Genomic DNA, 57,671 nt, shown 5'->3' on the forward strand with positions numbered 1-57,671 from the left:
TGAAAGACAGGGACGGTGCGGAATTCGTTATGTGGCTGGAGATCCGCAAGGATCACGAGCGCACATACGTCTTTCTTTCCGACACTCACCAGGTGGGTGAATCAAAGCTGGCGCAGGACGCGATGTTTCTTATTGAAAAAGTGAAGCAACGGTTAAAACTGGACCCGGAGACCACTCGTTTTTTCCGGCATATTTACCAGGAACAGTTGGGGAGTACCTTCGGCCGGTTCGACGTAGACTGGCAGGGGAGCGAGCCCAACTACCGCTTCCGCATGCTCACCAACCTGGAAGACATTCAGGAAGTGCAGCATATTCTGGAGTCCACACGGCCGTTTCGGTTTGGCGAGGTAACGCGCAAGGCGGCGACCGCCTGACAACACCCTCCGCCGGAAATTCCGGCGCAATCTACCGTCCGGCAGGTGGCCTGTTGAACCCTCGTCGGGCAAACGGGAACGCGGCTGCCACCAGCAGCAGACAAAGCACAACCAGCGGCTCGGTGCCCCAGCGCATGAAAGGGGTTTCGCCGCGCCGCAACTCAACCTCGCCCTGGAGAGTTTGCTGGACGAACTGCTCTGTCCTGGCGATGATCCTGCCCCTGCTGTCGACCAGTGCGCTGACCCCGTTGTTGGTGGCACGAATCAGATAACGGCCGGTCTCCAGCGCCCGCATCTGCGCAATCTGCATGTGCTGCAAGGGGCCCAGCGAAGCGCCGAACCAGGCGTCATTACTCACGGTAATCAGAATGTGGGATTCCGCGGCACCGTTCGCCACCACATCGGGATACGCAATTTCATAACAGATAGAAGGTGCGATCAGCGCGTCGCTGACCTGCAGACCCTTCTGGTCGGGAGGGCCCGGTTCCAGGACCGACATGGGCAGATCGAAGATTGACAGAATGGGGCCAAACCAGTCACGGAGGGGGACGTAGTCGCCAAAGGGAACCAGGCGCTGTTTGTGGTAGATGCCGGAGCCCAGACCAAGCCCAACGATGCTGTTGTAATAGGCGCGATCCTCCCGCGAGTCATAGAGCACACCCGTGATCAGCGCAGCGTCATGCTGCAGCGCCCGGCTGCGAAGTTCATCAATAAACGGCAGTGCCTGGTGGTAGAGGAGGGGCATCGCTGCCTCAGGCCACACCACCCAGTCGCTGTCCGGCCACAGGGATTCACTCATGGTGAAGTAGCGGCTCAGGGTCGTTTCCAGCCAGGCCGGGTCCCACTTTTTATCCTGAGGGATGTTGCCCTGCACGAGCCCGACGTTAAGGGGTTCGCGGTAGGACTCCGTCCACTCGACTTTGGAAAGGGGAAGACCTGCGCCCCAGAGACCGAGCGCCAGCACCAGCGGGATCACGGCGAAGGCTCTGCGCTTGCGCTCCATCCACGCGAAGGCAATACCCGTCCCGGCCAGGGCCACCAGATAGCTGAGGCCCATCACCCCAATCACCGGCGCCCACCCGGCCAGCCAGGTGTTCAGATGCCCGTAACCGAGGTAGAGCCAGGGGAAGCCACTGAACAACCAGCTGCGCAGCCACTCCCCAATCACCCACAAGGCTGGCAGCGCGACCAGCAGTGCCAGTGGCGAGCGGCTCAGCCAGCGACCAAGCACCAGAAACGGCAGGGCGAAGACCGTGGCCAGCACTGCCACAAGCAGCACAGTGAGCAGGACCGCAAACGGGGGCGAGGCGTTACCGAAATCGTGGATGCTGACGAATACCCAACTTGCCCCCGTTCCAAAGAGCCCGAGCCCGAAGGCCAGGCTGCGCCCGAAGGCCTGCCGTGCATCACTGCGCCAGAGCAGCAACGCAAACACGGTCAGGCAGGGCAGGGCAATCGGCCAGATGTCAAAAGGCGCAAAAGACAGGGGGACCAGCGCGCCCGCAAGTAAAGCGAGCAGCGGCCACTGCCAGCGAATCGTTCGAAGCGCAGAAAAAAAGGACACAGGAGATGGTATTCCGGATCGAGGCCCTTGGGGGCGTTAGCGTGTAAAACGGCTATGGTATCCCGCTGCAGGCCTGGCTGCTAGGGTTCCAGTTTGCTGACCCGCAGCAGGTGGATCTGCCGGTTGTCGGAGTACAGAACGCGAAACTGGAATCCGTCCACCTCGGCGGTCTCGTTGCGCAAAGGCAGGTGGCCGAAGGCCTTGGTGACGATCCCGCCGATGGTATCGAACTCCTCGTCGCTGAAGCCGGTCTCGAAATAGTCGTTGAAGTCTTCGATCGGCGTTAGGGCCTTGACCACATATTCATTGTCGGAGACGGCGCGAATAAAGGTATCGTCGATATCTTCATCAGTTTCGTCCTCGATGTCCCCGACGATCTCTTCGAGGATGTCTTCGATCGTTACCAGGCCGGAGATGCCGCCATACTCGTCGATGACCATGGCCATATGGTATCGATTCTCGCGGAACTCCCTCAGCAGGATGTTCAGACGCTTGCTCTCGGGAATGATGTTGGCCGGTCGGATCACATTGGCCAGCTTGAAGTTTTCCGTCCCGCTCACGATCAGCTGGAGCAGGTCCTTGGCAAGCAAAATGCCCTTCACATCGTCCATGGATTCGCCGATAACCGGGAAGCGCGAATGCCCGGATTCGATCACCATGGGCAGAAACTCTTCCGGCTGCTGGTCCATCTTGACCACGACCATCTGCGAGCGCGGAATCATGATCTCACGTACTTGCCGGTCGGCCACTTCCAGCGCCCCTTCGATAATCGACAGGGCTTCCTGATCCAGCAGCTTGTTTGCCGCCGCTTCCTGGATGATGTCCAGCAGCTCCTCCCGGGATTTCGGTTCGGCGTTGAAGCCATCCAAAAACTTGGTGAGCCAGGATCTTTCCTGGCGCTGGCCGTTGGTCGTGTGACTCTGGTCGGGGTCTTCGCTACCCATGGTGCAATTCGCTCCTCAACGAATGTTTATTCTTCTGTCGTGATTGATGGTGTCAGATAGGGATCGGCGATGCCGAGCTGGGCGAGAATGCTCACCTCTCTGGCTTCCATCATCTGAGCATCGGCGTCTTCAACGTGGTCATAGCCGAGCAGGTGTAACGCGCCGTGTACGAACATGTGGGCCCAGTGGGCGGAGGGCGCCTTGCCCTGTGCCCGGGCCTCCTCACCGATGACCGGGGCACACACCACGATGTCCCCCAGGTGGAGAAACGGCAGATCGGCCGGCAGCTCCGAAGGAAAAGACAGGACGTTGGTGGGGTAATCTTTCTGACGATACTGGCGATTCAGCGCCTGGCTTTCCTCCCGGTCCACCAGCCGAACGCTCAGTTCTATCTCGCGCGGGTCGCGCGCCGGAAGCTCGCGGTCGAGAACCGCGCGCAGCCAGCGCCTGATCGAGTCTGGTTCGGGAGGGTCGTCGCCCTCGCTGGCGACCTGGATGTCAACTGAAATGTCCATCAGGTTCCCGACGAATCGCTCTCGAACGCGTCGTAGGCTTCCACAATCCGTTGCACCAACGGGTGGCGGACCACATCCTTGGCGGTGAAGTGGGTGAAGGAAATGCCATCTACCTTGCTCAGAACCCGCGCCACGTGGGCCAGCCCCGATTGATGTCCCTTGGGCAGGTCGATCTGGGTCGGGTCTCCATTCACCACGGCCGTGCTGCCGAAGCCGATGCGGGTCAGGAACATCTTCATCTGCTCTCGCGTTGTGTTCTGGCTCTCGTCCAGAATCACAAAGGAGTTGTTGAGGGTTCGGCCCCGCATATAGGCCAGCGGTGCCACTTCGATCACGTTGCGCTCGATTAGTTTATCGACAGTCTCGAAGCCCAGCATTTCATACAGGGCATCGTAAAGAGGGCGCAGGTAGGGGTCCACCTTCTGGGCCAGGTCGCCGGGCAGAAAGCCCAGCTTTTCTCCCGCCTCTACGGCAGGGCGTACCAATAGAATCCGTTCCACCTGGTTGCTGAGCAGTGCTTCCACCGCACAGGCCACTGCCAGGTAGGTCTTGCCGGTACCGGCAGGGCCAATGCCGAAGTTGATGTCGTGGGTCTGAATGGCACGCACGTAATGCTGCTGGTTGGCGCCGCGCGCTTTCACGGTGCACTTTTTGGTACGTATCAGGGTGAGATCCTGGACTTTGCCACCCCCTTTGTGCTGTTCACCTTCCATCAATGCTTCGACCCCCGACTGTTGCAGCACCAGGTGGATTTTGTCCGGCGTGAGGTTGGCGTCCTGTTCGGTCTCCTCATAAAGGTGTTCCAGGACGCCGGCGCCAGCGGCGGAGTTGGCCCCGCTGAGCACGAACAGATTGCCCCGGTTGCGAATATCGATATTCAACCGTTTCTCGATCTGGCGAAGATGCTGGTTGTACTGGCCGCACAGGTTGGCTAGGCGACGGGCGTCATTCGGCTCGAGGGAAACCCGGCGGGCGGACGTTTCTGGGGCGGGCTGCTTTTGAGTGACTGTGTTGCTGTTCAAATGCTGAGATGGTGTCCTGCTTGAGAAATGTGGGCCAAGCGTACTCCAAACCCGGGAATCTGGAAAGTCCGAATTCGGTCGCTCTGCAGGCAATGTGGGCCCGTTCGTGCGCGAAATCAAGCACGAACCGAGTTAATTTGCGACCGGCGGGCCCAGGCCGGTCGACAGGGCGCCGGTCGCGGTGTACGAGCTCTATTCGCGGTCGATCAGGGTGCCCCGCAGGCTGTTGGGCAATGCCTCCTCGATCCGGATTACGGCGAACTTGCCGATCAGCGAGGCATCTTCACAGAGGAAGTTGACTACGCGGTTGTTCTCCGTTCGGCCGGAAAGGTGATCCGGCTGCTTCTTGGAGAAACCGGTGACGAGGATGCGCTCTTCATTCCCCACCATCCGGCGGCTGATCTCCATGGCCTGTTGGTTGATGCGGGCCTGCAGAATGCTCAATCGCTGCTTTTTTGTCTCCAGGGGGGTGTCGTCGGGCAGCTCGGCAGCCGGGGTTCCGGGACGCGGGCTGTAGATGAAGCTGAATGAGATATCGAAACCGATGTCTTCGATCAGCTTCATGGTGGCCGCGAAGTCCTGATCCGTCTCGCCGGGGAAGCCGACGATGAAATCGGAAGAGAAGCAGATGTCGGGCCGAATGGCTTTCAGCCGGCGCAGCTTGGATTTGTATTCCAGCGCCGTATGGCCGCGTTTCATGGCCGCCAGGATGCGGTCCGACCCGCTCTGCACGGGCAAGTGCAAGTGACTCACCAGTTCGGGGACCTTGGCGTAGACGTCAATCAGGCTGTCGGAGAACTCCACCGGGTGGGAGGTGGTGAAGCGGATCCGGTCAATGCCGTCGATGGCTGCGACGTCGGTGATCAGCTCCGCTAGGTCCACCAGTTCGCCGTTCCCGTCAGTGCCCCGGTAAGCGTTGACGTTCTGTCCCAGCAGGTTGACCTCTCGCACGCCCTGGGAGGCCAGATGTGCCACTTCCGCGAGCACGTCTTCCGGGGGGCGGCTGATTTCCTCGCCGCGGGTGTAGGGCACCACACAGAAGCTGCAGTACTTGGAGCAACCTTCCATGATGGAAACAAAGGCGGTGGCCCCGTCAGACTCCGGCTGGGGCAGGCGGTCGAACTTCTCCACTTCCGGGAAGCTGATGTCCACCACTACCGCACCGTTGTCCCGCGGCGTTTCCAGCATCTCGGGCAGTCGATGCAGCGTCTGCGGCCCGAAGATCAGATCCACAAACGGCGCGCGCTTGGCAATGGCCTCACCCTCCTGGCTCGCCACGCACCCGCCCACACCGATCACCAGCCCGGGGTTGCGCTCCTTGTATTGCTTCCAGCGACCCAATTGGTGAAAAAGCTTCTCCTGGGCTTTTTCCCGAATGGAGCAGGTGTTGATCAGCAGCACGTCCGCGTCCTCCGGGCTGTCGGTCGGCACCATCTGGTGCGACTCGCCCAACAGGTCGCGCATACGGGCCGAGTCGTACTCGTTCATCTGGCAACCGTGGGTCTTGATGTAGAGCTTTTTGACGGCGTTTTCGGAGGACATGAAAATTTCCTGACAGAATAGTCGGTGATTGGGGCGTCGCTGCCGGGACGCGGAAATCGTGGGGGCGCAATTATACTGGTGCGGGCGCTGGTTTTATAGCCACCCGTGAGTGGCCCGCGACCGGCAGGCCACGGGTGCGGCCCGGAAATTGCCGGCAACGCCTTGCATTCAAGCGATCCGCCCCCAACTGTGGTATCTTGCGCGCCTTCTGTCCGCCCGTTCGGCGCCCGTAAATGCAGTTGTCCGACGCGGGAACGGGGAGCCCGACGACCCCTTCCCGACCCGCCGCGCAACCGATGTTAAACAGTGCCGCTGGAGCTCTGGACAATGTCGACTAGCAAGCAACGAGACCAAGGTATGTCCAACCCGATCTACAAGGTTATTTTTTATAACCAGGGCCAGGTATATGAAGTTTACGCCCGTGCCATCTACCAGAGTGAGATGTACGGTTTCATCGAGATCGAAGAGTTTGTGTTTGGCGAACGCTCCCAGATGATCGTGGATCCGGGTGAGGAAAAACTCAAGGGCGAGTTTGCCAAGGTTCGGCGATCCTACATTCCGATGCACTCCATCGTGCGCATCGATGAAGTGGAGAAAGAAGGCGCAAGCAAGGTCACCGACATCCAGCCCGGCGACAAGGTCGCCCAGTTTCCCTTTCCCAAGGGTATGGCTCCGACGCCCGGGGATTCCTGATTCCGTAAAGGCACGTTTCCGGCCATAGCCCGTTCAGCTTGAAGTTACCGGGTTTATGCCGCGCGCAAAACAGTTGAGGTAGAGATCGAATGCAGCTCCATTTCGAGAAGAGCGGGCAAGGGCCAGCGCTGGTGATGATGCACGGTTTGTTTGGCTCTCTGGAAAACCTTGGCGCGATCAGCCGCATCCTCGAAAAAAAGTTTACTCTTTACCGGCTGGACCTTCGCAATCACGGCCGTTCCCCCCACGCGGACAGCATGTCCTTCTCGGAAATGGCCGACGATCTGCTCCAGTTCCTGGATCGCCACGGCCTCGACTCTGTATTTCTGTTCGGCCACTCCCTGGGCGCCAAGGTGGGGATGGAGTTTGCCTGCCAACACCCGCAGCGGGTGCGTAAACTGGTGGTGGCGGACATCGCACCGGTGAGTTATCCCTCTCATCACAATGCCATTCTCGATGGGCTTCAGCATGTGCAGCCGGCAGCGGTCAGTTCGCGGCGGGAGGCGGATCAGGAGCTGGCCCGCTTCGTGGACGAGGCAGCGGTGCGGCAGTTTATTCTGAAAAGCCTGGAGCGGCAGGACGGGGGTGGCTATCGCTGGCGCCTGAACGTACCCACGATACTCAAGGACTACGACAGCTTGCGGTTGTCCGTGTGCGACGAACGCCCATTTGCGGGGCCGACCCTCTTTCTGCGCGGTGCCAAGTCCAACTACATCGCCGAGCGCAACAAGGAGGAGATTGCGAGGAAATTTCCCGACTTCGAAATCGTGACCGTAGAAAACGCCAGCCACTGGCTGCACGCTGAACAACCCGAAGTGGTCGCGCAAAATATCATTGAATTCCTATCCTGAGACCCCTGAACGTCTCGTCACCGGGCGCTCGCATGCAGCGCTCGTCAACCTGGGGAGCACCATGAGTCAAGACGTACTATTCAAACCTTTCGAACATCCCAAGCTGACTTTGAAAAACCGCGTCGTTATGGCGCCCATGACCCGCAGCTTTTCTCCCAACGGCGTTCCGGGCGATGACGTTGTGGAGTACTACCGCAAACGAGCCGCCGGAGGAACCGGTCTGATTGTTACGGAAGGCACTGTCATCGATCATCCCGCCGCGACGGACGATGTAAAAGTGCCCTTCTTCTACGGAGATGCCTCACTGGCGGGATGGAAGAAAGTTCTGGATGCAGTGCACGCGGAAGGTGGCAAAATGGTCCCGCAAATCTGGCACGTGGGTTCCACACGTCGTCCGGGAACCGGTCCCTTCCCGGACGCGCCCAGCGCTTCACCGTCAGGGCTGGTGGCGCCGGGCAAGAAAATCTTCGAGCCGCTCACGGTTGCAGAGATCGAAGATCTGATCGAAGCATATGGACAGGCCGCCCTGAATGCGAAAAACCTCGGCTTCGACGGGGTGGAGGTCCACGGCGCCCACGGCTATCTCATTGACCAGTTTTTCTGGGCGGCCACCAACGAGCGGGATGATGACTTCGGAGGCAGTCTCCAGAAGCGCACCCGTTTCGCAGTGGAAATCATCAAGCGTATCCGCGCGCTGTGCGGCGAGGATTTCCCCATCATCCTGCGCTGGTCTCAATGGAAGCAGCAGGACTACACCGTGAAACTGGCACAGAACCCGGAGGAGCTGGCCGAGTTTCTGGCGCCCCTGAGCGAAGCGGGTGTGGACATCTTCCACTGCAGCCAGCGCCGCTTCTGGGAGCCGGAATTCGACGGTTCCGATCTGAACCTGGCCGGTTGGACGAAGGAAATTACCGGCAAGCCGTCCATCAGCGTGGGCAGTGTGAGCCTTGACGGAGAATTCATCGCCTCCTTCGGCGGGGCGGGCGCGCAGGTGGCCAGCATCGATAATCTCGTGGAGCGCATGGAACGTGGCGAGTTCGATTTGATCGCCGTTGGCCGTGCACTGCTGGCGAATCCCGATTGGGCCGACAAGGTGAAGAACGGTCAGTTCGACCAATTGAAAGCCTTCACCCAGGACGATCGCCTGAATCTGGTATAGAGACGCACGATCTGCGGTCGGAAGGTAGGTTGGGCTAGGCCGAAGGCCGTAACCCAACAGGCGGACATCGGGGCATACCGCATTGTTGGGTTACGCTGCGCTAACCCAACCTACAACCGCAGGCCGCCGGGTTCCCGTAGGTTGGGTTAGGCCGAAGGCCGTAACCCAACGGAGAGAGATCGGGACCTCCGCATTGTTGGGTTACGCTGCGCTAACCCAACCTACGACCAGCATCGCTGGGTTCCCGTAGGTTGAGGCCGAAGGCCGTAACCCAACAGGGAGAGGTCGGGCCTACCGCATTGTTGGGTTACGCTGCGCTAACCCAACCTACAACCGCAGGTCGCTGGGTTCCCGTAGGTTGGGTTAGGCCGAAGGCCGTAACCCAACAGCTGAACGCATCGAGTGCCCCACATTCCCTCCATCCGCTTAGCCGCCGCGAACCCAAACGATGGTTCCCATGCTACATTACCTTCCGTACAGCCGTTGAGCCCCAGCCGGGCTCGCGCGCTCCAAACTTGACCGGTGGGATCGGCACAATTCCGATAAAGCCGAATTTCCGCCTTCTGAAAACCGAGGAACGAATATGCGTCAGACTTTGATCGCGCTGTCCGTCGCCGCCGCGTTGGCGACCGGCGGATGCAGCAAAGAGACCGGGCAGTCGACTACTGCCACGAGCGATATCCCTGCCGACCAGCAGTCGACCACCGCTGCGGCGGATAACCCGCTGTTGGCGGAGTGGAGCGGCCCCTACGGCGGTGTGCCCGCCTTCGACACCATGCGTCTGGCCGACCTGAAGCCGGCGCTCGAGTTGGCCATGCAGAAGAACCTGGACGAGATCGAAGCCATCACCGCCAACCCCCAAGCGCCCACGTTCGCCAACACCATTGAAGAGCTGGAGCGCAGTGGAGCGGAACTGGACCGGGTGTATGCATACTACGGGATCTGGAGCTCCAACATGTCCTCTCCGGAATTCCGGGAAATCCAGCGTGAAATGGCACCGAAGCTGGCGGAATTCCGATCCCGGATCATCCAGAACCGGGAGCTGTTCGAACGGGTGGAAGCCGTGTATCAACAGCGTGACAAGGCCGGACTGACCGGGGAGCAGAAGCGTGTTGTGGAGCTGGTCTACGATCAGTTCGCCACCAACGGAGCCACTCTGGAGGGCGAGGCCAGGCAGCGCTATGCACAGATCAATCAGCGGCTGGCGCAACTGCATACAGAATTCGCCAACAATGTTCTGGCGGATGAGGAGGGCTACGATATCTTCCTCACCGCGGATCAACTGGGCGGTCTGCCTCAATCCTTTGTCGACGCGGCAGCGGCCCTCGCCGAAGAAAAAGGACAGAAGGGCAAGTACGCTATCACCAATACCCGCTCCTCCATGGACCCGTTCCTGACCTACTCGGATAACCGCGAGCTGCGTAAGCAAGTCTGGAACAATTATTACAGTCGCGGTGACAACGGCGACGAGCATGACAACAACGCCATCATCGCGGAGATTCTCAAGCTGCGGGACGAGCGTGTGGAGCTGTTGGGCTTCGACAATTACGCTCAGTGGCGCCTGCAGAATCGCATGGCGAAAACGCCCGAGCGGGCCGCCGAGTTGATGGAAGCCGTATGGCCGGCAGCCGTTGCCCGGGTGCAGGAAGAAGTGGCGGACATGCAGGCGGTGGCCGATTCCGAAGGAGCGGACATTACCATTGCTCCCTGGGATTACCGCTACTACGCAGAGAAAGTCCGCAAGGCCAAGTACGATCTCGACTCGGACGAAGTGAAGCAGTACCTGCAACTGGACAAGCTGCGCGAAGCCATGTTCTTCGTCGCAGGAGAGTTGTTCGACTTCGGCTTTACACCGGTCAAAGCGGGCTCGGTGCCGACCTTCCACGAGGATGTCGAAGTGTGGGAAGTCACCGACCGGAGCACTGGTGAGCACGTGGGCCTGTGGTACCTGGATCCCTTCGCCCGTTCAGGCAAGCGCTCCGGTGCCTGGGCCACAATGTATCGTGATCACACTACCTTCGACGGCAAAAAGACGGTACTGGCCTCCAACAACTCGAACTTCATCAAGGGAGCGCCGGGCGAACCGGTACTGGTAAGTTGGGATGATGCGCAGACCTTCTTCCATGAATTCGGTCATGCGCTGCATTTTCTGGCCTCCAGGGTCAGCTATCCCACCCTGAACGGCGGAGTGCGCGACTACACGGAGTTCCAGTCCCAATTGCTGGAGCGCTGGCTTTCCACGGACGAGGTGATCGACAACTACCTCGTGCATTACAAAACCGGCGAACCGATTCCGGCGGAGCTCGTGGAGAAGATTAAAAAGGCCGCCACTTTCAATCAGGGCTTTGCCACCACGGAGTACCTGGCATCCGCACTGGTGGACATGAAGTTCCACACGGCTGACCCCACCGACATCGACCCGGACGCGTTCGAGCGTGAGACACTGGAAGAACTGGGAATGCCCGGTGAGTTGGTGATGCGCCACCGGTCACCGCATTTCGGACACATCTTCTCCGGTGAGGGCTATTCCGCGGGCTACTACGGTTACATGTGGGCCGACGTTCTGACCGCAGATGCCGCCGAAGCGTTTGCCGAAGCCGAGGGTGGTTTTTATGACGAGGAGGTGGCCGCGAAGCTGGTGGAGCATCTGTTCGCTCCCCGCAATGCGGTGGACCCGGCCGAAGCCTACCGCGCGTTCAGAGGACGGGATGCGCAAATTGAAGCGTTGATGAGGGATCGCGGATTCCCGGTTCGTTAGCGGGTCGTGACTCGGCGGAGTCCTGAGGGACTCCGCCAATTACACGTTTAACCTTTCAGCTTCTGCCGCACAGAAGCCAGTTTCACACACACCACGAACACGTCCATCGCAGTGGCAATCTCCGCCACGGTCGGGACCGAGGGCGCAATGCGGATATTGCGGTCCTCCGGGTCTGTTCCGTAAGGGAAGGTGGCACCGGCAGGTGTCAGTTTCACGCCGGCTTCGGCGGCGAGCTTGACGATCTCCTGCGCACATCCCGGGCGCGAATCGAAGGAAACAAAATACCCGCCCTGGGGATATTCCCAGCTTCCCAGGTCCGAGTCTTCGAAGGCGTCGGCCAGTTTGTCCAAAACGGTCTCAAAGCGCGGGCGCAGCAAGTCGGCGTGCTTCTTCATGAGTGAACGAAGCGCGGCTTCATCGGGAATGAGCTTGCAGTGACGCAGCTGGTTCTCCTTGTCCGGCCCAATGGTACTGGCCGCCAGAACCTTTTTGATCGCCGCCAGATTGGAGGCCGACGCGCCCAGGAAGGAGACCCCAGCACCTGCGTGGGTGATCTTGGATGTGGAGGCAAATTGCAGCACGCTGTCCTCTGTGCCCAATTCCCGACAATACTCGGCGATGTTGGCGAGAGCCGGTGCGTCGTCATTCAGTTGATGAACGGCGTACGCGTTATCCCAGAAAACGCGGAAGTCGGGGTGGGCGATCGTTCCCAGTGCTGCAATACGCCTGACTGTCTCATCGCTGTATACGACACCGGTCGGGTTGGAAAAGCGCGGTACGTTCCACATGCCGCGAATGCTTTTGTCCTCGCGGATAAGCGCTTCCACCGCGTCCATGTCGGGGCCGTCGGCAGTCATGGGTACAGTCACCATTTCAATTCCGAGCGTCTCGGTCACCGTGAAGTGCCGATCGTAACCGGGCACCGGGCAGATGAATTTGACGGGGCCGTGTTTGCTCCAGGCGCTGTTCTCACCGCCCAGCCCGAAGAAATGCGCCGTCATCGCCGCCTGAAACATGAGGTTGAGGCTGCTGTTGCCTCCCACCAGGATCTGTTCCGCGGGCAGTCCCAGCAGAATGGAGCCGAGCTGCTTCGCTTCCGGCAGTCCGTCCAGACCGCCGTAGTTGCGCGTGTCGGTGCCATCCGCGGCGCGATAGTTGCCGTCCAGAATGCCATCCAGCGCGTCAGACAGGGCCAATTGCTCACTCGAGGGTTTGCCTCGCGTAATATCCAGGCTCAATCCCTGTTGTTTCAACGCCTCGTACTGCTCTGCGAGTTCGCGTTCCCACTGCTTACACTGCTCTGAATCTGCTGTGTCCAAATACAACTGGATGCCCTCGAATTGATGAAATGAATGGAGTGGTGGCGCGGCGGTTTGCGCCGGGCGGGCCATTATACTGGTTCCGCTTCCTTGACCATAGTCAGCCGGGGAATCTCCACAGATGCCATGCTTTCCAGCAGGGGTCGCCCGGTGCTACCCTCGGTGGTCTGGAATTTGATCGCCTTTATGGTTGGCACCCACAACTCTCTTTCGGGGCATCCCATGCTTGTCCGTGCGAAGAGGTTTCCACATACGTTCCACTTCCTTGCCGCCGGTGTTCTGTGCGTCATTGTCCTGTGTCTGTCTGCTGTGGCTGTGGCTGTGGCTCAGTCGGAGCCGGAGGCTGAACAAACCGGCTGGTTGCTGCTGGTGCAGGATGTAATCGGCCCCGCCAGCGCGGACTACGTTCGGCGCGGCATTGAACGGGCGGAGCGCGAAGGCGCCGGCTTCGTTATACTGCAGATGGATACGCCGGGTGGGCTCGACCCTTCCATGCGCACCATCATTCAGGCCATCCTCTCTTCGCCCATCCCGATAGTGACCTACGTGGCTCCCTCTGGCGCGCGCGCCGCGAGCGCGGGCACTTACATTCTGTACGCCTCCCATGTGGCGTCCATGGCGCCCGCCACCAATCTCGGAGCGGCCACTCCGGTTCAGATTGCCGCTCCCGGTATGCCGGACTCCGCACCGGACGACAATGGCCAGGAACAGACACAACCCGGCTCAGCCATGGAGCGGAAGATAGTCAACGATGCGATGGCGTACATCGAAAGCCTGGCCGAGTTGCGGGGGCGCAACAGCGAGTGGGCAAAGCGTGCCGTACGCGAGGGGGTCAGTCTCTCTGCTCAGCAGGCTCTGGGTATGGATGTGATCGAAATAGTCGCCGCGGACATGGACGATCTTCTCCGCCAACTGGACGGACGCCAGGTGGCCATGGACGGAGGCGCCCTGACTCTGAAAACAGAAAATGCTTCCATAGTGCGGGCGGAACCTGATTGGCGCAGCCGTTTTCTGGCGGTCATTACCAATCCCAATGTGGCCTACATCCTCATGCTGGTCGGAATCTACGGCCTGATCTTCGAATTCAGCAATCCGGGAATCGGTGGGCCGGGGATTATCGGTGCCATTTGCCTGCTGCTCGCTCTCTACGCGTTCCAGGTGCTTCCGGTCAGCTACGTGGGGCTGGGGCTGATCGTTGTCGGGTTGGGTCTCATGGCCGCCGAGGCCTTCGTCCCCAGTTTCGGTGCTCTGGGGGTGGGTGGGGCCGCAGCGTTTGTGATCGGATCGATCATTCTCATGGACACGGAGCTGCCCGCCTACCGCATTGCATTGCCGGTTATCCTGGCGCTCGCCCTGGCCAGTGTGGGGATGCTGGTTTTCGTGCTCGGTATGCTGTTCAAGTCCCGTCAGCATGCGGTGGTCAGCGGTGCCGAGAGCCTTATCGGTGCAGTGGGCACGGTCGAGCAAGTGGGCGCACGCGGGCCCCTGGTTCGAGTGCAGGGGGAGCTTTGGCACGTGCGCAGCGACTTGCCCCTGCGGCCGGGTGACCGCGTAAAAGTGAGAGCACTGCGCGACCTGGTGCTTACAGTGGACAAACTGGAGGAATAGACATGAACTACTTCGCCATCACCCTGGCGGTCATTGTTGTTCTGCTGTTGATTTCCGCGTTTCGAATTCTGCGTGAGTATGAGCGCGGCGTAGTCTTCACACTGGGGCGCTTTTACAAGGTGAAAGGACCGGGCCTCGTCATCGTCATCCCGCTGATCCAACAGATGGTGCGAGTCGATCTTCGCACCCTGGTCATGGATGTTCCCACCCAGGACGTAATCTCCCTGGACAACGTTTCCGTGAAGGTGAACGCGGTGATCTACTTCCGGGTAGTGGATGCCCAGCGGGCGATCATTCAGGTGGAAAATTTCCTGGAAGCGACCAGTCAGCTATCCCAGACTACCCTGCGGTCGGTGCTTGGGCAGCATGAACTGGACGAGATGTTGGCCGCGCGGGACAAACTGAACGCGGATATCCAGGACATTCTCGACCGGCAGACGGATGCCTGGGGAATCAAGGTCGCCAACGTTGAAATCAAGCACGTCGACCTCGACGAAAGTATGATCCGGGCCATCGCCCGTCAGGCGGAAGCGGAACGCGAACGGCGGGCGAAAGTCATTCACGCCCAGGGCGAGTTCGAGGCTGCCGAGAAACTCCTGGGCGCGGCTTCGCGCCTGGCCGAGCAGCCCCAGGCACTTCAGCTCCGTTACCTGCAGACGCTGACCCAGATCGCGGGTGACAACAACAGCACCATTGTTTTTCCCTTGCCGATCGACATTGTCGAGGCCTTCAGAGGTCGACCGGTTTCACCGGACTCCCGCTGAAGCGCGGGGAGATGTTGGGTTGCGCTTCGCTAACCCAATCTACGGTGGGCTGGCGTTTCGGTGCGCTGCGCCTGGCGCTGACCGGAAGCTGCGCTATTTGAACCTTGCGCAGTGGGACAATAATCACAAATCGGCCGGACAGGGTCGCCGGGCTCAACCGTAACCAGCTGCTATACTCAATCCAGCTTTGCCCCTGGAGGCTTCTGTGTGGGCCGGGCAAAGCCTTTGAGTAACCCACAACAACACTAACGAGCAATGCCACGGAAATCCAAATCAGCCGCACTCGCGGTGTCACATTGGGCAACTGCATCCACTCTCGGTTTCGACGTTGTTCTCAAGCGATCGCCTCGCCGGCGAACCCTTGAGATCAGTGTGCGGCATGGCGAGGTTCATCTGCTGCTGCCCAGCTTTGTATCCAACGACGAGGGGATGGACTTTCTGGAGCGTAAGCGTGCCTGGGTCCACCGGATTCTGGAAAAGCACCGGCTGCGCGCAAGAGAGATCGTGCCGAAGCGCTACGTCGACGGTGAAATGTTCGACTTCCTCGGGCAGCGCTGCCGCCTGCAGATCTGTCGGGGCAAGAAGAACCACGTGGAACGGGTGGGTGAAACCCTGCTCGTGGGCCTCGCAGGTGAGGACAGGCACCCCGAAACCGTACGCAAGGCTGTCTGGCAATGGTATCGGAGTCAGGCCAAGCGAATCCTGACCGAGAAAACTGACTACTATGTTGGGCGCCTCGGCGGCACCTACGCGGGGGTTCGTCTGCGTCTGACCAAAACCAAGTGGGGCCACTGCACGGCGGAAGGAATCATCCAGTACAACTGGCAGATCATGGCCGCGCCTGAACCGGTTGTTGATTACCTCGTGGCCCATGAAGTGAGTCACCTGGTCCATCTGAATCACAGCCCCGCGTTCTGGGAGTTGGTGGGCCGCCTTCATCCGGGGTACGAAAAGCAACTGAACTGGTTGCGGCGCAAGGGCCATACCATTACGTTCTGATACTCAAAGCTGGACTTGGAGAGCGCGGCTGGCCGGCCGATGCTTCGTATTGCCAGCAGCGACCAACAGCTCTTTCATGGGGCAGCAACCGCTTGCCCGCACTTCATAAGACTCAATCCACAGCCTGGCAGGCCGAACATCCACGTTCGGCCCGCCAGGCTGTGGCAGCATCACAGTGATTTGATCAGGGCGCTTCCCTGACCCAGATCGCATTCATAACGCTGCCGCCATCGGCCAGTTGGGCATTCACTTTCTTGAAGCTGCTTCCGTCGAGGTTCGCAGTGAACAATTCGACCGAGTCGTTGGTGCGCTGATCGGCCGTGTACAGCATTTGACTGCTGTCCGCGGACCACTGGAGGCCCGTAACGTCCCCACCGGATACCAGGTTTCCGCTGACCTTTACCGCTGCTTCCGAACCATCACTCGGGACAACAAACAGCTCGAAGATGCCGTCCTGGGATTGATCGGCCCGGTAGGCAACCCACCCGCTGTCGGGAGAGACCTGCCACGCGTCGGCCGCGGGAATGCTGCCACCGCTGACAAACTCGCCACTGAGCTTTTCCAGGCTGCTACCATCCGCGGCTGCACTGAACAATTCGAAGCTGCCCGCGTTCTCCTGTTCGGCGCTATAAAAGACCCGCGAACTATCCGGAGCCCACTTGACTGACTGGAAGCTTCCGCCGGACACCAGCGGGAGATTCAGGGCCACCCGATTCTCTCCGTCCAGGCTGACGCTATAAAGGTTGAACTCGCCGAGCGCCTGCTCATCCGCCACGTAACTGACGCGGCTGCCGTTCGGCGCCCACTGCCATTGTGAAACGGTGCCGTTGGTGGGCAAGCTTCCGTTCAGTTTGTGAATGCTGGAGCCGTCGAGGGCCGCGCTGTAGATCTCGAAAACCTGGTTGGTGTCCTGGTCCGCCTGGTAGATGACGTGAGTCCCGCGAGGGCTGATCAGCCAATTGCCTTCCACGACGTCTCCGAGATTCCCAAGAGATCCGTTCAGCTTGATCACTTTGGATCCGTCGGGCTTTGCGCTGTAGAGTTCGTAGACATTACTGGTGTCCTGATTGGCCAGGTACACCACGTGTGATGCGTCCGGAGCCCATTGCCACTCCGCAACGCTCCCCTCGCTCACCAGCGCACCATTGATCCGCACACGGTCGCTGCCGTCCGGACGCACGCTGAAGATTTCTACGACCCCGTCGCTGTTCTGGTCAGCTTCGTAGACAAGGCGTGAACCATCCGGAGCCCAGGCAATTTTGCCCACGTCACCGTTCGCCGGCAGGGTCCCGTTCAGTTTTACTCGGGTCGTACCATCCAGGCTCACACTGTAGACTTCGTCCCGACCGTCCATGTCCTGGTCCGCAACGTATGCCACAAACTTGTTGTCTGGCGATGCGGCGAAGAAAGAGACATTGCCGCCTTCGATCAAATCACCATTCAGCCGAACTCGCTCGGACCCGTCACGCTTGACGCTGTAAAGTTGGATCTGCCCGCTATCGTCCTGGCTGCCGGAATAAAGCACCCGGCTCAAGTCCGCGGTCCAGCCAATACCGGTCAGAACACCAGAGCATTCAATCAGATCTCGGTTGATCTTCCGCACCGATTCCGTGCCGGGGTCGAAGCTGTAGATTTCGTACTGTCCCTGCACATCCTGGTCGGCAACATACAGCGCGAAGCCGGGATTCACGGGTTCCGGAGCATCCTCTTCGTCGGGCTCTGAAGGTTCACCCCCGACGGGATCCTCGGGAGTTTCATCGGGGGGCGGTTCCGGCGTGGGAGCGGGTTCCGCGGGAGGGTAGGGCTTGCCAGAGTCCGCTTCGCCCCCGTCGCCGCTTCCGGAACTTCCACCTCCGCAGGCGCTGAGGGTGACCGCAGCGGAAGTAAGACACACAAGAAATAATTTTTTACTGGAGAAAAGATCGTTCAGAGATCGAGACATTACAACTACACCCAAGAAGTACCGCAGGGAAAATTGGCGTTTGGTTCTTCATTGAGTGTATCAGTGGAAAATTTACGCGCCGTTTATTTGTGTGTAAGCGATCACAGTCCCTCGATTAATTTGCAAGTTTTACAATGGGCGACTGCTGAGCTCTTTTTCGTCGGAATTAGTGGGAGTTTGCTGTGTGAACGAGTGAGCCGAAGGAGTGAGATGAAGACCGGCCACGAGTCAGGGCGGGGGTAATGACAGCCGGGTCCCGGCAGGGTGACCGAGAGAAGGATTGCCCGCCGACCAGGCGTCCTTCGAGGAGGAAAAAACAGGGAGAGGGAGCAGGTCCTCCGGGGAAAAATGGTAGCAAGGGCGAGACTTGAACTCGCGACCCCAGCATTATGAATGCTGTGCTCTAACCAGCTGAGCTACCTTGCCACATTGAACAGCCCGTTCTGAAAACCGGGCTCTCGCCGCTGACGGAGGGTCATGGCGAGAGGGCCGGTATTCTGATCAGTCGGCATTTCTTTGTCAAGACTCTGGAAATTGACCGCCCTCCAGCCGACCAGGCCAGCTCCGACGGCTCAGACGTTGAAGCGGAAGTGGATGACATCGCCGTCCTGGACGATGTAGTCCTTGCCTTCCAGCCGCCATTTGCCGGCTTCTTTAGCGCCAGCCTCACCGTTGCAGGCTATAAAGTCCTCATAGGCGACCACTTCGGCCCGGATAAAGCCCTTCTCGAAATCCGTGTGGATCTTGCCGGCGGCCTTGGGCGCGGAGGCACCCACCGGGATCGTCCAGGCGCGAACTTCCTTGACCCCGGCGGTGAAGTAGGTCTGCAGGCCCAGCAGCTCATAGCCGGCTCGGATGACCCGGTCCAGCCCTGCTTCTTCCATTCCGAGCTCGGCCAGAAATTCGGCCTTCTCGTCTTCTTCCAACTCGGCGATCTCCGCCTCGAGTTTGTTGCAGATGGGCACCACCACCGCGCCCTCGGCGTCCGCGATGCGGCGCACGGTGTCCAGGTGGGGATTGTTCTCGAACCCGCCCTCGTCCACGTTGGCGATGTACATGGTGGGCTTGAGGGTCAGCAGGGACAGCTCCCGGAGCTGTGCACGTTCAGCGTCGTCGAGGCCGAATGAGCGCAGGGGCCTGGCTTCATTCAGGTGGGGCAGAATCTTTTCAAGCAGCGCCTTCATGGCGATCGCGTGTTTGTCCTGCCCCTTGGCTGCGCGGGTAAAGCGCTGCAGGGCCTTCTCGACCGTGTCCAGGTCCGCGAGGGCCAGTTCGGTGTTGATCACCTCGATGTCCCCCTCGGGATTGATCTTGCCCTCCACGTGAATAACGTTCTCGTCTTCAAAGCAGCGAACCACATGGGCGATGGCATCGGTTTCCCGGATGTTGGCGAGAAATTGGTTGCCGAGACCCTCACCCTTGGACGCCCCGGCCACCAGGCCCGCAATGTCCACGAATTCCATCGTGGTGGGGATCACCTTCTCGGGCTTGACGATTTCCGCGAGTTTTTTCTGGCGCGGATCCGGCACCGGGACGATCCCGGTGTTCGGCTCGATGGTGCAGAAAGGGAAGTTCTCTGCGTCGATGCCCGCTTCGGTGAGCGCATTGAAAAGCGTGGACTTACCCACGTTGGGCAGGCCGACAATGCCGCAATTGAAACCCATAAATCTGATCTCTTGTGTGAACCCCGCTGGAAAAGAACAGGGAGTGGATCGCTCCTGTATTTATCCGGCGGGAGCTGTGTGTAGGTCGCGCATGGCCTTCTCCCAGTCGCCGGCGATTGCGGTTGGGAGTACCTCAATCGCGCGCTCGATGCTGTCCTGGGTCAGCTGGTACTCGTCGGCGGGCGCCTTGCGCAGTACGTAAGCGGCCACCTGGGAAGCCGAGCCCGGATGACCGACGCCTATTCTCAGACGTTTGAAGCCGTTATTGTTTCCGAGGGCACGAATGATGTCCTTCAGGCCGTTATTGCCGCCGGCACCACCTCCTTTCTTGAAGCGGACAGTACCCGGCGGCAGGTCGATCTCATCGTGAACCACCAGGACCTCTTCCGGGGGAATCTTGAAGAAATTGACCATGGGCGCCACGGCCTGGCCGCTGCGGTTCATATAAGTGGTGGGGATCAGCAAACGGAGGTCCTCGCCCGCCACCTTAAGACGGCCGGTGAGCCCGGAGAACTTGTTTTCTGGAGCAAGGGTGAGCCGATGCCGGCGCGCGAACTCTTCGACGAGAATGGCCCCGGCATTGTGGCGAGTGTCCTGGTACTCGGGGCCTGGGTTGCCCAGGCCCACCATGAGTTTAATGCTCAATGGATCCACTCAGCTAGATTGAGGGAAAACACTTGAGGAAGCAGCAGACGGCCTATTCGCCCTCTGCAGCTTCTTCCTCACCGCCTTCCTCGGTACCGCCGGATTTCGGCTTGTTGACGGTCACTACCGGAAGGTCGTGGTCCGCGCCGTGGGAAAGGTCCACAGACTCAACGCCCTTGGGCAGTTTGAGGTCGGAGATATGCACGATCTGACCGGCCTGAACCTCGGCCATATCCACTTCGATGAACTCGGGGAGGTCGCCAGGCAGGCAGGAGACGTCCAGTTCGGTCATGCTGTGGGCAATGGTGCCGCCCTGCATTTTCACGCCTGCGCAGATGTCCTCATTGAGGAAGTGCAGCGGAACCTTGGTCTGCAGTTTCTTGGTGCTGGAAACGCGCATGAAGTCAGCGTGCAGGATCTGATTCTTGGCCGGGTGGCGCTGCAGGTCCTTCAGGATCACGTCTTGACTGTTGCTGCCCTGCTTGATGGAGATGATATGCGAGTAGAACGCTTCGTTCTCAAGCTGCTTCACCAGATCCTTGTGGGGAATCGTGATGTTCTCCGGCTCTTTTTCACCACCGTAGATAATCGCCGGTACTTTTCCGCCCTCGCGACGCAGGCGGCGGCTCGCACCTTTCCCCACGTCGGCTCGGGCTTCGGCATTCAATGTGAAGTCTTCTGTAGACATTTGCCTTATCCTCATAAAATAAATCCATAGCAGCCTGCGACCGACTGGCTATGGACTTTGGTCAGCCCCCGGAGACGCCCGGGGGAATGAATGAGCTCAATTGAACATTGCGCTCAGTGATTCTTCATTGCTGATGCGGCGCATGGCCTCAGCCAGCATCGTACTCAGCGTCAGCACGCGAATGCGTTGGCAGGCTTCGCCAGCGGCGCTCAGCGGAATCGAGTCAGTCACGACCAACTCGTCCAGTTGGGACCCATTGATGTTGTCGATCGCCTTGCCGGACAGCACCGGGTGGGTACAGTAGGCGATAACAGCACTGGCGCCCCGGTGTTTCAGCGCAGCGGCCGCGTTGCACAGTGTCCCGGCGGTATCCACCATGTCGTCGACCAGCAGACAGGTGCGGCCTTCCACCTCGCCGATCAGATTCATGACCTCGGAGGCATTGGCGGTGGGGCGGCGTTTGTCGATGATCGCCAGATCAATGTCCAGTTGCTTGGCCACCGCGCGGGCGCGAACCACGCCGCCGATATCCGGGGATACCACGATGGGCGCTTCCGGATTCTGACGCTCGATGTCTGAAAGCAGTACGGGTGAACCGTAGACGTTGTCCACGGGCACATCGAAAAAGCCCTGTATCTGTTCCGCGTGCAGATCGACAGTCAGCACCCGGTCGATACCGACACTGACCATCATGTCCGCCACCACCTTGGCGCTGATAGGCACTCGCGCGGAGCGCACGCGACGATCCTGGCGTGCGTACCCGAAGTAGGGGACAACGGCAGTGATACGGCCCGCGGATGCGCGGCGCAGAGCGTCCACCATCACAATCAGTTCCATGATGTTGTCGTTGGTGGGCGCGCAGGTGGGTTGCAGAACAAAAACGTCCCGACCGCGAACGTTTTCGTTCAGCTCGATATTGATCTCGCCGTCGGAGAATTTGCTGACGGTGGCATCACCCATGGGTATGCCAAGTTTCGACACGACCCTCTCCGCCAACTTGGGATTAGCGTTGCCGGTAAAGACCATTAAGTCTGCCATGTCGAGGACCTTGCTTCGGGACTGCTTTTCTTGATGTGTCGGCATCTTAAGGTGTTGCCGATGAGGGAATATGGCTGGGGTGGGAGGATAGATTCGCGCCGTCCTGGCGCTCACCCCTTCGGGGCAGCTTCACTTTGTTACGCTGTCCCAATTTGCTCCTGCAAATTGGTCGAACCTCTAACGGTTCGAACCCTCCCACGGTCAGCAGTGTTGGTTTTAGCCAACAAGCCAGAGAATTCTATGTTCTGTGGCTTTAAATATATGGCTGGGGTGGGAGGATAGATTCGCGCCGTCCTGGCGCTCACCCCTTCGGGGCAGCTTCACTTCGTTACGCTGTCCCAATTTGCTCCTGCAAATTGGTCGAACCTCTGACGGTTCGAACCCTCCCACGGCCAGCAGTGTTGGTTTTAGCCAACAAGCCAGAGAATTCTACATCCTGTGGCTCTAGTAATATGGCTGGGGTGGGAGGATTCGAACCTCCGCGTGACGGGATCAAAACCCGCTGCCTTACCGCTTGGCTACACCCCAACAGGTTATTGCTATCGCAATTCGCCAGGCTTTTCTATGCAGAAAAGCTATTTGTCTTTCTCGTGCGTAAAAGTTCCGGAGTATCTTCACCCTCCGTGGGAGGATTACTCGGCCCGTCCTGGGCCTCGCCCTTCGGGTTCGCTGGCGCTCATGCAAAATCGTTCCGGACGATTTTGTCGAACCTCCGCGTGACGGGATCAAAACCCGCTGCCTTACCGCTTGGCTACACCCCAACAGGTCAACTTTTATCGCGGAAGCAGTGCGTGTACGGGACTCTGGTTTACCCCCCGGGCCACAAAGCCGTGCCAGGGGCTGTCCGCAAGTACTGCTCGTGCGCTCGGTTCGGAATCGAAGGAGGCGAAAACGCTGGCGCCTGTTCCTGTCATCCGGACGGTTCCCGATGTGCGCGACTTCAGCCATTGGATGGCTTCGGACACCGGCGGAAAGAGCCTTTCCACCAGGGCCTGGCAGTCGTTCCGGGTACCCTGCTCCGAGAAGGCCGCTACTGTAATGGCGGCGCTGTCTCTTGTCAATTCTGGGTGACCAAAAACGAGAGCCGTGGAAACGCTGCACGCCGGTGTCAGCACCAGGTACCAAAGGTCCGGCATATCAATGGCTTGCAGCTTCTCGCCGACTCCTTCGGCCCAGGCGGTTCGGCCCTGCACGAACACGGGCACGTCCGCGCCCAATTGGCGGCCGAGTGCCGCCAGTTCGGCAAGAGCAAGACCCGTGCCCCAAAGTGCGTCCAGGGCGAGCAGGGTAGTGGCGGCGTCGGAACTGCCGCCTCCGATACCGCCGCCCATGGGAAGCTTCTTTTCCAGTTCGATGTGGGCCCCCCGGCGACATCCGGTTTCCGCCTGCAGGAGCCGAGCGGCGCGCAAAATCAGATTTTCGGAATCGGGAAGGCCCGCCGGCGCTCCGCTCAGGGTGAGGTGTCCGTCCGTTGGTTCAAAGTTGAGTTGGTCGCCGTAGTCGAGGAGCTGAAAAAGGGTTTGCAACTCGTGATAGCCGTCTGCCCGGCGACCGAGGATGTGCAGAAACAGGTTGAGTTTGGCTGGGGCGGGAAGGCTGAGAGGGCGCACTAGGGCAGCTCCCAACCGCTGATCAGCAAAGTGAGACGCAGATCGTCGCGCTCGGCCAGAATCTTCCCCGGCAAATTCCACGGGCCCACTGCCTGATAGTTGCTGTAGCGAAGGGTCCAGCCGGATTGCTCGAGAATGCTGAGCATCCCTTCAGCGGTAAAGTCCGAGCGCTCCGGGCGCGGCCCGGGGGCGGGCAGGCCCCGGACCCAGTATCGCAATTCGCTGATGGGAATCTGGCGCCCGAGCTGGGTGTAGACCAGGTCCTCGGGGCTGGCGGCAAACACCGGGTCCTCGCCCGCTTGCTCCAGGCGGACTCCATTGCGGTCGCCGCGGATCCAGGTGGCGCCCATTCCCAGGCTGCCACTCAGCCGGATGTCATATTGCCGGGCCCGGTTGTTCCACAGCACCCGAACGGTGTCGGATTCGCCCGGCACGCGCATGTTCATCTTGCCCGAGAGTTTCCAGTGGTCAATGGCAGCGAGGCGGCTCTGGTAGCGCTCGAAGTTGTCCACCGGGCTGAGTGGTTGCTGGGCACAACCGGCCAGGAGCAGAACGGCCAGGAATAAAGGCGCAACGCCCCGGCGAAGCATCAGATTTCCGCTTCCAGACGGCGCATGGCTTTGCGGATGAGCTCGCTGTCGGGGTTGAGTTCGAGGCCCCTGGCCCAGGTGGCCCGCGCCTCTTCCCGTTCGCCCACGACCCACAGCACCTCGCCCAGGTGGGCCGCCACTTCGTGATCCGGGAACACCTTCATAGCCTCCCGCAGCCGCAGCAGGGCTTCATCGTAGTTCCCCAGCCGATACTGAACCCAGCCCATGCTGTCGATGATGGCGGGGTCGTCCGGTTCGATGCTGAGAGCCTGCCTGACCAGCTTGTAGGCTTCTTCATAGCGATTGGTCCGGTCGGCCAGGGTGTAGCCCAGGGCATTCAACGCGGCGGCATTGTTCGGCTGATACTTCAGCACGGTTCGCAGGTCCTGCTCCATCAGATCGATCTGATTGCGTTCCACATTGATCATGGCGCGCGAGTAGAGCAGTTCCGTACTGGCTGGATGCAACGCGAGCGCCTCGGTCAGCAGAGCCTCCGCCTGGTCCAGGTGCCCGTGTCGGGCCAGAGCCTGAGCTTCGAGGAGATAGAATTGTTGGTTCTCCCCGGAGAGCCGGCGGCGCAGTTCGCGCATTTGTTGTTCCGCCGCGTCGAGATCGCCACGGCCGATCAGGATATCCAGTGTGTGATTAACGGCGGGGAGGAATTCCGGCCCCTGTTGCACCGAGCGGAAATGCCGAACTGCCGCGTCCAGGTTGCCGGCCTTCGCTTCCATCTGACCCAGGTGATAGTGGGCGGAGTCGGTCTGCTCACCCATGGTGATCAGCTTCATGAATGAATCACGAGCCAGATCCCCGTTGCCCAGTTCATTGGCTACGAGCGCGAGCGAGAGGATCAGTTCAGGGTCGTCGGGAGACTGCTGGACCAGGATTTCAAACTGTTCCTGGGCTTCCTGCAGGTCGATCCCCGCCAGCATGCGCGCGTACTGAAGGCGCAGGCGGCGGTTGTCCGGTTCCCGCTCCAGTAGGGTCAGCAGTTTGGTCAGGGCTTCCTGCGGGCGCTTCAATTGATAAAGCAGCTGGGCCTCAAGCACCGCGGCCGCTACATCGCCTTCCTCACTGTCCAGCGCACCGCGAACCTGGTCGAGGGCCTCTTCCAGCTCGCCCTCCTGCTGCAGGAGCAGGGCCCGACCAACCCGCAACTGCTGCTCCTGTGGATGGCTGTCCAGCAGGCGGTCGAAGTCGGCCATCAGGGATTCGCGCTGGGTGTCGGTCGCTTGTGCGGCGCGCGCGGCGATACTGTGGAAAATCGGTGTGCTGCCGAGGTCGAGCAGCTTCTCCGAATGCTCGAACGCATCCAGCAGCTGACCGTCCTGGGCCAGTTCCACAGCCGCGATGTACAGGGCTTCGGGATTGTCGGGCTCCAGTTCCACCCACAGCTGCGCCGTGCTCAGGGCCGCCTGGTGGGCGTTCAGGTAGCGCGCAATCCGCGCGGCCCGCGCGGTGACGGCAGGGTCGCGGGTGCGGTGGGCCTCCTGGATATAATTGCCCAGTTCAATGTCATAACGTCCGCGACTGCCGGCAATCTCGGCCACCAGAAGGGAATAAAAAGTTTCAATAGGAAACTCTCTGGCGGGCGGGCTGAACGTTTCCGCCGGGGAGTCTTCCCCGCCCTCCGAAACGACCACTTCCGTATCGGCTTCCTCGGGGGCGGCAGGCTCCGGCTGGGTCTCGGCCTGCTGAATGTTGGCACAGCCCCAAAGCAGGCTGGTGCCCAGTGCGATAACGGCAAGTTTGATTTGGTTCATGAATACCTGTTGTGTACAAGGGCGATGGTGCAGGTTGTTGTTGCGGATCGCTCCGTGCGCGGATGGCCCGATTTCGGAGGAACCCTGCTGTTTCTGCATGCTGCCCATTATGCGCAAGGGCTCTGACGGCCACAAGCCACGTGGAGCCCGCCTTTCCGAAGCCGCCGGCTTCAGTAAGAGCAACCATCAGCCGGAGTGTTCACTCGCGGCAGGGGGCCTGAATTGTCTATGATTGTAGCAGCTGATGTGAGGACCGGCCGGAATCGGTATAATGCCGACGACCTGTCGTCACCCAATTCATTCTTCGGGCCTGCCCGGCATCGCCCGCCAGTGAGATCTATGATACCGAGCCTGACTGACTCGCTCTCCTTGGTTGTAGTGCCGCGCCTGATCCGTACCCCTGCGCGCTAGCGACGCCTCCGTCTATGGCTCTTTTTACGTTTGGCATCAACCACGCCACCGCACCTCTCGAGATTCGCGAGAAGGTGGCGTTCGGCCCCGATATCATCTCGGATGCGCTGAACGACGCCAGGAGCGCCCTGCGCACGGATGAGGTTGCCATTTTATCGACCTGCAACCGCACCGAGATCTACGTGAGTCCGGCGGCACCGGTGGAGCCGCTGCTGCACTGGCTGGCCAGCTACCACCAACTGCCCCCGACGGACCTGGAAAAGTGCCACTACGCCTACCGGGGCGAGGATGCGATCCGCCACATGATGCGGGTGGCCTGTGGTCTGGACTCTCTCATTCTTGGCGAGCCCCAGATTCTGGGGCAGATGAAGTCCGCCTACGCCGTAGCCCGGGACGCAGGAACGGTCGGCAGCCGGCTGCACAACACCTTCCAGCAGGTCTTTGCGATTGCCAAGCGGGTGCGCACCGAGACCGCCATTGGGGAGAACCCGGTTTCCGTCGCCTTCGCGGCAGTTTCACTCGCCCAGCAGATCTTTTCCGATCTGCGGGAAGACACTGCGCTGCTGATCGGCGCGGGAGAAACCATCGAACTGGTGGCGCGTCACCTGCGCCATCAGGGGGTGACCCGGCTGATAGTGGCCAACCGGACACTGGGCCGTGCCCGGGAGGTGGCCGGCCATTTCGATGCCCAGGCCATCCTCCTGTCGGACATTCCCGAGCATCTGCACCGGGCCGATATCGTGATTTCCTCTACGGCCAGTCCCCTGCCGCTGCTCGGCAAGGGCACGGTGGAATCAGCGCTGAAGCGCCGCAAGCACAAGCCCATGTTTATGGTGGACATTGCCGTACCGCGCGATATTGAGCCCCAGGTCGGCGACCTGGACGACGTCTACCTTTATACAGTGGATGACTTGCGCCAGGTGATCGACCAGGGCCGGCGCTCCCGGCAGGCGGCCGCGGAGAAAGCGGGGGTCATTGTCGACGAGGGAGTGAGTTATTTCCAAAGTGAACTTCGGGCTCTCGAATCCGTGAATACCATCAAAGCCTACCGGCAAAAAGCCCACCGCCTGGCCGAAGCGGAGCTGCACAAGGCGCAGCGTGCGATCGCCCGCGGCGAGGATGTTCAAAAGGTGCTCCAGCAACTGAGCCGGGGACTGGTCAACAAGCTGACCCACACCCCCACCACCAAGCTCAAAGAGGCGGGCGCGGCCGGGCGCAAAGAGATCATTACCCTGACCCGGGAATTGTTCGACATCAACGAACTCGATACGAGTGACAATCACGAATGAAAGCATCCCTCCTGGATAAACTGGATCATCTGCACGACCGTTACAGCGAAGTCAGCGCACTACTGAGTGACCCGGAAATTATCGGCAACCAGAACAAGTTCCGCGACCTGTCCAAGGAGTACGCTGAACTTGAACCGGTTGTGAAGACCTATGAGCAATACCGGTCGGTACTGGGTGATATTGAAGAGGCGCAGGCACTGCTGAAGGATGGCGATGCGGAGATGCGGTCCATGGCGGAGGAGGAGCTGGCGTCCTGCACGGGCCGCCGCGAACCTCTGGAAGAAGAATTGCAGCGTCTCCTGTTGCCGCGCGACCCCAACGATGAAAAAAACGTCTTCCTTGAGATCCGTGCCGGAACCGGTGGGGACGAGGCAGCCATATTTGCGGGCGATCTTTTTCGCATGTACAGCAAGTATGCGGAAAAGCGCGGCTGGCGCATCGAGATATTGAGCGAGAACCCCGGTGAGCATGGGGGTTACAAGGAAATCATTTCCCGCATCGAAGGCAAGGGCGTGTACTCGCAACTGAAATTCGAATCGGGCGCGCACCGGGTGCAGCGGGTGCCGGAAACGGAGAGCCAGGGTCGCATCCATACTTCGGCCTGTACGGTCGCCATTTTGCCGGAAGCGGACGACGCGGAAGACATTGATATCAGCAAGGCGGACCTGCGCATTGACACCTTCCGGGCCAGCGGCGCCGGTGGGCAGCATGTGAACAAGACCGACTCCGCTATCCGCCTGACCCATATTCCTACCGGCATCGTGGTCGAATGCCAGGACGAACGCTCACAACACAAGAACCGGGCGCGCGCGATGTCGTTGCTGGCCGCCAAGTTGCAGAGCATGCAGGAGGAGAAGGCCGCGAAGGAATTCTCCGACGAACGCCGAAGCCTGGTGGGCAGCGGTGATCGCTCGGAGCGTATTCGCACTTACAATTTCCCCCAGGGCCGCGTGACGGATCACCGCATCAATCTCACCCTTTACAAACTGGATGAGGTCATGGAAGGGGAGTTGGACGAAGTGGTCCAACCGCTGGTTCACGAGCATCAGACCGATCAGCTCGCATCGCTCGCCGAGGCCGGATAATCACCATGGCCACCGTCGCGGAATGTTTGCGCCGGTCGACGGAACTGCAAGCCGTGAGCGATTCCGCCCGGCTCGACCTGGAACTCCTGCTGGCCCGCGCCCTGGGGAAACCCCGCAGTTATCTGTACACCTGGCCTGAAGCCGAAATCGACGGAAACCAACACCGGACATTCAGCGCACTGCTGAACGCCCGCAAGGAAGGGCGTCCCATGGCCCATCTGCTTGGGGAGAAGGAATTCTGGTCGCTCGCCCTGAAGGTTGACGAATCCACGTTGATCCCTCGCCCGGAAACGGAACTGCTGGTGGAATGCGCGCTGGAGCATTGCACGTCGAGCCCCTGTTCCGTTCTTGACCTGGGCACCGGCACGGGAGCCGTGGCTCTGGCTCTGGCCAGCGAACGGCCCGACTGGACCGTAGTGGCGGCGGACAAGAGCGGCAAGGCGGTTCAACTGGCCATTGAAAACTGCCGTTCGTTGAACCTCCACAATGTGCAGGTGCTGCGCAGTGACTGGTTCCACAATCTCACCGGCCAGAGCTTCGATATGATCGTGTCCAACCCGCCCTACATCGACGCAGCGGACTCTCATCTTCAGGCCGGGGACCTCCGTTTCGAGCCGCGTTCGGCGCTGGTTGCGAAGGATGGCGGACTGGCGGACATCCGGCTGATCGCCAACCAGGCGCGACAGCACCTGCGGCCAGAGGGCTGGCTGCTGGTGGAGCACGGTTACGATCAGGCGCGAAAGGTGCGCGATATTTTCCTGGCGGCGCATTACGGCAAAGTCGAAACCCGCCAGGACCTTGGAGGGCGAGATCGAGTCACCCTGGGACAATTCGGGAAGGGAGAGTAATGAAAGACGAAGAGCTACTTCGTTACAGCCGGCAGATTCTGCTGCCGGAGCTGGATGTGGACGGCCAGGAAAAACTGCTGCAGTCCCGCGTATTGATCGTGGGCATGGGCGGCCTGGGCAGCCCGGTTGCCATGTACCTGGCCGCGGCGGGAGTGGGGACTCTGAGTATCGCGGATTTTGACTCCGTCGAACTGAGCAACTTGCAGCGCCAGATCATCCACAACACCGCTAGCCTGGGCATCAGCAAGGTCGACTCGGCGACTAAAACACTTGCGGCGCTGAACCCGGATACCCGTGTGCTTCCTATCGAGGGCCGACTGAACGAAGCCAATCTGGACGCTGTGGTACAAACGGTCGATCTGGTGCTCGATTGCACGGACAATTTCTCCATCCGTTTCGCCCTCAATCGGGCCTGCGTCAACAACAGGGTACCCCTGGTGTCCGGGGCTGCGATTCGTCTGGAAGGGCAGGTCTCCGTATTCGATTCCCGCCGGGAGGACTCGCCTTGCTACAGTTGCCTCTATAGCCATGTGGACGACGAACAGCTCAGTTGTTCCCAGGCGGGTGTGCTCGCGCCCCTGGTCGGCATCATCGGCAGCATGCAGGCAACGGAAGCCATCAAGATACTGGCCGGCTTTGGCGAGCCTCTGGTCGGCCGGTTACAGGTGCTCGATGCAAAGACCATGAGCTGGCGGGAGCTGAGGTTGTCCAAAGATCCCGCGTGTGAGGTGTGCGGGGGCGGTGTGCCTCATCCCGCAACAAAGTAAACCACCGTGGTAATCACAATCGCACCCAGCAGATTCAACACAAGCCCCTCCCGGGCCATCTCCCGAACCGTAAGGCGATTGGCGCTGAAGACGATCACGTTGGGTGGTGTCGCGACAGGGAGCATGAACGCGCAGCTGGCACTCAGGGCGGCGGGAACCATCAGTAGTTTTGGATCCATTCCGGCGCCGGTCGCGGCGGCGGCCAGCACGGGCATCAACATCGTTGACGTCGCTGTGTTGCTGGTCACTTCGGTGAGAAAGGTCACCGTTAGACACACCACCAGAATGAGAACAATCGGCGGCAGTGAGGACAGGCCCCCCAATGCCTGCCCAAGGGCATCGCTGATCCCCGTGGTGGTAAATGCTTCGGCAATGGCCAGCCCGCCGGCGAACAGGATGAAGATACCCCAGGGAATGCGGACCGCGTGCTCCCAGTCGAGCAACTTTTCGTTCTTGTGCTCATTCCCTCCCGCCGGAATCAGGAACAGCGCTACCACGGCAATGAACGCAACGGAGGCATCATTGGCCTTCTCCAGACCCAGCCAGCTTTGCCAGCCGCCAAACGGGTTGCCACGCGTGATCCAGGCCAGTGCCGTCAAACCAAAAACCACCAGTACACGCTTCTGCGAGGTAGTCCAGGCGCCCGGGTCGGGGATGTTTACGCCCCCGCCGCTGTCCAGGTTCCGGGTGAGCCACAATGCCGCGAGAGGGATCATGAGCACCACAGCGGGCAAGCCCCAGCCCATCCAGTCCAGCAAGGTCAGTGCCTCGCCGGTGTACTGCTGATACGCACTCATGAACACCAGGTTCGGCGGGCTACCGATGTGAGTGGCCATGCCGCCGATACTGGCTCCATAGGCGACCCCGAGCAGCAGCGGAATTCCCAGCCGGCGATCTTCCGCTTTTTCCAGCACCGCGAGCACGATTGGCAGCAGCATGAGAGCGGTCGCCGTGTTGGAGATCCACATGGACAGCAGGGCAGAGGCCAGCATGAAGCCAATGACCAGACGGCGGCTGCTGACTCCGCCGATCAAGCGGACCGTCCCCAAGGCCAATTGTTGGTGGGTGTTGGTTTTCTCGAGCGCCTTGGACAGAAGACTGCCGCCCACGAACAAAAGAATGAGCGGATTACCATAAGCGGATGCAACCTGCTGGCCGCTGAGTACGCCCAGCATTGGAAACGCTCCCAGAGGAATCAGGGAGGTCGCGGCCAGGGGAATGGGTTCGAAAATCCACCAGGCGGCCGTGAGAAATGCGATCCCCCCGGCGAAGCAGGCTTCCCGGCTCCAGCCGTAATTGGCCATGGTGACCCCAAGCACCAGGGCCAGAGTGGGGGCCCACCAGAGCGCGTGGTGTTTCGCGAGCGCGGCAAACTGGTGGAGCGTATGATTCAGCGGCAGGGTTTCGGCGGGCATGGGATTATTCTACTTATGTCAAAGCGGGAGCAAGCTATTTAAGCATCGACCTCGCCAGAGGTTCAACAGCTCCCATTGCGGTAGACCACGAAGGCAAAAAAAAGGGGGCTGCACAAGCAGCCCCCCGCATGAGGGAGAAAGAATTGCACTTACTCGAAGGAGTAGGTGCCTTCAATGTAGAGCATGCGACCGGTAGGATCCTGCAGACGGGTTTCGAGGCCGCCGAGGATCGGCAGACGCTGGGGCCGCTCATCCAGCAGGTTGTTCGCACCCAGGGCAAACTCGACACGTCCACCAGCCAGCTGGTCGAAATTGACCGCGTAGCGCAGGTCCACAATGGTCTGTGCATTGATCGTTTCGGGCACCGACGCTCCCAGGCCGGGGCCGTAGGCCGGACCGACCGACGAATCAAACTCCACTTCATCCTGATAGTTGAACGTCAGGCCCACATGATGGCGATCCAGCAGCCACCCAAAGCGGAGTTGGTGCTTCATTTCCGGCAGCGGCGGCGCGATGTCGGAATCGCCGTTTTGCTTGCCGGCCGCATCGGCCCGCGCGCCCCAGGCATCCTGGTACTCGTATTTCGCATAGGCCGTGGTGGACCAGTTTGTGCTCAGGTAGCCCCAGCGCCCCATGTCCATGCCGTGTCGAATGCGAAAATCGATTACGTCCACTTCCACGGCGGTGATGTTGTTGGGCTCACGGATTACCTGCAGGACATCGCCGGTGGCCGGGTCGCGGATGATCCCGGAATCTGCTTCGGGTGATGAATGCCAGCTTTGCAGGACGGCCAGTTGATCCGGGTCGGAAAGGTTCGACCAGTCGCCCTGGTTCAGGCCGTTTTCCTGAAGCATATTGGCGAAATCCATGTTGAGCGTATCTGTGCTGCTCAAACGGATAATGCGATCGGAATAGTCGATTTGCTGGTAATCCAGGCTGAACTCGAGGTTATCCGTCGCCTTCCAGGTGGCGCCGAGGTTGAAGATCTCGGATTCTTCCGGATCGAGATCCGGGTTACCGTTGGAGCAAGAAAGGGCGTTGGCCAAATCTCCACCGGTGACCGGATCGGTGCCGCTAAACAGTTCGCTGCACTGGGGGTTGTCGTCAATGGTGACTTCGCTGACCGTGGGGGCGAGGAAGCCCTCACCGACCGATGCGCGTAGCGACAAATTATCCAGCGGCTGGTAACGGAAGGAAACTTTCGGCACCGTGGCGGACATGCCCAGGTCCCGGAAGTCTTCATAGCGCATGGCCAGAGTCATCTCCAGTTCGTCAGCGATAGGAACCAGAAACTCGGTAAACAGCGAGCTGACAGCGGACTCGGTTACGCTCCTGCCGCTGACCCCGTTGTTTACTGCCGAGTTGTAGTCCTGGCTTGCGGGACCGCCGTCGGCTGCGGCGTTGGTGTAGATCTCACTCGCAGTCCGCGCCAGAGGGTTGCCCTGGATCATGTACTCTGTTTCCCGGAACTGAGCCCCAACTGCTACCTGCACAGCACCGGCGGGCAGTTCGAACAAATCGCCGGTAACAAAACCTTCCACGCTCCAGTACTCAGTTTCAGACGCTTCGTACTCATCAGAGTGATAGAGCCAGTTCACCAACGTTTGATCGTTGGCCGTACACCCCGCCCCTGTTCCGGTTTCGCATGGGACGTAGTCCGGCGAGTGGACGCTGGCACTGTAGAAGGGGTTGAACCATTGATCTCCGTCTGGCCCCCCTTCGCCCCGGAGAGCCATGCTCAAGCGGTCCAGATTGAGCCAGGTGTTCTTGATAGTGGTGGAGGAGTTGGCTCGCGTGGCCCACGCTTCGCCGGTCCAACCGGAGCCCATGTCGAACTCGGTGCCCAGGGCAAGCGAGGTAGTTACATAATTCCAGGGCGTGTTCAACGACCCGCGGTCGTCCATGAAACTTGGCTGAGTTGCTCCGTTCGCGGAAAACGGTCGCCAGTTGCGCGGCGTGACTGTGTAGGGGAAGGGGCTGTTTGGGTGAACCGGTGAAATGTTCAGCAAGTCGTTGCTTCCCCGTTCTGCGGTCGACGGCGTCGAAACCAGGACAGATGTTCGATCGTTGTAATTGAGAAAACCGCGAAGGGTCACCGAGTCGTTCAACTCGTAGGATGCGGTAAGATAAGTGACGAGATCTTCATACGGGCGCTTGTAATCCTGAAACTGGCCATACTCCATTGTGCAAGCCAGTGCGATCGGCAAGCCCGTGCCGAGATCGGTGGGGAGCCCGCCCGGGTAGCTTCCAGCCAGGCCGTCATCTTCCCGCCCCGCGTTCCCCGTGCCGCATCCGGGATCCACGCCGCCGAAGCCCCCTGTGGCTGCAACGGAATAGCTGCCGGGATTGCCGGAGATGCTGGTGTCATTATCCGCACGCAAATAATCGGGGCGGTCGGAACGGTGAAGAGCATCTTTTCGTTCCGAGTAATCGATTGCCGCAACAACATCAAGGCGATCAAAACTGCGTCCGAAGAGCAAGGATACTTTTGGCTCGTAGATGTCCCCCTCGCTGTCCTGGGTATAGAACCCGCGCACTTTTGCTCCGTCAAAGCGCTGAATCGGAATCAGGTTCACCACCCCTGCCACCGCATCAGTGCCGTACGTTGCTGCGCCGCCATCTAGAATGACTTCAACCCGATCCAGAGCGATGTCGGGAATGATGCCGGCTACTGCACCCGAATTAAGAACCCGTCGTCCGTCCATCAGGGTGAGAGTGCTGGACGTCCCCAGGCCCCGCAGGTTGAACCGTGCGGAGTTGGAATCCTGCTGACCGTCAGCGACACTCAACACGTTGGCCACGGTGTCTACGTTGGCAGTGTAGGTCAGGTCACGGATATACGGCCCGATACTGGTGTAACCGGATGTTTGAATATCTACCGCGTCGATGCTTTCGACCGGGGAGGCCATATCGAACTTGTCGCGTTTGATGAATGACCCGGTGACAACAATTTCTTCAACAGTCGGGTCCGCACCTTCGTTTTCCTGGGCGAGAATGGGATGACTCAAACTCGCAGTCGCGGCCAGGATGGCAAAGTAGAGTGGGCGCCTCTTCATGGTTCAACCTCTCGTTTTCTGGTTTTTTTTGGTTATGAGCTAACGAAAACGGTTGTCCAGGAGTAACGACGGATCGGATCAGAACCTATTCTGCCCGTGCAGCAACGCGCATGGGCAGTGTCCAACTTGGGATCGGCGGCAGTCGTTCTTCTGTTATCTATTTATTGATCAAGAGACAGATTGCGGGTGTATCACCAACGTTTGCAGCGGGGGAGCTTACGAGTTGATCTCGTTGCGGGGATTTGTGTCCAACACCGCGGCCCGGTGTGGCAGGTCCCTTGTTATAAAGTTATTTATCCCTGCTGCCATTCGCGTTGTGGTACACGAGCGGTATGGCAAAATACTAAACCCGTGGGTCACGAAAGGTCAACATAAAACTACGTTTTACCAACCAACCTTTACTTCTCGCCCAAAAAAAGGGCGGCCACTGGCCGCCCTTGACGCTTCTTAACCTCGTGCTATTAAAAGCGCTTCTGGAACCCGATCTCGAACATTCGGCCCAGCGGGTTACCGATGCGCGGATCGTAGCCCAGTTCCTGACGGGACTCCGGTGGTTCGCGATCCGTCAGGTTGAGGACTGAGGCGCTGAACGTGGCGTTCCAGGGCAGGTCCACGTTGTAGTGGATATCGGCTGAAATCCAGTCTTCGCCCTTGACCCCGTAATCGGAAACGTTGCCCCCGACGGTCAAGGCTGAGGTGTTCAGCGATCCGTTCGGCAGGAGGTAGCGCTCGTCATCCACGCCACTAATGTAATTCAATACAAAGCGTGTGTTGTGGATGTCCTTGGCGAAGTTGGTGCTCAGGTTGGTGCGCCACTTCGAGGAGGCGAAAGCAATGGTTTCATAGTTGAGGTAGCCAAGCCTGTCGTCCTCGGGTTGAAGAACGTAGCCGTCCAGCACTGTTTCCTCGTTGATATCCTCGACAACCCGGGTGCCCTTCCACTCGAAGCGCAGATCCCCGTCCATGAACGGAAAGCCATAGCTCACCTGGATGTCATAGCCCGCGGTACTCTGGCCCGGGCCGTTGCCCCGTTCGGTGCTGATGCTGGAAAATCCGGTGGCGTCGGTGACGCCCTGGGTACACCCGCCGTTGAACGTCACCCGATTGACCAAGGGGTGAGAGCAATCCGCAAGATTCGGATTACTTCCGTTGTCGATGCTGAATACGGCATCGGCGATATCGTTCGCGGAAGCGAGCAGGCTAATCTCGTCTTCCGTCTGGATGTCGAAATAATCCACGATAATGCGGAAGTCACTGTCATCCGTAAAACCGGCGGACTGCCAGATCACCCCGAGGCTGCCCACTTTGGCGGTTTCCGGCTCGATATCCGAGCGGGTCACCGTCTGCGCGCCCAGCCAGGCGCCGCCGGCCACCGTAAAGTTGTTAACGCCGTTGTCGATTTCTCCGGGAACGATGCCGATGCCGGGCGCCTGGTAGTTGGTGCCAAAGGCGCCGCGCAGGGCCAGGTTCTCAGTGGCCTGCCACTTGGCGGACACCTTGTACACCGTCGCGTCCAGACCGCCGGAAAACTCTTCGTAGCGGCCCGCAGCTGTGATGTTCAGGCTATCGAGTACGGGCAGGTTGAACTCCACGAATGCCGACTCCTGTTCCTGCTCCAACCGGTCCGGCGGATTGGTTCCGAAGAACTGAAACGGCCCGGGGCGGTCCGGCGTACAGCCGTTATAGTCGGGGTTGGGGCTGCCGTTAATTGTTGGCGGCTGGGGACTCTGACCCGATTCATTGGGCCAGACACAGGGCTGGCTGCCGTTGTAGAAGTCACTGAAGACCGTTTCCCGGGAATGAGTCTGCCGCCACTGCAGACCGGCACCCCAGGCGACGGCGCCGCCAGGTAGTTCCGCTCCCGGAACGACTCCATTGAGGACGAAATCAACTGTCAGGTTGTCGACCACCTCTTCGGCGGCCCGCTTGTCAAACAGCCAATGCACCAGTTCAGGCGAATTGGTGTAATCGGCGCCGCCATACGCGGGGTTGGAGAGGCCGAGCAGGGGCTGACCGGCAAAGTTCGAAGCGAAAGGGTTGTACCACATACAGCCATTCTGGCCCGCCGCTGCGGGGTTCTGGGTGCCGAAACGTGTGTCATCCAGGTCCGCTGCATTACAGTTGGGCCCCCCGAAACCATTCAGTGCTTCCTGCAGGCGGTGAGCGATAAGATCGGGACTGTCCGCATAGGCGGTTCCATGGTTGTACGTGATGCCGAAATCGTAGCCGATCCCGTTATCCCACTCGCCGTCCACGCCAGTGGACAGGTGCCAGTACTTGTTGTCGATGGTGCTGGCGACACTGGAGTTGTTTCCTTCAGCGAAATACGGATTGCCTCCGTGCGCAAAGGCCCGGTAAGTAAACGCTGTTACGCCTTGTACCGCCCCATACACCGGGACCTCCGGGGTATTGGGGTCGCCATCGTGGTCGGCGGTCGCGTCGACGAGACCGGTACGATTGGCAAATTCGTCGAAGTAGGGGTTGGTGCGGGGAACATAGAACTGCCCCGTGGCACCTTCATGGAGGGCGGTCCCCCGGATCACCGGCTGCGAGGGGGAACCCTCGACCGCCGGAGCATTGATGCGGGCAAAGCCCAGACGCAGGTGGAAATCCATTTTGTCCGAGACCGCGGAGGTCACTTGTCCGAACAACCGATAGGTATCCTGCTCCTCAACCAGGTTGTAGTAGGATGCGTAGTTGTAGCGACAGTCCAGTGCTCCAGGGGTCCCCCCGACCGCCGCACAGGACGCGGCGTCGAAGTCGTTGACCATGGCCAGCAAAGTGCCGAACTCGCCCGTGGGAGCAAAAACCCGTCCCTCCAGATCTGTACCCGCGAGCGGGTCGGTCAGGGTTGGGTTGGGTGTGGGCGGCAGTGAAGCGTGGGCAAACCAGGCGGAGAGGTTGGTCAGATGGGAAGTCGGTGCCGGATTCACCGCATAGGGTTGGCTGGAAACATCCCGGTCTAAGGTGTCCAACTCGGACCGATGCTCCCATTCAGCGGACCACATGATGTTCGTATCTCCGCTGCCAAAACCACCCAGCATGCTCAGGTTATATTCGCCGTCGGAGTCGCTAATGGCCTTGTACGAAGCGTCAAACTCGAATCCTTCATAGGATTCACGGGGAATAAAGTTGACGACACCCCCGGTGGCATCGGCACCGTAGGTTACCGCTGCACCGTCTTTGAGGACTTCGACGCGCTGCAGCGCCGCGTAAGGAATAATGGACGAGTTGGAGCCGCCTTCCGGAGTGGTGCTTTCGTGAACACGTCGGCCGTCAAACAAAACCAGGGTCTTGTCCGCACCGAGGCCCCGAAGGTTGTACTGCACGTTGCCGGTCAGTTCGGCACCGCCAAAATAATAGGCCTCACCGGAAGTCGGGCCTGAAGAGGTCAGGCTTTTTGCAAATTCCAGCGCGCTCGGCGAGCCCGAAAGCCGCATGTCCTCCATGGTATGCACCTCCACCGGAAGCGCTGCATCTTCCGGGGTGCCCCGGATCAATGACCCGGTTACCACGATTTCCTCAATTGCCTCGCCGCTGTCTTGTGCGAGCGCCGTTGCCGGTACTGCCAGGCTACAGCATAGAATCCCTCGATAGATTGGATTGAGCTTCATTGTTATACCTCTCGCTTGCTTGTTTTATCGTTATTAAGGGTTTTGCCATTTCGACTGATGCGAAATTTCGGCACTCGGCGCCATAGCGGGTACACCGAGCTAAACGGGAGAGGAGATGGTTTTCGGGCGGGATACGGGTGTGACGGGTCTGAACTACCGTGACTCGCGCAGGTGTATCAGTGCTCATACTAAGACTACCATCCGATCTCGTTATTTTTTTATCGTTGATAGCTGTCGTAGATACTGCGTGATTCTGCGATTGCAGCCTGGGTACTGCTTATCCTTTCTTTAAGATACTTGTGAATTATTGTTATTGGTTAATGTGACCAAACGTTCGAATTGGCTCGATCTTATACGGTTTCCAGAAAGAAGGTCAAGCGGGCGCCCGTAAACGAAGGGGTGGCTGATTGACGGTCATTGGGGGGGATGCGGGTGCAAATCGCGAAAGCGGGGGAAGCGGACCTTGGGGAAAGGGGAAAAAAAGCGGCCCGAAGGGCCGCTTGCAGTGGATCTGACCGGAGCTTCCGACAGCCTGCTAGAAGCGCTTCTGGAAGCCGATCTCAAAGGAGCGCATGAGCGGATTGCCGATGCGGGGATCGTAACCCAATTCCTGGCGCGACTCGGGCGGAGCTTCGTCAGTCAGGTTCTCAATGGATGCGCTGAGTGTGGCGTTCCAGGGAAGTTCTACCGTGTAGTGGAAGTCCCACACGACCCAGTCGTCCGCACTCATCCCGTAGTCGGAAGGTCCAAAAGCCTCGGTGGTACCCGGCTGGTAGCCCGAGGGCGTCATGAAGGCCAGGTCAAGGGATCCGTCATCGCTGTAGAAGCGCTCGTCATCCACGCCGCTGATGAAGCTCATGCCCAGTCGGAAGTTGTGGATGTCCTGCGCATAGTTCACATGCATGTTCGTCCGCAACTCGGAGGCAGAACTGGCGATGGTTGCGAAGTTCAGGTAGCCCAGCCGGTCCTCACCCGGGTCAAGAACATAGCCGTCCAGGGTTGTCTCGGTGAACTCGAACTTCTGCAGCTTGGTGGCAGTGAGATTGAAACTCAGGTCACCTTTGTAGAAGGGCATTCCGTAGTTCAGCTGCACGTCAAAACCTGCTGTGTGCTGACCCGGGCCGTTACCGTAGTCCCGGCGAACCGAGGCAAAGTCATTCGCGGTGGTCACACCCTGTACGCAGGAGCCGCCGTTGAACTGTACTCGTCCCGCAAGCGCGTGGTCACACTGGGCCAGGTTTGGGGCGGAGTCGTTGTCGATGTTGAACACCGCGGCGGCGATGTCGTTTGCCGACGCCAGAAAGCCCAGCTCGTCTTCGGTCTCGATGTTGAAGTAGTCGAGAATTACCCGGACGTCGTGGTCAGGACTGAAGCCCTGGCTTTGCCAGATGGCCCCGAAGCTCCAGACCGTGGCGGTTTCCGGCTCGATATCATCACGAGTGTAGGTCTGCACGCCGAGCCATTTGCCGCCGGCGACCCCGTAGCTGTTGGTCCCGTTGACCACTTCGCCGGGGATCACCTCGGCGGAGGGAGCCTGGTAGTTGGTGCCGTACGAGCCGCGCAGGGACAGGTTATCGGTCGCGGTCCACTGGCCCGAGACCTTGTAGACGGTCGCATCCAGGTCTCCGGTAAACCACTCGTGGCGGGCTGCGGTCGACACATACAGCGATTCAAGCAGCGGGAAGTTGGCTTCTACGAAATATGAGCGCTGTTCCTGGCTGGCACTGTCGGGAGGGTTGGTGCCGAAAAAGAAGAACGGTCCGGGTGAATCCGGTGTGCAACCGTCAAAGGCGGGGTCGTCAGTGTCCCGCGGATCCTGCCCCGGCCAGGCGCAAGGAGTGCTGCCGTTGTAGAGCGGATCGGGAACATTTTCCCGCAATTCGGTGTTCCGCCATTGTACGCCTGCGGCCCAGCCGATGGTGCCTCCGGGCAGTTCCCATGGCGCGATGCCGTCCAGAACGAAGTCTACGGTTACGTTGTAGTTTTCGTCCTCCGCTTCGCGGTCATTGAACAGCCATGCATTCAACTGGTGGGGGTTTTCATCGCCTGGAACATGACTCGGGTTGTCCAGCCCGAGAATGGGTTGCCCGGCGAACTGTGATGCGAACGGGTTGTACCAGAGGCATCCATCCGTACCGGCGGCGCCGGGGTTCTGGGTTCCATAAGCCGTCGGGTCCAGGTCGACGGCATTACAGTTGGGGCCGCCAAACCCGTTCAGCGCTTCCTGAAGCCGGTGGCCCACAACGTCGGGATCGTCGTACCGCGACACTGACTGGTTGTAGGTAACCGCGAAATCATAGCCCACATCGTTGTCGAATCGGCCATTCAGACCGGTCGAAATATGCCAGTACTTGTTGTCGATTTCCCGGGGCATGCTGTGGTTGTCGCCCTGCACCCGTGTGTCATTGCCACCGTGAGCGAACGGCCGATAGAGGATGGGGGTGTAGCCTTCGGTCAGCCCGTACAAGGGGTCATCGGCCCATCCGGTGCGCTCGGCGAACTCTTGCGCGTAGGGGTTATTTTGCGGCACGTACAACTGAAACGCCGCGCCGGTCGTTTCGGCGGGGCCGCGGATCACCGGTTGCGAGGGTGAGCCGTAAGCATGTGGGGTATAAACCCGACCGAACGCAAAGTTGAGGTTGAAATCCATCGTGTCGCTGACCGCGGATTTCACCTGTGCGTAGATGCGATAAATGTCGTTGTCTTCGACAAGGTTGTAGAAGGGGATGTAATTGTAAGCACAACTCGGGTAATCGGGAACGAATACCCCTCCCACGGCCTCGCAGGACTCCTGGGTGAAATCCGCCACGCTGCCCATTCGGTGATTCCATTCCAGTTCATCGGCACTGGGGTCGCTCGGGGCATATGGTGCGGGCAGGGTCCCCCTGGGCACATAGGTGGCCAGGTTCGTCAGCGTAGACCAGGGCACCGGATTCTCGGCATAGGACAGGGTGGTGAAATCTCGTTCCGAGGCACTCAGCTCGGACCGATGTTCCCACTCCGCGGCCCACATGACGTTGGTATCGTCGCCTCCGAATCCGCCGAGCAGGCTCATGGTGTAATCGCCATCGGAGCCGTCGACGTACTTGTAGGACGAGTCGACTTCCAGCCCTTCGAAGCTGTCCCGTGTGATGAAATTGACTACGCCGCCCGTGGCGTCCGCACCGTACGTTACCGCCGCACCATCTTTCAGAACCTCAATGCGCTGGATAGCAGCGGCGGGAATGATGGAGGTGTTCTGGCTGATGCGACGCCCGTTGAACAGGGACAGGGTCTTATCCGAGCCGATTCCGCGCAGGTTGTACTGTACGTTGCCCGTGTTTGTAGCCCCTCCAAAAAAATGGGCTTCCCCCGCTGTCGGTCCTGATGATGTCAGGCTTTTTGCAAACTCCAGCGCGGTGGGTGCGCCACTGGCCTTGAGGTCCGCCGCCGAGTGCACCTCCACTGGCAGGGCCGCGTCCTCAGGCGTTCCGCGGATCAGAGAGCCGGTTACGACGATTTCTTCAATCGCCTGTCCTCCCCCTTGGGCAATGGCGGCGGCCGGCATCGCCAGGGCGCAACAGAGTATCCCTCGATAGATCGGGTTCAGTTTCATCTTCTACATACCTCTCACTGCTTGTAATTATCGTATTGAAGGTCTTTTGAGGTGTTTCGGAAGGGTCCGAAATCACATTGCCCCGGCGTGTAGAGCGCAGGAGCAAATTCGGTCAGCCGGTCAGGGCGCAGCAGTGCAGCCCATGTCCGCGTGGGTCGGATGGGGAACGGAATAAACCTGGGGAATCAGCTTGATGTCTCGCAAAACTACCGCTCCGTTTTGATTATTGTCGTAATGATGGTCGGAGTTTGGGGAGCGCAAATTTATGTTAATTGATGCGCCACGAAGGGATAATAAACCCGCCGGTCACGGAGCGACAAGGAACCAACCTAATAATAAAGTATTAGATTTGTTTAGTTTTGTAAGGGGTGCGTACTGGCAGGGTGTTGGGGGGCGGGCCACTGAGGGCGGTCGCGCCCTTCAGGTCAGGAATAAAAAAGGGGCGGCCAGATGGCCGCCCCTTCAAGCTACGGAAAAGCTCAGTGAAGTTTAGAAGCGTACCTTTGCACCGACTTTGAACGTACGGGTCAGCGGCGTGTGAGTTACCGGATCGTAGTTCATTTCGGAGCGCACAAAGGGCGGCTCCTCATCAGTCACGTTATCCACTACAGCACTGATCGTGACGTTGTCGTTCACGTCCAGGCGGTAGGTGATGTTGTGAGTGATGTGGGAGTCGATGGTACGGCCTTCCGGTGCCCAGCTGGTGAAGATGTCACGGGTATCTTCATAGCTGTCGACGTAGTTCATGGTCCAGCGAATGTTCTGGGAGAACATTGAGTAGTCCAGGAACATGTTGCCGCGCCACTCGGGCAGCGGGAACAGGCTGGTGCCCATGTTGTACTTGCCAACACCGTCAAAGCTGCTTTCCACCTGAATGCCTTCGACGCTCACGCCTTCTGTCTCAAACTTGTTGATCCAGGTAGCGCTGCCGCCCAGGCTCAGAGCGCCGGGACCCACTTCATCCCAGGTATAACGGCCTTGCAGGTCGATACCGTCGTTGACGATCTCCCCGCCGTTGATCTGGTTGACATACACACCGGAGATGGTGGTGCCAGGAGCACCGCAAGCACCGGAAAGATCGAAACGGTCAACCAGCGGCGATCCACAGTCCATATCGGCCGGATCGTCGGTAGGCCAAAACGCCTGAGTCATGCCCGTGCGTGGTTCAAAGCTTAAGCGCTTGTCGATTTCATATCGCCAGAAATCGATGGTGAAATCGTAATTCAAACCGGAGAACATAAGACCGAAGTTGTAGTTCGTGGCCTCCTCAGGCTCCAGGTCCGGATTGCCGCTGCTTCGAATCGGGGTACTGTTGCCCTTCACTGACGCGAAGCCGGTGGAAACCACCGGGCGAAGATCCGCCTGGTCCGGTGCGCGGAAGGTGGTACCCGCGGAAGCTCGAAGCGCCAGCCAGTCAGTAGCCTGCCAGCGCAGACGTAAGCTGGGGTCGAAGCTGTCGCCACCCACATCACCGTAATCCTCGTAGCGAGCCGCGAGTTGGGCGGTGAGGTCGTCGGTGAAGGGGATCATAAATTCACCGAAGACGGCCTTGACTTCACGATCGAGATCATAGGGTACGTAGGTGGCCAAAAAGCCCCACGGGCTCGCACCCTGCAAGTCAGTGCCTACACAGTAGTCGGCCCCGTAAATCGGGCAGGGGTTCAGATCCTGGTTGGACAAATCGGCATAGTCCTGGTCAGTGGCTTCATGCCGGTATTGCACGCCCGCAGCCCAGCCGATGTTGCCGCCGCTCAATTCAGCCGGCAGTTCGCCATCCAAAACAAAGTTGAACTCAACCAGATCGTCTTTGTTGGCGGCTGTGTGCTGTTCCATCAGCCACTGCGCCACAGCGCGCTGCTCGTCCAGATCGGTGGCCGGGTTGAAGATAGGGTTTGCGGCTCCGCTTGGAAGATAGGGAATTCCAGTGGAGAAGGGATTCAGAGCCAGGTCGCCGTTTGGTCCACCCATGCCCAGAAGCGCCATTTGCAGCTTGTCGATGCGGATATCCCATTCCTGTCGCTCATCATCAGACTTGCTGTATGACAGGGACGAGCGGTAACCGATAGTATCCGTGAGCATGCCAGTCAGTTCGGCTGAAAGGCGATACTGCTCGCGATCATAGTTGGTCCAGGCGCCGTCATATCCGAATGCAGGGTTGCCGCCCGCAAAATAGGGACGCCACTGGTTCAGAATGATGGGGATACTGCTACCGGTCGGATTATAGGGGTTGCCGGCTCCGAAGATGTAGTAAGGGTTCATTTCCGTGGGATCAGTGCTGCCGATCAACACGCCCGGAACGTAGTTGGCCGTAGTATAGGATGCGGCGGAGCTTGCATGGTCCACTTCAGTGCTCGCGTAGAGTGCCTCGATCTTGAGGTCGGTACTGTCACCGAGGTTCAGATTGTACGAAGCAAACCCTTGGTAGGTATCCTGTTCGTCGATCAGGTTGTACCACTCGGTATAGCGAGTTCGACAGTTAGTTGCATCTGCGACGGACGATACAGGTACTGCGCCCGCGCCGGTGAGAACACCGCCAAAAACTTCGCAGCCGGGATCAACATTGCCATAAAACGTGCCGGGGTTCGCGCCAGTTCCCCAACCACCTTCCGGGTTCTTGGCATAGGGCTGGAGCGCGTAGTCAACATCTGTCAGCGGCAACTCGGAACGGTGGTAGTAGTTCAGAGAGGCGAAGAAGTCGGAGTTGTCGGTGGACGTGCCCCAACTCAGGCCGACGTTATAGTCGCCGTCGGAATCTTCAATCGCGCGATAATCGGCGCTGACTTCAAACCCGTCCTGGCTCTCCTTGGTGATGTAGTTCACCACACCGGCGATGGCGTCGGACCCGTACGTTACCGCACCGCCGTCTTTCAGCACTTCAACGCGGGCAATGGCGTTGTTCGGCAGGCGGTTCGCATCGCTGGATGCCAGGCGCTTGCCGTTAAGCAGAACCAGTGTGCGTTGCGAACCCAGGCCGCGCAGGTTGATGGATGCAGTACCGTGAGCGGCCTGGCCCCGGCCGGAGGTGAAGTTGTTACTTTCACCCACGATGCCGTTCATGTAGCTGAGATTTTTCAGCATTTCCAGGGGGGGTGGTGCACCTTGCTTGTCCAGATCGTCGGCGCTGATGGTGTCCACTGGCATCGCCGCGTCTTCAGGGGTACCACGGATAAGAGAACCGGTAATCACGATCTCTTCCAGCACCTGACCGCCGCTGCCTTCCTGTGCGAAGGTTGTCACGGGCAAGGCCAATGCGGCGCACATGATCCCTGAATAAATTGGATTCAACTTCATTATGTTCGTACCTCTCATCTGCTTGTAGTTATCTAAAAAGGTCTTTCAGTGTCTTAAGCAAAAGACACATGCGCAACGAAGCCGACCGGCGTGGACCGGAGCAAGGCGCGTCAATAATTAGCAAGTCAAACGGTTTGCTGAAATACAACCGGTAACCAATTGCTTGAACATTTCAGGTAGCTTCGCGGAGGCGGCCCTGTTGCTGGCCTCGACCCTGGATAACGAATGAGTCTGTAGTGCGTTTTCCGCTCTGGCTGCTTCTTATATTCTGCCCGAAACGTTCTGGTATCCCGTGTTGTGCAAAGAATTGTTATTGTTGGTTAACTTGTGGGAATGACGAACATCGCGTCATCGGAGGAATCTTAATCGCAGCTGTCGCGACGCGTCAAGCAAGCAGGTCCGGCCGGTCACCAGGCGCGCTGCGTTGTGTAGAAAGGGGTCCTAAATGGCGGAAAACGGCCGGATCCTGAGAAGTTTGGTAACACGCGAGTTCACGATGTTACTCGGGATCAGGCCAAACGCGTTGCCGACTTTATGCTACGTGGCTGCGAGGGAAGGTAATAAGCATAAAAAAAGGGCGGCCCGGAGGCCGCCCTTTGCTTGACACCCAAGCTAAACCTTAAAAGCGAACCTTCGCTCCAACCTTGAAGGTGCGGGTCAGAGGGCTGTGAGTAACGGGATCGTAGTTCATCTCCGCGCGAACAAACGGCGGCTCTTCGTCAAACACGTTATCCAGCACTGCGTTGACAGTGACGTTATCGCTCACGTCCACACGGTAGGTCAGGTCATGAGTGACATATGAGTCAATGGTCTGACCGTCGCTGTACACCTCAAAGATGTCCCGTCCATCTTCGTAGCTGTCGACGTAGTTCATGGTCCAGCGAATGTTCTGAGTGTCCATTGCGTAGTCCAGGAACAGGTTGCCGCGAAACTCGGGCAGCGGGAAGAGTGTTGTGCCCGAGTTAAACTGGCCAACCCCGTCGAAGGCTTCTTCCACCTGCACACCGTCGATTGTCAGACCGTCGGTCTCATACTGATTAATCCAGGTGGCGCTGCCGCCCAGGCTCAGCGAACCGGAGCCCACTTCGTCCCAGGTGTAACGGCCGGCGATGTCGATACCATCATTGGTGATGCTGCCACCGTTAATGGTTTTCAGGTGCATGCCGACGATGGTGTCGCCACAGGTATCGTTAGCGAACTCGAAGCGGCTGAGGAAGTCCGCGCTGACCGCCGCACAGGCAGCAGCTACGTCGTCGGCGGAGTAGATGGCTTCCACGATGCCGGTCAGCGGCTCGCTGGTGAGGACATCATCGATCTCGTAGCGCCAATAGTCGATGGTCAGCTCATGGTTCAGACCGCTGAACATCACACCGAAGTTGTAGTTCCTGGCCTGCTCCGGATCAAGGTCCGGGTTTCCGCTGACGCCCACCGGGGTGCTGTTGCCTTCCACAGACTGGAAGCCGGTGGATTCAACCGGGCGCAGTGAGGATTGGCCCGCTACCCGGAAGGTGGTACCCGCGGAGGCGCGGAAGGCCAGCCAGTCAGTGGCTTGCCAACGCAGACGCAGGTTGGGGTCCAGGCTGTCGCCGCCGATATCGCCATAGTCTTCATAGCGAAGTGCGAGCTGAGCTGTGAAGTCGTCGGTGAACGGGATCATCATTTCACCAAAAACCGCCTTTACTTCCCGGTCGATATCGTAGGGCACGTAGGTGGCCAGGAAGGTCCAGGGGCTTGCGCCGCGCAGATCTTCATCACAGCTGGTGCTGTCATAGATCGGGCACGGGTGCAGTTCCTGGTTGGAGAGGTCGGCATAGTCGCTCACGTCGGTTTCGTGCCGGTACTGGACACCAGCCGCCCAGCCGATGGGGCCGCCCGCGAGCTCCACGGGGATTTCTCCGTCCGCGACAAAGTTGAACTCAACCAGCTCGTCTTCCGAGGACGCGGTGTGCTGCTCCATGAGCCACTGAGCGACGATGCGCTGCTCGTCCAGGTCCGTGGTGGGGTCGAAGTAGGGGTTCTCGCCCACACCCGGAATCGTCGGAATGCCCGTGGAGAAGGGGTTCAGCCACATATCGCCAGTGGGGCCGCCCTGACCCAACAAAGCCTGTTGCAGCTTGTCGATGCGGATGTCCCATTCCTGCCGGTCGCTCGTGGCCTTGCTGTAGGTGAGCGACGAGGTGTAGCCGATGGTGTCGGTCAGCATGCCCGTCAGTTCGCCGGACAGACGGTATTGATCCCGGTCGTAGTTGGTCCAGGCGCCGTCGTAGCCAAATGCCGGGTTGCCGCCAGCGAAGTACGGGCGCCATTGGTTCAGCTGAATGAATGCACCCTCGCCGGTAAAGGGCGCAAGGGGTGATCCTGTGATCGCTGCGTCGATTTCTGGATGAGCATTGCGCAGCGCAACCAGACCCGGGTTGTTCGCCGGCACGTAGTAAAACGGCACGGAGTCAGCGCTGCCACCGCGATAACTGTTGAAGGCTGCGCCCCAGGGGTTCAGAGATCCCGGAACATAGTTCGCGGTAGTGTACGAAGCCCCTGATCGCGCATGGGGAACTTCGGTTTGCGCGTACAAGGCTTCCAGGTGCAGGTCCGTCTCGTCGCCGATGGTGACATCGTAGGAGCTGAAAAACTGATAGGAGTCCTGTTCGTCTACCAGGTTGTACCAGTCGGTGTAACGGGTGCGACACTGAGCCCCATTTTCGTCCAGCAGGTAGGCATCCGGCGTGCTGCCACCCTGAGTGCGAACGCCGCCGAATGCTTCACAAGCAGGGTCAACAAAGAACAGTGTAGATCCCGGGTTAGCGCCGGAGCCCCAGCCACCCTGAGGGTTGCGGGCGTAGGGCTGGAGGGCCCAGTCTTCCCGATCGGTCACCTGAAGCTCGGAACGATGGTAGTAGTTCAGCGAGGCGAAAAAGTCGGAGTTGTCGGTGGAGGTACCCCAGCTCAGACCAATGTTGTAATCGCCGTCGGAGTCTTCGATCGCGCGGTAATCAGTGGTGAATTCAAAACCGTCCTGGCTGTCCTTGGTGATGTAGTTGACAACACCGCCGATAGCGTCAGAGCCGTAAGTGGCGGCGCCGCCGTCCTTCAGCACTTCCACACGTGCGATGGCATTCATGGGCAGACGGTTGGCGTCGCTTGTAGCCAGGCGCTTGCCGTTCAGCAGCACCAGGGTGCGTGCCGCGCCGAAACCGCGCAGGTTGATGGATGCGGTGCCATGAGCGGCCTGGCCCCGACCGGAGGTGAAGTTGTTACTTTCACCAACGATGCCGTTCATGTAGCTCAGGCTTTTCAGCATATCCAACGGCGCCGGTGCGCCTTGCTTTTCCAGGTCGTCGGCCGTAATGGTATCCACCGGCATGGCGGCGTCTTCGGGAGTACCCCGGATCAAGGAACCGGTGATTACAATTTCTTCAAGTATCTGGCCGCCGCTGCCGCTTTGCGCAAAGGCAGTAGCGGGAACAGCCAAGGCGCAGTACATGATGCCCCGGTAAATTGGATTTAGTTTCATTATCTACTTACCTCTTCTCACTACATGTAGATGTGCAAAAAAAATTAATCGAATACACCCCGAAAGCTGCCTGCCACATCGCCCTGGCGCGGCCCTAAGGCCAAGCCGAAACCATGCGCGCAACAACGGTGCAAATGCGGTTCAAAAACCCATAGCGGAACGCAATGCGTTCTGCAGGTCATCTCGCTGTGTGTTGTTATATATGGATTGTTATTCTTGGAGGGATAGACAGGATGATATTCGTGTCACCGGCGCGGATCTTAACGGCAGAGCTCGCAAGGGGTCAAGCAGATTGATTGGGAGGCCTTGCTCCACGGGGGAGCAAAATGAGAAGTGGGTCACACATGCTGGAGATTGAAGAAATCGCCGAGCCAGCTTCGGAAAAGCGCAGTATTGTGGCCCCTCGTGCGTAGGGAGTTTCTGGCTTCGGTTACCCGGGGCTCGCCGATCAGGGTCTCCCGTTTGTTGATCAGATAACGCACGTAGTCTTCGGAAAATTCAGGATGCCCCTGGAGCGAGAAGATATGCTCCCCAACAAAATAGCCGCCGTTGGGGCAAAAATCGCTTCTGGCGAAAAGGCAAGCCTCGCCGGGAAGGATGTCCACCTGATCCTGGTGGCTGACCCGGATATCAAAGGCAGGTACCGGCTGACTCATCCAGCCCGGCCGCTCACGAGTCTCGAAACGGGCGGCACCGATCCCCCAGCCCCGGTCGCTTTTGCGAACGCGGCCCCCAAGTGCCTGGGCTATCAGTTGATGGCCAAAGCAAATACCCAACAGCCGCTTCTGCTGCTGATTCAGGCGGCGCACAAACTCCTTGAGAGCCTCGATCCACGGATCCTGATCGTAGGCGTTGTGACGACTGCCGGTGATGATGTAGGCGTCGCACTCGTCGATTCGGTCTGGAAGCTGGCCCTGATCCGCTGCGTAATAAAGAAAAGTCAGAGCGGGGTCGAGAGGCGCAAGAAGGTGGGTGAACATGTCGCCGTAACTGCCGAAGCGATCGACAACGGGAGGAGGGAGGGTTTCAGCTTCGAGAAGCCCGATAATCATGGATTGAGTCATCGACCCCTGTTGCGAAGATCAACCAGCACGTTGTGAAACCAACCAATGCTGATGTTGAAATGTGTTCAGATAAAAGTGCATTGCAACAGTCAGCGCGGCTGACTGTTGCAGCAGGCTGAGCGGCTCAGGCGATGCGCTTGCCGGTGAGCGGTGCAGATCCGAACATCCCGAGGCCCACGTTACCGGAGATTTCGTCCCCGTCCACGGTCGCCTTGAAGTTCAGAGTCATGGGCATGGGCTGGCTGATGTCAATGGACCACTCAAGGTCGTTGCCGCTGACTGTACCGTCGTTGAACTCTTCAGTGCCCATGGCAGTGTCCACTTTACCGGACAGGTTGCTGCCGTCTGCCTTGAGAGTGAGGGTACCTTTCTGTTCCCCCATGGGGGTGTTCATGGATACTTCCCAGTTACCATCAATCGACATAAAAGTCTCCGTTGTAAGATGACGATGCGCGTGACTATACCAAGCTTCCGGGACTTTACAATAACTTCAGAGGAGCAGTACCGACGGTCCATTTTTATACGCGCCACCCTGAATGTTGTGGCGACCGGGATTGCGCCTCCATACTTTTCCGGGCGCCGCGTCAGGCGCCCAATCGGGTCAGAGCTCGCGAATGTGCTGAAAAATAACCTCGGCCAAAGTTTGCTGATGCTTTGTGACTTGCCGGCCCTTGCGAAGATCCCGGAATGCATTCATCAGGCGCGCTTTCTCGCCCGCACTGCTGTCGGCGAAGGGGTTGGCCTCGCCGTCCGCCTGTAAACTGAGAACACTCCGGTTAGCGTGGGTGCGGGTGCAAATCAGCTCCAGGTGCCGTATGGCCCGCCCCAACAGGACGAAGGGAAAGTTGGGGTGTTCCCAGGGGCCGTACTGAAGACTCACCCCCCCGGTAGGCAGGCCCTTGACGCTGAGCTTGGCGATTCGCTTGGACAGGGTCCAGGCTCCCACGCCGCCGGCCAGACCGCCCGCCAGGGAGCCCAGCAGGAGCGAGCTGCCGCCCAGCCCTGCATCCACGACAGCACCGGCGGATGCACCTGCGGCGGCCGCAGCGGATACCAGTTGCGTCTTGTTGAGGCCGAACAGAAACCAGGATTGCTGATCGAAAAGGTCCTTGTCCAGAATCTGCAGGGCCGCCTCCTCCCGCTGCAGTTGATAGTAGGCGTAAATCTCTTCAACCCGCTGGCGGCAACGTTTTTCCCGCCGCGCCAGGTGGTGCTGATATTTTTTGGCCAGGGCTTTTTCCGCCGGCTCCGTTGGCACGCCGTTGGGTAGGCGCTGGGTTTCCCGGTGTTGCAGCAGGTCCACCATCATCTCGGCAATCAGCTCACTGGCCAGGCGGTGCTGCCGCTGCCGCTCGTCCTGCAAAATACTCACGGCCTTGTCCAGGGGCGGCTGCCACTCGGGTCGCAACTGTCCGAAGAGTGTGAGCAGGCTAATGCGCTTTTCAAACGGAGCGGTGTGGGCATTGAACACGCGCACGGTCTTAAAGTACTGGCCCAGAGCCACTTCCCACTCTTCAACGTACTCGTCGCTGTCGATCGGGTTGATCAGCGCCAGGCTCGGCTGACCGGTCCAGCGCAGGATTTCCATTTCCGCTTCATATTCGGGGCCGTAAGGGTGTGAGCCGTCCACCACATAGATGATGCCGGCGCCTTCGACCAGGGGCTGCAGCAATTCGCATTCGTTATAAAAGGTGCTGTCTTCCTTGCTCTGTTCGCAGAACTCCTTCACGGCTTCCGGCCGGCGGGAAACGGTGGTGCAATGCTCATTCAGCCACGCCAGGGCCGCGCGCGCCCGCTGAAAGCCGGGCGTATCGATCAATTCATACAGGGTTTCGCCGTCCACCTGCATGGGGTAGCGGCGGGTGACGCGGGTGGAGCCGGACACGCGGTCGATGTAGACCGAATCATCCTGGGCCAGGGTTGCCACAATGCTGGACTTGCCCTTGTTCGGATGGCCCACAACGGCAAAGCGCGGCAGGTGCGGGGTGTTCATTGTGTAGCCTCCGCGCCCTGGCTGGTTTGCGCGGGCACAACCACCAGCCGGGGGTGGTGACCCTGGCGGGCAAACTGTTGCCAGTCTGCCAGTTCGTCCGGTTTGACTCCGCGATCACCCAGGGGCAGAAGCAACAAATAACAATCCAGCTTGGGGCTGATTCCGCGCAGGAAGTCCCCCAGTTCACCCAACGGCGGCTCCCAGCTCTTGACCAGGATGACCACATCCTGCTGTTGCTGATTGATCCGATTGAGAAGGCGCTGATCTTCCCCGAGCCCGAGCCCCGCGCTTTCGGTGCCCGTTTCGGGCAGCCCCAGCCTCGGCAGCAATGTCCTGGCGTTGCCGCTCAATGCGCCCGACCAATTCACAACCGTGCGCGGTTTGCCCGCGGGCAGCCCCTGGCGGGATACCAGGGCATCGCCGCTGTCCAGCGCTCCTTCGTGGTTCTGTCCCCGGGTGTGCACCAGAGGGGAGGTCATTCGCTGGACCACCAGCCGGGCCCCCGGGTAATTCACAAAGCTGTCCAGCAGGCGGCGACGATAAGCAACATAAAACCCGATCCACAGCAACACACGCGGCAGGAGGCCGTAGAAGGCGATACAGGCAAACAGGAAGGGCCACCAGGCGCGCATGGCGGCCACCTGGTCCGCTGAGAAGATTGTTTGCAGGCTTTGGTAGCGGGTGGCAGCAACCACATCCGCGTCCACCGTCGCCCCTGGCAGTTCCCAGGACCAGGGAGCCGCGAGCAGATCCATCAGGCGGTAAAGGCCTTCGCTGCTCACATTCAGGGTGGAGCTCCAGCCGAAGCTGCGGTCCACCACCATCAGAATCAGCAACAAGGCGATCAGCGCCCCGGCATTGAACAGCACACCGAACAACTGCCCCCAGGTGAGCAGCGCCAGGCGCAGTACCGGGGTGAACTGTTCGCGGCGTATATCGCCCGCCAGACGCCGGAGGTGGCGCGTGAACATCCAGCGCGCGGGGTTGAGCGCTTCAAGCGGCAGATGCATCTGGGGATTCAGGGTAAAGGCCACCACCACCAGCACGGTCAGCAGGAGTAGTAGCCACTGGCTGCCTATAAACACGGCGAGAAACAACAGCACATTCACCGGCTGCTGACGATCCACCAGCAACAAGCCGCTCATGGCAAAGAAACCCAGCAGCAAGCCCAGCAGCCCCATCCAGAATCCCACCGACATTTCAATGCCTGCCAGGCGCTCGCCGCCTGCTGCTTCGCCTGTGGCACTCAGCCAGGTTTTCAGGCAGCGTTTGGGACTGGCCGATGGAAGGGTTGCGCCAATGCGCCGGTCCCGCTCCTGAAGCTCGCGAAGGGACAGGTCCTGATCGCGGCGCAGTTGCCGGTCAAGGCGGAGCAGATCGATAAGTGAGAGTGATGAAGTCAGCACAGTGCCTGCATTGGGGGTTCGGGTCGAGCTTGGTGCCCGGCAGCTTGCCAGCGTCCTTGTTGGTCATTGGCGTCAATGGTCAGAGCCTGGCTCGGGCGCCGAGGGGAGCGCGCGCCATTGTAACCGACAGCCGGCGATTCGATGATTTGCATTCCAATCTGTCGAAGGTGGCGAGGCCTTCAAAGCACATGTGCCAAGACCTATGGAGCGACTATTGGTTCCGGCGGAGCTTGCGTTACCCGCGGCGCGGCCCCACGCGTTTACCCTCGGGCCGCTCCCGTCAGCGGCGCAGGGGCGCCGTGTGCAGGTGGGCGCCGCCGTCGACAATGATCGCCTCGCCGGTGGTCCAGTCCATTCCCGTTACCACGCCGAGGGCCGTTTGCGCGATGCGTTCCGGGGTCGCGGTATCGGCCAGCGGAGCCATCTTGCGGATCCCCGCCAGAGTGCGTTCATAATTTTCGCGGCCCATTCCCTCCGCCAGCCACTCGCCCTGCACGAAGCCGGGGCAGATGGCGTTCACCCGAACGCTGGGGCCGAGCACACGCGCCAGAGACATGGTCATGGTCAGCATGGCGCCTTTTGAAGCGGCGTAGGCAATGGAGCTGCCAACGCCAGTGATGGCGGCAATGGAGGCCATATTGATCACATGCGCCACCTCTCTCTGCCGCAAGGCGTCTTCCGCCGCACGAATCATTTGAAAGGCACCCACGGTGTTTACCTTATAAATGTCGAGAAAATCCTCGCTGTCGAGCCCGGCCAGATCGCGGTGATCGCAGAACTTTGTGGTGCCGGCATTGTTGATCAACACGTCCAGACGCCCGAACTTCTCCAGTGTCGCCGCCACCAGTGCCCGGCAATCCTCATCCTCGCCTACGTTGGCCTGCCGCACCAGCGTCTGGACGCCCTGCGCTTCACAATCCGCGGCTACCTGCTTCGCACCCGCATCGTTGCGACTGTAGTTGATTACCACGTGGCACCCCTGGGATGCGAACAGACGTGCAATGGCTGCACCGATGCCGGAGGACGAGCCTGTGATGATTGCTACTGCGTTCTTGATCTCCATGATATCGACCTGTATCTCGATGAATTGGGGTTGCCTTCGCTCTGTGCGCCTGGACCCGCGAGCAAGCAGGGGAGTTTAGCATCTGTTCACCTGAGTTGGCCGCTGCATCTTTATTTTCATGCCCGGATGGCCGGTCTGAGCCTAAACGTTCATTGCTCCCTGCGGAGAAACTGAGCATGGGCTCGAAGTATCGTGTTGCCATGCCCAAACGTCTGCCCTATAGTCGAAAATCGCTAGCGCTTGTATTGCACGTTGATGATTTCCACAACAACAAAAAATCAGATTGCGAGTCTGGAACGGCAATGGCGTACGTCTCTCAAAGGAATCGTTGCAAGCGATCCGCCCATCCATCCGCCCCGCTCCCGTGGCTCGTAACTGACGTTTTACTCAAGATCCTGGTCGTTGCAGTCAATAATTAAAAAAACAGGCCGACACTCTCGGCCGACGGGAGGTGCAATGAAAACCAAAACGATCGCCGTGCTGACCTGTGCCGGTTCAGCTCTCACCCTTTCGCCAGTGGCATTTGCCCAGGACCAGACCGAGTCCCGGGGCATCCTTGAAGAGATCGTGGTCACCACCGAGCGCCGCGATCAGAGCCTGCAGGAAGTGCCCTTGTCCATCACCGCCTTCGGCGACGAAAAGCGGGACCTGGTGGGTATCATGACTATTCAGGATATGGCCGATTTTGCTCCCGGTGTGTCCTATAACACCTCCACGGACAGCCCCTCCATTCGCGGCATTGCGAGGCAATCGAATGTTTACACCCTCGACAGCCCGGTGGCCAATTATGTCGACGGCGTCTATACCGGCACCGTCCAGGACGCAGGTCGTCGCCCCATCTTCGTGCAGCGCACGGAAATACTCCGGGGTCCTCAGGGGGCTCTGGCAGGGCGGGGCTCCATCGCCGGCGCGGTAAATACCATCCTCAAGCGCCCGGAGGATCAGTTCGGCATGGAGTTTCGCAGCTACGGGGGGAACTATTCTGCTTACGGGGTGGAAGGCACCATCACCGGGCCGCTCGCGGACTGGATGCGCGCTCGCCTGAACGTGGGCAGCTACCACCAGGACGAAGGTTATTTCGATAATGTTTCCACCGGCAAGAGCGAGGGAACCCAGCTGAACGAACGGGAAATTGCCGACCTGATGTTCGAACTGGACCTGGGCGAAAATGTGGACTGGTATCTGCGCACCGCCTGGGCCGACTACGTGGAAACCCGTCATTCCAGTCAGAGCCTCGCCCCCTATGCGGCCGGCGTGCAGAACGCCCCGACTCCCTGGGGGCCGACCTCAAGCACCATCGTGCCCATTGCCGGCTGGGGCTACTTCGATCCCAGTGCTGTGCGGGTGGGCGCATCACCCCAAAATCCGGCCCGGGCGGACGTTTGGGAATTCAGCAACGACTACCTCTCCACCCAGGAGTTGATTGACGATTACAACAACTACACTTCCGACCTCACCTGGCACGGCCCGGGGTTTGATCTGCGCTGGATCTACGGCAACCAGGACTACACCTACAGCCAGTGGGAGGATGATGACGGAACCGATGTGTTGCAGATGAGCTTGCCGCCATTCGGCCGTGTGGTGTCTCCGGGTGGTGTGGACCAGTACATCGAGGACCGCCACTGGTCCAGCAACGAGATCACCCTGGCCTCCACCACGGAGGGTCCCTGGCAATGGGTGGTAGGCCTGTTCGAATCGCGAGAGGAAACCCGCCAGGAGCCCCTCACCACCACCTATGCGGGCTACGACGAGCTGGCTGCGCCAGCCATGTCCCTGGACGCGCTCCTCTCCTTATTGGGAGCGCCCCACAATCCCCAAGGTGTGCGCATGAGCGTGCCGGCCAATGCACCCGGACAGGCCGTGTTCGGGCGCATTGATGCCGACACCGTCTCCCGCGCAGTATTCGGCCAGGTGGAATATCAGTTCAATGATGCGTGGCAGTTTACGGTCGGCTTGCGCTACAACGAAGACGAGAAGGAAGCCCGGGAGGCTTCCCGCATCGTTGCCAACAATCTGGGGGAAGATCTGGGGCCGCTTCTGGCAGGCGGATTAGGGGCCTTTCTGTTGACCGGCACCCCCGCGCCGCTGGCGGTGGATGTGACTCCCGTCTACGATCCCAACGCGCCGCTGCCCGATGGTGTGGTGCGCGACTACGGCATCGACCCGGTTACCGGCCGCCGGGTGCGGGATCTGGAAAATACGTGGGAGGCCACCACCGGCTCAGTGGGGGTGGACTATACGCCGGATGACAACACGCTGATCTTCGGCCGATTGGCCGTGGGGTATCGCCCGGGTGGGTTCAACGCCGGTTACATCAACGACATTCCTCAGGTGGACGAGGAGACCGTCACCTCCTATGAGATCGGCTACAAAGCCACATTGCTCGACCAGCTGCAATTGAGCACCACCGCCTTCTATTACGATTTCGAGGACAGTCAGCAGGAACTGCCGACCCTCGGCCGCTGCACCGACCCGAACGACCTGTCTTCCTGCTCCATCCTCAACAGCTTCATCAACCTGCCCGAGTCCGAAAGTCTTGGCCTGGAGGTGGAGCTGAACTGGGCCGCCACGGATCAGCTGGGGGTTTATCTGACCTACGGCTACCTGGATGCTTCGGTAAAGGATGGTCTGCCGGAAGGAACCGCGGGTTTCTCCAACCCGGACGACCCGGCTGCTGTGTTGCCCGGGGCGGACCGCTACCAGCCGGTGCCGGGCCAGGTGGATACCGGCTACACCTTCCTGCCGCGTTACACTCAGGACATCAGCGGGAATCAATTATCCAATTCACCCAAGCACCGGGCGGCCCTCAACCTGAACTACTCCTTTGATCTACCAGCAGGGAGCCTGACGCTGTCGGGTAATTACATCTGGCGGGACGAGTCCTACTCGGACCTTTTCGAGAACGACCTGGCCATAATCCCGGATTACGGCACGGTGGGGCTGCGCGCGTTGTGGACCGATACGGCCAACCGTTACACCGTGATACTTTACGGCTCCAACCTCACGGACGAGGAGGCGCCCTACAATGCGGGTCTGGTGCGCCAGAGTACCGGGCTCGCCAGCGCGGCCGCTCCCTCCGCCGCGGGCCAGGCCCACTACCAGACCGTCAGCCTGGCGCCGCCGCGCCAATATGGCATTGAGTTCCAGTACCGCTTTGGTGGCAACTGATGTTGTTGGGTTACGGCCTTCGGCCTAACCCAACCTACCATTA

At 59.6% G+C, this 57,671-nt stretch carries 38 protein-coding genes and 3 tRNA genes (1 of these 41 running past the window's edge); 13 read left to right on the plus strand and 28 right to left on the minus strand.

What is annotated here, in order from left to right; all coding sequences use genetic code 11:
• Nucleotides 1-374, plus strand: partial view of a hypothetical protein gene (locus ACURWW_RS09040; protein ID WP_445616487.1) — the 3' portion only. The gene continues 40 nt to the left of window position 1, outside the view; only the last 374 of its 414 coding nucleotides appear in the window; its start codon lies beyond the left edge, outside the window; it ends in the stop codon at nt 372-374.
• 31 nt (nt 375-405) lie between these two features.
• Here the strand turns inward: ACURWW_RS09040 and lnt are convergent, their stop codons facing one another.
• The 5 genes from lnt to miaB all read right to left on the minus strand — a co-directional run bounded on the left by lnt (nt 406) and on the right by miaB (nt 5,961).
• Nucleotides 406-1,938, minus strand: a complete 1,533-nt coding sequence (gene lnt / locus ACURWW_RS09045) for an apolipoprotein N-acyltransferase (RefSeq protein WP_445616488.1) — start codon at nt 1,936-1,938, stop codon at nt 406-408.
• Between the two features lie 80 nt (nt 1,939-2,018).
• Nucleotides 2,019-2,882 carry an HlyC/CorC family transporter gene (locus tag ACURWW_RS09050; RefSeq protein WP_445616489.1) on the minus strand — a complete coding sequence of 288 codons (864 nt, stop codon included), beginning with the start codon at nt 2,880-2,882 and terminating at the stop codon, nt 2,019-2,021.
• A gap of 26 nt (nt 2,883-2,908) precedes the next feature.
• Nucleotides 2,909-3,397, minus strand: coding sequence for an rRNA maturation RNase YbeY (gene ybeY / locus ACURWW_RS09055; RefSeq protein WP_445616490.1), 489 nt, complete (start codon nt 3,395-3,397; stop codon nt 2,909-2,911).
• Nucleotides 3,397-4,419, minus strand: coding sequence for a PhoH family protein (locus tag ACURWW_RS09060; protein ID WP_445616491.1), 1,023 nt, complete (start codon nt 4,417-4,419; stop codon nt 3,397-3,399). Before ACURWW_RS09060 ends, ybeY begins: the two co-directional genes overlap by 1 nt.
• Nucleotides 4,420-4,611: 192 nt before the next feature.
• On the minus strand, nt 4,612-5,961 hold the full coding sequence (miaB, locus tag ACURWW_RS09065) for a tRNA (N6-isopentenyl adenosine(37)-C2)-methylthiotransferase MiaB (RefSeq protein WP_445616492.1): 1,350 nt from the start codon (nt 5,959-5,961) through the stop codon (nt 4,612-4,614).
• Nucleotides 5,962-6,318: 357 nt separating this feature from the next.
• Between miaB and ACURWW_RS09070 the strand changes: the two genes are divergently transcribed.
• From ACURWW_RS09070 to ACURWW_RS09085, 4 genes are all read left to right on the plus strand, one after another.
• Nucleotides 6,319-6,654, plus strand: a complete 336-nt coding sequence (locus ACURWW_RS09070) for a DUF1820 family protein (protein WP_445616493.1) — start codon at nt 6,319-6,321, stop codon at nt 6,652-6,654.
• Between the two features lie 89 nt (nt 6,655-6,743).
• Nucleotides 6,744-7,505, plus strand: coding sequence for an alpha/beta fold hydrolase (locus ACURWW_RS09075; RefSeq protein WP_445616494.1), 762 nt, complete (start codon nt 6,744-6,746; stop codon nt 7,503-7,505).
• 61 nt (nt 7,506-7,566) lie between these two features.
• Nucleotides 7,567-8,664, plus strand: coding sequence for an NADH:flavin oxidoreductase (locus ACURWW_RS09080; RefSeq protein ID WP_445616495.1), 1,098 nt, complete (start codon nt 7,567-7,569; stop codon nt 8,662-8,664).
• 583 nt (nt 8,665-9,247) lie between these two features.
• Nucleotides 9,248-11,422, plus strand: a complete 2,175-nt coding sequence (locus ACURWW_RS09085; RefSeq protein ID WP_445616496.1) for a M3 family metallopeptidase — start codon at nt 9,248-9,250, stop codon at nt 11,420-11,422.
• Nucleotides 11,423-11,469: 47 nt separating this feature from the next.
• Here the strand turns inward: ACURWW_RS09085 and ACURWW_RS09090 are convergent, their stop codons facing one another.
• Nucleotides 11,470-12,747: an aminotransferase class I/II-fold pyridoxal phosphate-dependent enzyme gene (locus ACURWW_RS09090; protein ID WP_445616524.1), complete on the minus strand. Its 1,278-nt coding sequence runs from the start codon at nt 12,745-12,747 to the stop codon at nt 11,470-11,472.
• Nucleotides 12,748-13,062: 315 nt separating this feature from the next.
• Here ACURWW_RS09090 and ACURWW_RS09095 point away from each other — a divergent pair, with 315 nt between their 5' ends.
• The 3 genes from ACURWW_RS09095 to ACURWW_RS09105 all read left to right on the plus strand — a co-directional run bounded on the left by ACURWW_RS09095 (nt 13,063) and on the right by ACURWW_RS09105 (nt 16,112).
• On the plus strand, nt 13,063-14,349 hold the full coding sequence (locus ACURWW_RS09095; protein ID WP_445616497.1) for an NfeD family protein: 1,287 nt from the start codon (nt 13,063-13,065) through the stop codon (nt 14,347-14,349).
• Nucleotides 14,350-14,351: 2 nt separating this feature from the next.
• Nucleotides 14,352-15,113, plus strand: coding sequence for a slipin family protein (locus ACURWW_RS09100; RefSeq protein WP_445616498.1), 762 nt, complete (start codon nt 14,352-14,354; stop codon nt 15,111-15,113).
• Nucleotides 15,114-15,368: 255 nt separating this feature from the next.
• Nucleotides 15,369-16,112 (plus strand): M48 family metallopeptidase, encoded by a 744-nt coding sequence (locus ACURWW_RS09105; RefSeq protein ID WP_445616499.1) that lies wholly within the window; start codon nt 15,369-15,371, stop codon nt 16,110-16,112.
• 184 nt (nt 16,113-16,296) lie between these two features.
• On the opposite strand, the gene ACURWW_RS09110 is transcribed toward ACURWW_RS09105, so the two are convergent.
• The 11 genes from ACURWW_RS09110 to ACURWW_RS09160 all read right to left on the minus strand — a co-directional run bounded on the left by ACURWW_RS09110 (nt 16,297) and on the right by ACURWW_RS09160 (nt 26,052).
• Entirely contained in the window at nt 16,297-18,054 is a 1,758-nt protein-coding gene (locus ACURWW_RS09110; protein WP_445616500.1) for a hypothetical protein, read from the minus strand.
• Nucleotides 18,055-18,403: 349 nt separating this feature from the next.
• Nucleotides 18,404-18,480, minus strand: a tRNA-Met gene (locus ACURWW_RS09115).
• Between the two features lie 146 nt (nt 18,481-18,626).
• On the minus strand, nt 18,627-19,718 hold the full coding sequence (gene ychF, locus ACURWW_RS09120; RefSeq protein ID WP_445616501.1) for a redox-regulated ATPase YchF: 1,092 nt from the start codon (nt 19,716-19,718) through the stop codon (nt 18,627-18,629).
• A gap of 60 nt (nt 19,719-19,778) precedes the next feature.
• Nucleotides 19,779-20,348: an aminoacyl-tRNA hydrolase gene (gene pth / locus ACURWW_RS09125; protein WP_445616525.1), complete on the minus strand. Its 570-nt coding sequence runs from the start codon at nt 20,346-20,348 to the stop codon at nt 19,779-19,781.
• A gap of 67 nt (nt 20,349-20,415) precedes the next feature.
• A complete protein-coding gene (locus tag ACURWW_RS09130; RefSeq protein ID WP_445616502.1) occupies nt 20,416-21,051 on the minus strand; it encodes a 50S ribosomal protein L25/general stress protein Ctc in 636 nt (211 codons plus the stop codon).
• A 96-nt stretch (nt 21,052-21,147) separates the two neighbouring features.
• Nucleotides 21,148-22,089 (minus strand): ribose-phosphate pyrophosphokinase, encoded by a 942-nt coding sequence (locus ACURWW_RS09135; protein WP_445616503.1) that lies wholly within the window; start codon nt 22,087-22,089, stop codon nt 21,148-21,150.
• A 453-nt stretch (nt 22,090-22,542) separates the two neighbouring features.
• Nucleotides 22,543-22,617, minus strand: a tRNA-Gln gene (locus ACURWW_RS09140).
• Nucleotides 22,618-22,759: 142 nt separating this feature from the next.
• Nucleotides 22,760-22,844 (minus strand) — tRNA-Gln (locus ACURWW_RS09145).
• Between the two features lie 18 nt (nt 22,845-22,862).
• A complete protein-coding gene (gene ispE, locus ACURWW_RS09150; protein WP_445616504.1) occupies nt 22,863-23,699 on the minus strand; it encodes a 4-(cytidine 5'-diphospho)-2-C-methyl-D-erythritol kinase in 837 nt (278 codons plus the stop codon).
• Complete coding sequence (lolB, locus tag ACURWW_RS09155; RefSeq protein WP_445616505.1) at nt 23,699-24,289, minus strand: lipoprotein insertase outer membrane protein LolB; 591 nt, start codon at nt 24,287-24,289, stop codon at nt 23,699-23,701. The genes ispE and lolB overlap by 1 nt, the downstream gene beginning before the upstream one ends.
• The gene (locus ACURWW_RS09160) at nt 24,289-26,052 is read right to left on the minus strand and encodes a tetratricopeptide repeat protein (protein ID WP_445616506.1); all 1,764 of its coding nucleotides are present in this window, start codon (nt 26,050-26,052) and stop codon (nt 24,289-24,291) included. Before ACURWW_RS09160 ends, lolB begins: the two co-directional genes overlap by 1 nt.
• A gap of 425 nt (nt 26,053-26,477) precedes the next feature.
• Between ACURWW_RS09160 and hemA the strand changes: the two genes are divergently transcribed.
• The 4 genes from hemA to ACURWW_RS09180 are packed head-to-tail and all read left to right on the plus strand — an operon-like array spanning nt 26,478 to nt 30,452.
• The gene (gene hemA, locus ACURWW_RS09165; protein WP_445616507.1) at nt 26,478-27,752 is read left to right on the plus strand and encodes a glutamyl-tRNA reductase; all 1,275 of its coding nucleotides are present in this window, start codon (nt 26,478-26,480) and stop codon (nt 27,750-27,752) included.
• Nucleotides 27,749-28,837, plus strand: a complete 1,089-nt coding sequence (gene prfA, locus ACURWW_RS09170; RefSeq protein ID WP_445616508.1) for a peptide chain release factor 1 — start codon at nt 27,749-27,751, stop codon at nt 28,835-28,837. The genes hemA and prfA overlap by 4 nt, the downstream gene beginning before the upstream one ends.
• Nucleotides 28,838-28,842: 5 nt before the next feature.
• Nucleotides 28,843-29,685, plus strand: coding sequence for a peptide chain release factor N(5)-glutamine methyltransferase (gene prmC, locus ACURWW_RS09175; RefSeq protein WP_445616509.1), 843 nt, complete (start codon nt 28,843-28,845; stop codon nt 29,683-29,685).
• Nucleotides 29,685-30,452: a molybdopterin-synthase adenylyltransferase MoeB gene (locus ACURWW_RS09180; protein ID WP_445616510.1), complete on the plus strand. Its 768-nt coding sequence runs from the start codon at nt 29,685-29,687 to the stop codon at nt 30,450-30,452. The genes prmC and ACURWW_RS09180 overlap by 1 nt, the downstream gene beginning before the upstream one ends.
• On the opposite strand, the gene ACURWW_RS09185 is transcribed toward ACURWW_RS09180, so the two are convergent.
• From ACURWW_RS09185 to ACURWW_RS09235, 11 genes are all read right to left on the minus strand, one after another.
• Complete coding sequence (locus ACURWW_RS09185) at nt 30,434-31,867, minus strand: SLC13 family permease (RefSeq protein WP_445616511.1); 1,434 nt, start codon at nt 31,865-31,867, stop codon at nt 30,434-30,436. The genes ACURWW_RS09180 and ACURWW_RS09185 overlap by 19 nt on opposite strands.
• A 149-nt stretch (nt 31,868-32,016) precedes the next feature.
• On the minus strand, nt 32,017-34,923 hold the full coding sequence (locus ACURWW_RS09190; RefSeq protein ID WP_445616512.1) for a TonB-dependent receptor plug domain-containing protein: 2,907 nt from the start codon (nt 34,921-34,923) through the stop codon (nt 32,017-32,019).
• 461 nt (nt 34,924-35,384) lie between these two features.
• A complete protein-coding gene (locus tag ACURWW_RS09195) occupies nt 35,385-38,537 on the minus strand; it encodes a TonB-dependent receptor domain-containing protein (RefSeq protein WP_445616513.1) in 3,153 nt (1,050 codons plus the stop codon).
• Between the two features lie 535 nt (nt 38,538-39,072).
• Entirely contained in the window at nt 39,073-42,132 is a 3,060-nt protein-coding gene (locus ACURWW_RS09200) for a TonB-dependent receptor domain-containing protein (protein WP_445616514.1), read from the minus strand.
• Between the two features lie 489 nt (nt 42,133-42,621).
• Complete coding sequence (locus tag ACURWW_RS09205; RefSeq protein WP_445616515.1) at nt 42,622-45,423, minus strand: TonB-dependent receptor plug domain-containing protein; 2,802 nt, start codon at nt 45,421-45,423, stop codon at nt 42,622-42,624.
• Between the two features lie 619 nt (nt 45,424-46,042).
• Nucleotides 46,043-48,934 carry a TonB-dependent receptor plug domain-containing protein gene (locus ACURWW_RS09210; protein ID WP_445616516.1) on the minus strand — a complete coding sequence of 964 codons (2,892 nt, stop codon included), beginning with the start codon at nt 48,932-48,934 and terminating at the stop codon, nt 46,043-46,045.
• A gap of 338 nt (nt 48,935-49,272) precedes the next feature.
• Complete coding sequence (locus ACURWW_RS09215; RefSeq protein WP_445616517.1) at nt 49,273-49,998, minus strand: glutamine amidotransferase-related protein; 726 nt, start codon at nt 49,996-49,998, stop codon at nt 49,273-49,275.
• Between the two features lie 124 nt (nt 49,999-50,122).
• A complete protein-coding gene (locus tag ACURWW_RS09220; RefSeq protein WP_445616518.1) occupies nt 50,123-50,422 on the minus strand; it encodes a hypothetical protein in 300 nt (99 codons plus the stop codon).
• A gap of 177 nt (nt 50,423-50,599) precedes the next feature.
• A complete protein-coding gene (locus tag ACURWW_RS09225) occupies nt 50,600-51,991 on the minus strand; it encodes a DUF3482 domain-containing protein (RefSeq protein WP_445616519.1) in 1,392 nt (463 codons plus the stop codon).
• Complete coding sequence (locus ACURWW_RS09230) at nt 51,988-53,397, minus strand: DUF2868 domain-containing protein (RefSeq protein ID WP_445616520.1); 1,410 nt, start codon at nt 53,395-53,397, stop codon at nt 51,988-51,990. Before ACURWW_RS09230 ends, ACURWW_RS09225 begins: the two co-directional genes overlap by 4 nt.
• Nucleotides 53,398-53,677: 280 nt before the next feature.
• The gene (locus ACURWW_RS09235; protein ID WP_445616521.1) at nt 53,678-54,460 is read right to left on the minus strand and encodes an SDR family NAD(P)-dependent oxidoreductase; all 783 of its coding nucleotides are present in this window, start codon (nt 54,458-54,460) and stop codon (nt 53,678-53,680) included.
• Between the two features lie 456 nt (nt 54,461-54,916).
• Between ACURWW_RS09235 and ACURWW_RS09240 the strand changes: the two genes are divergently transcribed.
• Nucleotides 54,917-57,628 (plus strand): TonB-dependent receptor, encoded by a 2,712-nt coding sequence (locus ACURWW_RS09240; RefSeq protein ID WP_445616522.1) that lies wholly within the window; start codon nt 54,917-54,919, stop codon nt 57,626-57,628.
• Nucleotides 57,629-57,671 lie beyond the last annotated feature (43 nt).

It is taken from the genome of Gilvimarinus sp. F26214L, assembly GCF_054401055.1.

What these genes read in the sequence shown, in the direction of transcription:
- ACURWW_RS09050 (WP_445616489.1), bottom strand. Translation starts at nt 2,882, where the DNA reads ATGGGTAGCGAAGACCCCGACCAGAGTCACACGACCAACGGCCAGCGC.
- ybeY (WP_445616490.1), bottom strand. Translation starts at nt 3,397, where the DNA reads ATGGACATTTCAGTTGACATCCAGGTCGCCAGCGAGGGCGACGACCCT.
- miaB (WP_445616492.1), bottom strand. Translation starts at nt 5,961, where the DNA reads ATGTCCTCCGAAAACGCCGTCAAAAAGCTCTACATCAAGACCCACGGT.
- ACURWW_RS09070 (WP_445616493.1), top strand. Translation starts at nt 6,319, where the DNA reads ATGTCCAACCCGATCTACAAGGTTATTTTTTATAACCAGGGCCAGGTA.
- ACURWW_RS09075 (WP_445616494.1), top strand. Translation starts at nt 6,744, where the DNA reads ATGCAGCTCCATTTCGAGAAGAGCGGGCAAGGGCCAGCGCTGGTGATG.
- ACURWW_RS09080 (WP_445616495.1), top strand. Translation starts at nt 7,567, where the DNA reads ATGAGTCAAGACGTACTATTCAAACCTTTCGAACATCCCAAGCTGACT.
- ACURWW_RS09085 (WP_445616496.1), top strand. Translation starts at nt 9,248, where the DNA reads ATGCGTCAGACTTTGATCGCGCTGTCCGTCGCCGCCGCGTTGGCGACC.
- ACURWW_RS09100 (WP_445616498.1), top strand. Translation starts at nt 14,352, where the DNA reads ATGAACTACTTCGCCATCACCCTGGCGGTCATTGTTGTTCTGCTGTTG.
- ACURWW_RS09105 (WP_445616499.1), top strand. Translation starts at nt 15,369, where the DNA reads ATGCCACGGAAATCCAAATCAGCCGCACTCGCGGTGTCACATTGGGCA.
- ACURWW_RS09110 (WP_445616500.1), bottom strand. Translation starts at nt 18,054, where the DNA reads ATGTCTCGATCTCTGAACGATCTTTTCTCCAGTAAAAAATTATTTCTT.
- ychF (WP_445616501.1), bottom strand. Translation starts at nt 19,718, where the DNA reads ATGGGTTTCAATTGCGGCATTGTCGGCCTGCCCAACGTGGGTAAGTCC.
- pth (WP_445616525.1), bottom strand. Translation starts at nt 20,348, where the DNA reads ATGGTGGGCCTGGGCAACCCAGGCCCCGAGTACCAGGACACTCGCCAC.
- ACURWW_RS09130 (WP_445616502.1), bottom strand. Translation starts at nt 21,051, where the DNA reads ATGTCTACAGAAGACTTCACATTGAATGCCGAAGCCCGAGCCGACGTG.
- ACURWW_RS09135 (WP_445616503.1), bottom strand. Translation starts at nt 22,089, where the DNA reads ATGGCAGACTTAATGGTCTTTACCGGCAACGCTAATCCCAAGTTGGCG.
- lolB (WP_445616505.1), bottom strand. Translation starts at nt 24,289, where the DNA reads ATGCTTCGCCGGGGCGTTGCGCCTTTATTCCTGGCCGTTCTGCTCCTG.
- ACURWW_RS09160 (WP_445616506.1), bottom strand. Translation starts at nt 26,052, where the DNA reads ATGAACCAAATCAAACTTGCCGTTATCGCACTGGGCACCAGCCTGCTT.
- hemA (WP_445616507.1), top strand. Translation starts at nt 26,478, where the DNA reads ATGGCTCTTTTTACGTTTGGCATCAACCACGCCACCGCACCTCTCGAG.
- prfA (WP_445616508.1), top strand. Translation starts at nt 27,749, where the DNA reads ATGAAAGCATCCCTCCTGGATAAACTGGATCATCTGCACGACCGTTAC.
- prmC (WP_445616509.1), top strand. Translation starts at nt 28,843, where the DNA reads ATGGCCACCGTCGCGGAATGTTTGCGCCGGTCGACGGAACTGCAAGCC.
- ACURWW_RS09180 (WP_445616510.1), top strand. Translation starts at nt 29,685, where the DNA reads ATGAAAGACGAAGAGCTACTTCGTTACAGCCGGCAGATTCTGCTGCCG.
- ACURWW_RS09185 (WP_445616511.1), bottom strand. Translation starts at nt 31,867, where the DNA reads ATGCCCGCCGAAACCCTGCCGCTGAATCATACGCTCCACCAGTTTGCC.
- ACURWW_RS09190 (WP_445616512.1), bottom strand. Translation starts at nt 34,923, where the DNA reads ATGAAGAGGCGCCCACTCTACTTTGCCATCCTGGCCGCGACTGCGAGT.
- ACURWW_RS09195 (WP_445616513.1), bottom strand. Translation starts at nt 38,537, where the DNA reads ATGAAGCTCAATCCAATCTATCGAGGGATTCTATGCTGTAGCCTGGCA.
- ACURWW_RS09200 (WP_445616514.1), bottom strand. Translation starts at nt 42,132, where the DNA reads ATGAAACTGAACCCGATCTATCGAGGGATACTCTGTTGCGCCCTGGCG.
- ACURWW_RS09205 (WP_445616515.1), bottom strand. Translation starts at nt 45,423, where the DNA reads ATGAAGTTGAATCCAATTTATTCAGGGATCATGTGCGCCGCATTGGCC.
- ACURWW_RS09210 (WP_445616516.1), bottom strand. Translation starts at nt 48,934, where the DNA reads ATGAAACTAAATCCAATTTACCGGGGCATCATGTACTGCGCCTTGGCT.
- ACURWW_RS09215 (WP_445616517.1), bottom strand. Translation starts at nt 49,998, where the DNA reads ATGACTCAATCCATGATTATCGGGCTTCTCGAAGCTGAAACCCTCCCT.
- ACURWW_RS09220 (WP_445616518.1), bottom strand. Translation starts at nt 50,422, where the DNA reads ATGTCGATTGATGGTAACTGGGAAGTATCCATGAACACCCCCATGGGG.
- ACURWW_RS09225 (WP_445616519.1), bottom strand. Translation starts at nt 51,991, where the DNA reads ATGAACACCCCGCACCTGCCGCGCTTTGCCGTTGTGGGCCATCCGAAC.
- ACURWW_RS09235 (WP_445616521.1), bottom strand. Translation starts at nt 54,460, where the DNA reads ATGGAGATCAAGAACGCAGTAGCAATCATCACAGGCTCGTCCTCCGGC.
- ACURWW_RS09240 (WP_445616522.1), top strand. Translation starts at nt 54,917, where the DNA reads ATGAAAACCAAAACGATCGCCGTGCTGACCTGTGCCGGTTCAGCTCTC.